The 57671-nt window shown below is 65.5% G+C and carries 49 protein-coding genes and 2 tRNA genes (1 of these 51 only partly in view); 32 read left to right on the top strand and 19 right to left on the bottom strand.

All coding sequences use genetic code 11. The features are described from left to right. Positions 1 to 48: 48 nt before the first annotated feature. The 3 genes from QFZ54_RS01145 to QFZ54_RS01135 all read right to left on the bottom strand — a co-directional run bounded on the left by QFZ54_RS01145 (position 49) and on the right by QFZ54_RS01135 (position 1767). The gene (locus QFZ54_RS01145) at positions 49 to 531 is read right to left on the bottom strand and encodes a GAF domain-containing protein (protein ID WP_307083632.1); all 483 of its coding nucleotides are present in this window, start codon (positions 529 to 531) and stop codon (positions 49 to 51) included. A 91-nt stretch (positions 532 to 622) separates the two neighbouring features. Then, positions 623 to 1048, bottom strand: a complete 426-nt coding sequence (gene arfB, locus QFZ54_RS01140) for an alternative ribosome rescue aminoacyl-tRNA hydrolase ArfB (RefSeq protein WP_093399511.1) — start codon at positions 1046 to 1048, stop codon at positions 623 to 625. 14 nt (positions 1049 to 1062) lie between these two features. Further along, positions 1063 to 1767: an RluA family pseudouridine synthase gene (locus QFZ54_RS01135; protein ID WP_307083623.1), complete on the bottom strand. Its 705-nt coding sequence runs from the start codon at positions 1765 to 1767 to the stop codon at positions 1063 to 1065. Positions 1768 to 1797: 30 nt separating this feature from the next. Here QFZ54_RS01135 and QFZ54_RS01130 point away from each other — a divergent pair, with 30 nt between their 5' ends. Then, on the top strand, positions 1798 to 2562 hold the full coding sequence (locus QFZ54_RS01130; protein WP_307083621.1) for a M15 family metallopeptidase: 765 nt from the start codon (positions 1798 to 1800) through the stop codon (positions 2560 to 2562). Positions 2563 to 2769: 207 nt separating this feature from the next. Here QFZ54_RS01130 and QFZ54_RS01125 read toward each other — a convergent pair whose 3' ends face one another. Continuing rightward, positions 2770 to 3252, bottom strand: coding sequence for a hemerythrin domain-containing protein (locus QFZ54_RS01125; protein ID WP_307083619.1), 483 nt, complete (start codon positions 3250 to 3252; stop codon positions 2770 to 2772). Positions 3253 to 3631: 379 nt separating this feature from the next. On the opposite strand from QFZ54_RS01125, the gene rpoB reads away from it, so the two are divergent. From rpoB to QFZ54_RS01105, 4 genes are all read left to right on the top strand, one after another. Further along, positions 3632 to 7786 (top strand): DNA-directed RNA polymerase subunit beta, encoded by a 4155-nt coding sequence (rpoB, locus tag QFZ54_RS01120; protein ID WP_307083617.1) that lies wholly within the window; start codon positions 3632 to 3634, stop codon positions 7784 to 7786. Between the two features lie 162 nt (positions 7787 to 7948). Further along, a complete protein-coding gene (rpoC, locus tag QFZ54_RS01115) occupies positions 7949 to 12235 on the top strand; it encodes a DNA-directed RNA polymerase subunit beta' (RefSeq protein WP_307083614.1) in 4287 nt (1428 codons plus the stop codon). Between the two features lie 554 nt (positions 12236 to 12789). Continuing rightward, positions 12790 to 14079, top strand: a complete 1290-nt coding sequence (locus QFZ54_RS01110) for a glycosyltransferase (RefSeq protein WP_307083612.1) — start codon at positions 12790 to 12792, stop codon at positions 14077 to 14079. Between the two features lie 89 nt (positions 14080 to 14168). Then, positions 14169 to 14960: a hypothetical protein gene (locus tag QFZ54_RS01105; protein WP_307083609.1), complete on the top strand. Its 792-nt coding sequence runs from the start codon at positions 14169 to 14171 to the stop codon at positions 14958 to 14960. A 15-nt stretch (positions 14961 to 14975) separates the two neighbouring features. Here QFZ54_RS01105 and QFZ54_RS01100 read toward each other — a convergent pair whose 3' ends face one another. Together QFZ54_RS01100 and QFZ54_RS01095 are read right to left on the bottom strand one after the other, a co-directional pair. Then, positions 14976 to 15755 (bottom strand): metallophosphoesterase family protein, encoded by a 780-nt coding sequence (locus QFZ54_RS01100; protein WP_307083606.1) that lies wholly within the window; start codon positions 15753 to 15755, stop codon positions 14976 to 14978. Beyond that, positions 15748 to 16842, bottom strand: a complete 1095-nt coding sequence (locus QFZ54_RS01095; protein ID WP_307083604.1) for a catalase family protein — start codon at positions 16840 to 16842, stop codon at positions 15748 to 15750. The genes QFZ54_RS01100 and QFZ54_RS01095 overlap by 8 nt, the downstream gene beginning before the upstream one ends. A 141-nt stretch (positions 16843 to 16983) precedes the next feature. Here QFZ54_RS01095 and QFZ54_RS01090 point away from each other — a divergent pair, with 141 nt between their 5' ends. From QFZ54_RS01090 to QFZ54_RS20595, 4 genes are all read left to right on the top strand, one after another. Further along, entirely contained in the window at positions 16984 to 17658 is a 675-nt protein-coding gene (locus QFZ54_RS01090) for a fumarylacetoacetate hydrolase family protein (protein WP_307083601.1), read from the top strand. Positions 17659 to 17702: 44 nt separating this feature from the next. After that, positions 17703 to 19334 carry an OFA family MFS transporter gene (locus QFZ54_RS01085; RefSeq protein WP_307083599.1) on the top strand — a complete coding sequence of 544 codons (1632 nt, stop codon included), beginning with the start codon at positions 17703 to 17705 and terminating at the stop codon, positions 19332 to 19334. Between the two features lie 59 nt (positions 19335 to 19393). After that, complete coding sequence (locus tag QFZ54_RS01080; protein WP_307083597.1) at positions 19394 to 20287, top strand: SDR family oxidoreductase; 894 nt, start codon at positions 19394 to 19396, stop codon at positions 20285 to 20287. Between the two features lie 243 nt (positions 20288 to 20530). Next, positions 20531 to 21883 (top strand): PepSY-associated TM helix domain-containing protein, encoded by a 1353-nt coding sequence (locus QFZ54_RS20595; RefSeq protein ID WP_444965511.1) that lies wholly within the window; start codon positions 20531 to 20533, stop codon positions 21881 to 21883. A 62-nt stretch (positions 21884 to 21945) separates the two neighbouring features. Here QFZ54_RS20595 and QFZ54_RS01065 read toward each other — a convergent pair whose 3' ends face one another. Next, positions 21946 to 22581, bottom strand: a complete 636-nt coding sequence (locus QFZ54_RS01065; RefSeq protein ID WP_307083595.1) for a hypothetical protein — start codon at positions 22579 to 22581, stop codon at positions 21946 to 21948. Between the two features lie 110 nt (positions 22582 to 22691). On the opposite strand from QFZ54_RS01065, the gene QFZ54_RS01060 reads away from it, so the two are divergent. Then, a complete protein-coding gene (locus QFZ54_RS01060) occupies positions 22692 to 23426 on the top strand; it encodes a response regulator (RefSeq protein ID WP_307083593.1) in 735 nt (244 codons plus the stop codon). A gap of 103 nt (positions 23427 to 23529) precedes the next feature. Continuing rightward, entirely contained in the window at positions 23530 to 24954 is a 1425-nt protein-coding gene (locus QFZ54_RS01055) for a sensor histidine kinase (protein WP_307083591.1), read from the top strand. On the opposite strand, the gene araD1 is transcribed toward QFZ54_RS01055, so the two are convergent. Further along, positions 24951 to 25946, bottom strand: a complete 996-nt coding sequence (gene araD1, locus QFZ54_RS01050) for an AraD1 family protein (protein ID WP_307083589.1) — start codon at positions 25944 to 25946, stop codon at positions 24951 to 24953. The two genes, QFZ54_RS01055 and araD1, sit on opposite strands and share 4 nt — an antisense overlap. A gap of 162 nt (positions 25947 to 26108) precedes the next feature. Beyond that, positions 26109 to 27431, bottom strand: coding sequence for a sugar MFS transporter (locus tag QFZ54_RS01045; RefSeq protein WP_307083587.1), 1323 nt, complete (start codon positions 27429 to 27431; stop codon positions 26109 to 26111). 136 nt (positions 27432 to 27567) lie between these two features. On the opposite strand from QFZ54_RS01045, the gene QFZ54_RS01040 reads away from it, so the two are divergent. Next, complete coding sequence (locus QFZ54_RS01040) at positions 27568 to 28713, top strand: aldose epimerase family protein (RefSeq protein WP_307083585.1); 1146 nt, start codon at positions 27568 to 27570, stop codon at positions 28711 to 28713. Positions 28714 to 28752: 39 nt separating this feature from the next. Continuing rightward, a complete protein-coding gene (locus QFZ54_RS01035) occupies positions 28753 to 30555 on the top strand; it encodes an IlvD/Edd family dehydratase (RefSeq protein WP_307083583.1) in 1803 nt (600 codons plus the stop codon). On the opposite strand, the gene QFZ54_RS01030 is transcribed toward QFZ54_RS01035, so the two are convergent. The 5 genes from QFZ54_RS01030 to QFZ54_RS01010 form a co-directional block, all read right to left on the bottom strand. Further along, the gene (locus QFZ54_RS01030) at positions 30549 to 31010 is read right to left on the bottom strand and encodes a MaoC family dehydratase (protein ID WP_307083581.1); all 462 of its coding nucleotides are present in this window, start codon (positions 31008 to 31010) and stop codon (positions 30549 to 30551) included. The two genes, QFZ54_RS01035 and QFZ54_RS01030, sit on opposite strands and share 7 nt — an antisense overlap. Further along, complete coding sequence (locus tag QFZ54_RS01025; RefSeq protein ID WP_307083579.1) at positions 31010 to 32848, bottom strand: acetyl/propionyl/methylcrotonyl-CoA carboxylase subunit alpha; 1839 nt, start codon at positions 32846 to 32848, stop codon at positions 31010 to 31012. Before QFZ54_RS01025 ends, QFZ54_RS01030 begins: the two co-directional genes overlap by 1 nt. 159 nt (positions 32849 to 33007) lie before the next feature. Beyond that, on the bottom strand, positions 33008 to 33490 hold the full coding sequence (locus tag QFZ54_RS01020; protein WP_307083577.1) for a nuclear transport factor 2 family protein: 483 nt from the start codon (positions 33488 to 33490) through the stop codon (positions 33008 to 33010). A gap of 4 nt (positions 33491 to 33494) precedes the next feature. After that, complete coding sequence (locus QFZ54_RS01015) at positions 33495 to 35096, bottom strand: carboxyl transferase domain-containing protein (RefSeq protein WP_307083575.1); 1602 nt, start codon at positions 35094 to 35096, stop codon at positions 33495 to 33497. A gap of 148 nt (positions 35097 to 35244) precedes the next feature. Then, on the bottom strand, positions 35245 to 36411 hold the full coding sequence (locus QFZ54_RS01010; RefSeq protein WP_307083573.1) for an isovaleryl-CoA dehydrogenase: 1167 nt from the start codon (positions 36409 to 36411) through the stop codon (positions 35245 to 35247). A gap of 108 nt (positions 36412 to 36519) precedes the next feature. On the opposite strand from QFZ54_RS01010, the gene QFZ54_RS01005 reads away from it, so the two are divergent. Both QFZ54_RS01005 and QFZ54_RS01000 read left to right on the top strand, forming a co-directional pair. Further along, positions 36520 to 36948, top strand: a complete 429-nt coding sequence (locus tag QFZ54_RS01005) for a LysR family transcriptional regulator (protein WP_307083572.1) — start codon at positions 36520 to 36522, stop codon at positions 36946 to 36948. Further along, positions 36948 to 37415: a LysR family transcriptional regulator substrate-binding protein gene (locus QFZ54_RS01000; protein WP_307083570.1), complete on the top strand. Its 468-nt coding sequence runs from the start codon at positions 36948 to 36950 to the stop codon at positions 37413 to 37415. Before QFZ54_RS01005 ends, QFZ54_RS01000 begins: the two co-directional genes overlap by 1 nt. Positions 37416 to 37459: 44 nt before the next feature. Here the strand turns inward: QFZ54_RS01000 and QFZ54_RS00995 are convergent. Together QFZ54_RS00995 and QFZ54_RS00990 are read right to left on the bottom strand one after the other, a co-directional pair. After that, positions 37460 to 37535 (bottom strand) — tRNA-Ala (locus QFZ54_RS00995). Between the two features lie 96 nt (positions 37536 to 37631). Continuing rightward, positions 37632 to 37958, bottom strand: a complete 327-nt coding sequence (locus QFZ54_RS00990; protein WP_031395784.1) for a TIGR02300 family protein — start codon at positions 37956 to 37958, stop codon at positions 37632 to 37634. A gap of 99 nt (positions 37959 to 38057) precedes the next feature. Between QFZ54_RS00990 and aroA the strand changes: the two genes are divergently transcribed. Both aroA and cmk read left to right on the top strand, forming a co-directional pair. After that, entirely contained in the window at positions 38058 to 39392 is a 1335-nt protein-coding gene (gene aroA, locus QFZ54_RS00985; protein WP_307083559.1) for a 3-phosphoshikimate 1-carboxyvinyltransferase, read from the top strand. Between the two features lies 1 nt (position 39393). Further along, positions 39394 to 40032 (top strand): (d)CMP kinase, encoded by a 639-nt coding sequence (gene cmk / locus QFZ54_RS00980; protein ID WP_307083557.1) that lies wholly within the window; start codon positions 39394 to 39396, stop codon positions 40030 to 40032. A 418-nt stretch (positions 40033 to 40450) separates the two neighbouring features. Here cmk and QFZ54_RS00975 read toward each other — a convergent pair whose 3' ends face one another. Beyond that, on the bottom strand, positions 40451 to 40708 hold the full coding sequence (locus QFZ54_RS00975) for a SemiSWEET family transporter (RefSeq protein ID WP_307083555.1): 258 nt from the start codon (positions 40706 to 40708) through the stop codon (positions 40451 to 40453). 275 nt (positions 40709 to 40983) lie between these two features. Here QFZ54_RS00975 and rpsA point away from each other — a divergent pair, with 275 nt between their 5' ends. The 5 genes from rpsA (at position 40984) to QFZ54_RS00950 (ending at position 45214) form a co-directional block, all read left to right on the top strand. Next, a complete protein-coding gene (gene rpsA, locus QFZ54_RS00970; protein WP_055879635.1) occupies positions 40984 to 42702 on the top strand; it encodes a 30S ribosomal protein S1 in 1719 nt (572 codons plus the stop codon). Between the two features lie 162 nt (positions 42703 to 42864). Beyond that, positions 42865 to 43143 (top strand): integration host factor subunit beta, encoded by a 279-nt coding sequence (locus QFZ54_RS00965; RefSeq protein WP_056060417.1) that lies wholly within the window; start codon positions 42865 to 42867, stop codon positions 43141 to 43143. A gap of 102 nt (positions 43144 to 43245) precedes the next feature. Continuing rightward, a tRNA-Leu gene (locus QFZ54_RS00960) sits at positions 43246 to 43329 on the top strand. 32 nt (positions 43330 to 43361) lie between these two features. Further along, positions 43362 to 44783: an ABC transporter substrate-binding protein gene (locus QFZ54_RS00955; RefSeq protein WP_307083547.1), complete on the top strand. Its 1422-nt coding sequence runs from the start codon at positions 43362 to 43364 to the stop codon at positions 44781 to 44783. A gap of 5 nt (positions 44784 to 44788) precedes the next feature. Next, positions 44789 to 45214 carry a DUF4112 domain-containing protein gene (locus tag QFZ54_RS00950; protein ID WP_307083545.1) on the top strand — a complete coding sequence of 142 codons (426 nt, stop codon included), beginning with the start codon at positions 44789 to 44791 and terminating at the stop codon, positions 45212 to 45214. 68 nt (positions 45215 to 45282) lie between these two features. Here the strand turns inward: QFZ54_RS00950 and QFZ54_RS00945 are convergent, their stop codons facing one another. After that, on the bottom strand, positions 45283 to 46737 hold the full coding sequence (locus tag QFZ54_RS00945; protein ID WP_373458407.1) for a L,D-transpeptidase family protein: 1455 nt from the start codon (positions 46735 to 46737) through the stop codon (positions 45283 to 45285). Between the two features lie 176 nt (positions 46738 to 46913). On the opposite strand from QFZ54_RS00945, the gene QFZ54_RS00940 reads away from it, so the two are divergent. From QFZ54_RS00940 to QFZ54_RS00895, 10 genes are all read left to right on the top strand, one after another. Next, positions 46914 to 47639: an endonuclease/exonuclease/phosphatase family protein gene (locus QFZ54_RS00940; RefSeq protein WP_307083541.1), complete on the top strand. Its 726-nt coding sequence runs from the start codon at positions 46914 to 46916 to the stop codon at positions 47637 to 47639. A 35-nt stretch (positions 47640 to 47674) separates the two neighbouring features. Further along, positions 47675 to 49963 (top strand): patatin-like protein, encoded by a 2289-nt coding sequence (locus tag QFZ54_RS00935; protein ID WP_307083539.1) that lies wholly within the window; start codon positions 47675 to 47677, stop codon positions 49961 to 49963. Between the two features lie 84 nt (positions 49964 to 50047). Next, a complete protein-coding gene (locus QFZ54_RS00930; protein ID WP_307083537.1) occupies positions 50048 to 50404 on the top strand; it encodes a LapA family protein in 357 nt (118 codons plus the stop codon). After that, positions 50401 to 51075 (top strand): orotidine-5'-phosphate decarboxylase, encoded by a 675-nt coding sequence (gene pyrF / locus QFZ54_RS00925; protein WP_307083535.1) that lies wholly within the window; start codon positions 50401 to 50403, stop codon positions 51073 to 51075. The genes QFZ54_RS00930 and pyrF overlap by 4 nt, the downstream gene beginning before the upstream one ends. A gap of 63 nt (positions 51076 to 51138) precedes the next feature. Beyond that, positions 51139 to 51771, top strand: coding sequence for a phosphoribosylanthranilate isomerase (locus QFZ54_RS00920; protein WP_307083533.1), 633 nt, complete (start codon positions 51139 to 51141; stop codon positions 51769 to 51771). Positions 51772 to 51868: 97 nt separating this feature from the next. Further along, the gene (trpB, locus tag QFZ54_RS00915; protein WP_307083531.1) at positions 51869 to 53110 is read left to right on the top strand and encodes a tryptophan synthase subunit beta; all 1242 of its coding nucleotides are present in this window, start codon (positions 51869 to 51871) and stop codon (positions 53108 to 53110) included. Positions 53111 to 53270: 160 nt separating this feature from the next. Then, positions 53271 to 54098 carry a tryptophan synthase subunit alpha gene (trpA, locus tag QFZ54_RS00910; RefSeq protein ID WP_307083529.1) on the top strand — a complete coding sequence of 276 codons (828 nt, stop codon included), beginning with the start codon at positions 53271 to 53273 and terminating at the stop codon, positions 54096 to 54098. Continuing rightward, positions 54095 to 54946, top strand: a complete 852-nt coding sequence (accD, locus tag QFZ54_RS00905) for an acetyl-CoA carboxylase, carboxyltransferase subunit beta (protein WP_307083527.1) — start codon at positions 54095 to 54097, stop codon at positions 54944 to 54946. Before trpA ends, accD begins: the two co-directional genes overlap by 4 nt. Before the next feature lie 117 nt (positions 54947 to 55063). Next, positions 55064 to 56383 carry a bifunctional folylpolyglutamate synthase/dihydrofolate synthase gene (locus tag QFZ54_RS00900; RefSeq protein ID WP_307083525.1) on the top strand — a complete coding sequence of 440 codons (1320 nt, stop codon included), beginning with the start codon at positions 55064 to 55066 and terminating at the stop codon, positions 56381 to 56383. A gap of 68 nt (positions 56384 to 56451) precedes the next feature. Beyond that, entirely contained in the window at positions 56452 to 56904 is a 453-nt protein-coding gene (locus QFZ54_RS00895; protein WP_307083524.1) for a DUF6628 family protein, read from the top strand. On the opposite strand, the gene QFZ54_RS00890 is transcribed toward QFZ54_RS00895, so the two are convergent. Then, positions 56901 to 57671, bottom strand: partial view of an AmpG family muropeptide MFS transporter gene (locus QFZ54_RS00890; protein WP_307083523.1) — the 3' portion only. Its footprint extends 561 nt past the window's final position; only the last 771 of its 1332 coding nucleotides appear in the window; its start codon lies off the right edge, out of view; it ends in the stop codon at positions 56901 to 56903. The two genes, QFZ54_RS00895 and QFZ54_RS00890, sit on opposite strands and share 4 nt — an antisense overlap.

Here is a 57671-nt window from a genome sequence, read left to right as displayed (position 1 = left end):
GCTTACCAAGTGGGCGGGGGAGTCGCCAGACGATGCGCCGACCTCGTATTAGGCCAGTCGCTGGCCCAGCATCGCCGCCAACGCCTCGCAGCCTGCCGCGTCCTCCGCATCGAACCGCGCGGGCTCCGGGCTGTCGAGATCGAGTACGGCGATCAGCGTTCCATCCTTGGTCACCGGCACCACGAGTTCGGAGCGACTCGCGGCATCGCAGGCGATATGGCCTGGGAACGCATGCACGTCCTCGACCAGTTGCGTGGTCAGCGTGGCGGCGGCGGCACCGCAGACGCCCTTGCCGACCGGGATGCGGATGCAGGCGACCTTGCCCTGGAATGGCCCGAGCACGAGTTCGCCTTCGACGAGACGGTAGAATCCCGCCCAGTTCAGGTCGGGGAGATATTCCCACACGAGAGCGGCGGCGTTCGCCATGTTGGCGATCGGATCGGTCTCGTCCGCCGTCAGCGCGTCGAGCGCGGCGAGCAGGTCGCGGTAGAGATCGGCCTTGGTGCCGGCGGAGATATCGAACTGGTACATGGTGTCTTCCTTGGTCGGCGGAGAAGGATTGCGAGGTCGTGCGCTAGGCTGGCCGACGGACGTTAACGACACGCCCATAGGCATGGCCCGCTCAATCGTCGCGCACCTTGCCGCGGCCCGCCTTCACCCCACTCCGCACCTTCTTCGTATCGACCCGCCTTGCCTTCGCGGCCTTGGACGGCTTGGTCGCGCGGCGCGCTTTCGGCACGATCGTCGCTTCCTTGATCAGCGCCACCAGCCGCTCGCGGACTTCCTGGCGGTTGAGCAGTTGCGAGCGGGAGCCCTCGCTGCGCAGCACCAGCACGCCGTCGCGCGTCAGACGCGATCCGGCCAGCACGGCGATGCGGTTTTTCACCGCCAGCGGCAGGCCGGGCGACAGGCCGACATCGAAGCGCAGGATCACCGCGCTGTCTGTGGTGTTGACGTGCTGGCCGCCGGGACCGCCCGAGCGGGTTGTGCTCTCGATCAGCTCGCTGTCGTCGATCGAGATCGATCGTGTGATCGGGATCGCGACCATCGGCCCCTGCCCGATCAGCCGTCGGTGGGATCGGGCGTCGTAACTTCGGCAACGGCAACCGCAGCAGCCTCATCCGCAAACCCGGCCTTGGCGAACCGCTCGGGCAACGGCGCTTCGGCGAGCACGTCGGCCTTGCCCGGACGCGGCACGATCAGCCGTTGCGCATGAAGCATCATGCCGAGCCCGTCCGCCTTACCGTACACGCCATCACCGACCACCGGCGCACCGAGGCCACTCGCCGCGTGGACGCGGATCTGGTGCGTGCGGCCGGTCTCGGGCAGGAACTCGACCAGCGAGCGGCCGTCCTTGATCTCGAGCACGCGCCAGTTGGTGCGCGACTTCTTGCCGTTCGGGTCCTCGACCATCCGCCAGCCGGTCTCGGCCGTGCTGACCTTGCCCAGCGCCATCTCGATCAGGCCGGACGTGCCTTCGACCACGCCGTCGAGCAGCGCGACGTAGCGCTTTGAAACGAGGCCCTGCTCGAACGCCTGCTGCAACCGGGCATGCGCCTTCGGGTTACGCGACAGGAGCAGGCAGCCGCTCGTGTCCCGGTCGAGCCGGTGCACGGCCTTGGGCCAGCGCTGGAAGCCGAACTTCAGGCTTTCGAGATGATTTTCGAGGCTCAGCGAGCCATCGCGAGGGGGATCGACCGGCAAACCCGCGGGTTTGTCGATCACCAGGGCCTCGCCGTCGAGGAAGAGTACGCGTTCACCATGCATGGCCCCGCCCTTGCCATCATTAGCGCCTGCGTGCCAGAGCCCGCGTCGATGTTGCACCGCACGCTGGCCCTCGCGCTTCTCTTCGCCCCGACCATAGCGGACGCGCAATTATGCGAAGGGCAGAGCGCGGCGATCGCACCCGATGGCCGCGCGTTTGGACATTTGCCCTACGGCGACGCGCCCGAGAGCGAGCTGGTGACGCTGCCGTCCTATTATTCGGTGGGCAATCCGTGTGTGGTACGCGCCGACATTCTGCCCGATCTGTTGCGGCTGTTCGCGGCCGCGCAGGGCGATCCTTCGGTGATGGGTCAATTGCGCGCCTTGTCGTGCCAGCGATCGATCGCGCGTCAGCGCGGCGTCTTCTGTCGCGGCGAGACGAGCAGCCCAGCCGATCGCGCGATCTCGGTCGCCCCGCCGGGCTATAGCGAGCATTCGACCGGCTATGCGCTGGATTTCGCGGTGCGTCCGGCGAACGGATGTCCCGATGCGGAGGCGTGCATGGCCGCTACACCCGCCGCGCGCTGGCTGCGGGCGAACGCACCGCGGTTCGGGTTCGAGCAGAGCTTTCCAGGCGGCAACAAGCAGCACGTGAAGTGGGAGCCCTGGCATTGGCGCTGGGTCGGGGCGAGCGGGAGTGCGCCTGGGGCGGCGAAGGCGCGGTTCGTTTTTGCGCGGGCGCGGCGGCTGTATCCGGCGGATCCGGGTGTGCTGCCGCTGGTGGTGAAGGTTACGGTGCAACCGCCGGTGCCGGTGGCTCCGGTGGTGGCGGTGCCGTCGAAGAAGAAGCGGCGGTAGAGGAAGGACTTGTTCGATCAGGGATACGTTTCCCAACGAGCAATACCACCCCAGCGGAGGCCGGGGCCCAGTTGGGGAACGTCGCTGACGACGGGCAGCGCTTCGTTACTGCCACCTTTCCAACTGGGCCCCGGCCTCCGCCGGGGTGATAGCTTTTTTGGCGAGGAGACTGGGAGCAACGTTCCGACTGGCTGCCCCGCCCCCCAATCAGTGCAGCACCAGCCCACCCGGACGCACGACGCCGTCACGCAGCGCGTGATCATACAGCAACTCCGTCTCCAGCTTCACCTGATGCGACAGTCGGTCGAGCATCGACTCCGCCTGTATCCCGAACGCCGCCCAATCCTTTGGCGAGATGGTGGGAAGCCAGCGGCCGATGAACGCCTTCCAGTCCGAACGAAGGATATCGAGGTCCTCTTCCATCATCGCGATCGTGTCGGCCGACCAATGCGCCTCCATCGCCACGACGGTGCGATCGATGACCTCGTCCTCGACGCCCAGATGATCGGCGACGGTGACCGCCAGTTCGATCAACCTGCGCGAGGCAAGCGCGCTCTGGGTGCTAGGCTGTCGGGAGAGCAGGACGAGGTCGGCGCATTGACCGGCGATCTTCTCGTGATCGTCGATCAGTCGAGCCCAGTTCGCACGATCCTGGTCGGATATTGTCCGCGCTGCGATCTTTTCGTTCATGACGCCGCCCTCTTCCCTAGGAATGTCATCCAACAACGCGCGAAATACGAAATATATCTCGTCGCGGATGCAGTAGCTTCGGCGCTCGTCGGGCCGATATAGTCTTTCGGGCAGCGTCTCCGTGTCGAAACGACCGTTTGCGACCCCGCCCTTTGACATGACGCCGCAGCGCGCCTATATCCGCTGCTCACCACAGCATCCGGGAAATGACATGCCGTCGCGCAGCGTGTCGATCGTATTGGATACCGAGGTTTCATACGCTGAGAGCCGCCGCACCTGATGCGCGCGGCCTTTTTGCGTGAACGTGCGTCCCGCTTGGGGGTTCCCAAGCACGAAATTACGACTGATCCGTCAGTTTTTATAGGGCGAAACAAAACCTATGGCATCCAAGGCGATCGAACACGGCACTGCAAAGCGCCGTATCCGCAAGGTTTTCGGCAACATCCACGAAGTCGTGCAGATGCCGAACCTGATCGAAGTCCAGCGCGAGAGCTACGAGCAGTTCCTCCGCTCCGACAAGTCGATCGGCCACGTCTCGGGTCTCGAGAAAACGCTGCGCAGCGTGTTCCCGATCCAGGATTTCGCCGGCACCGCCTATCTCGATTTCGACGACTACGTACTTGAGCCGCCGAAGTTCGACGTCGAGGAATGCCGTCAGCGCGGCATCACCTACGCCGCGCCGATGCGCGTCACGCTGCGCCTGACCGCGTTCGAGGTCGATCCCGATACCGAGGCCAAGTCGGTCATCGATATCAAGGAGCAGGACGTGTACATGGGCGACATGCCGCTCATGACCGAGAACGGCACGTTCTTCATCAACGGTACCGAGCGCGTCATCGTCAGCCAGATGCACCGTTCGCCGGGCGTGCTGTTCGATCACGATCGCGGCAAGACGCACGCATCGGGCAAGTACCTGTTCGCGGCGCGCGTGATCCCGTATCGCGGTTCGTGGCTCGATTTCGAGTTCGACGCGAAGGACATCGTCAACGTCCGCATCGATCGCAAGCGCAAGCTGCCGGTGACGGCGCTGCTCTACGCGCTCGGCATGACGTCGGAAGAGATCCTCAACTATTTCTACAACCGCGTGACGTTCGTCCGCGGCCAGGGTGGCTGGATCGTTCCGTTCCAGGTCGAGAACTGGCGTGGCCAGAAGCCGATGTTCGACATCGTCGATGCGAAGACCGGCGAAGTCGTGTTCCCGAACGGCCAGAAGATCAGCCCCCGCGCTGCGAACAAGGCGTTCAAGGACGGCCTCACCGACCTGCTGATCCCGACCGAGGAAATCTTCGGCCGCTATTCGGCATACGACCTGATCGACGAGTCGACCGGCCGTATCTACATCGAAGCCGGTGACGAAGTGACCGCCGAGAACCTCGAACTGCTCGACCAGGCAGGCATCGAGCGTCTCGACCTGCTCGACATCGATCACGTCGCGACGGGGCCATGGATCCGCAACACGCTCAAGGTCGACAAGGCCGAAGAGCGCGAGCAGGCGCTCAGCGACATCTACCGCGTGATGCGTCCCGGCGAGCCGCCGACGCTGGAGACGGCTGAGGCGCTGTTCTCGGGTCTGTTCTTCGATCCCGACCGCTACGACCTGTCGGCCGTTGGTCGCGTGAAGCTCAACATGCGCCTCGACCTCGACGTCGAGGACACCGTGACGACGCTGCGCACCGAGGACATTCTCGAGGTCATCAAGACGCTCGTGAACCTCAAGGACGGCAAGGGCGAAATCGACGATATCGACAACCTCGGTAACCGTCGTGTCCGTTCGGTCGGCGAGTTGCTCGAGAACCAGTACCGCGTCGGCCTGCTCCGCATGGAGCGCGCCGTGAAGGAGCGCATGTCGTCGGTCGACGTGTCGACGGTCATGCCGAACGACCTGATCAACGCGAAGCCTGCGGTTGCCGCGGTCCGCGAATTCTTCGGCTCGTCGCAGCTGTCGCAGTTCATGGATCAGACCAACCCGCTGTCGGAAGTCACCCACAAGCGTCGCGTGTCGGCACTTGGACCAGGTGGTCTGACTCGTGAGCGCGCCGGCTTCGAAGTCCGCGACGTTCATCCGACGCACTATGGCCGTATCTGCCCGATCGAGACGCCGGAAGGCCCGAACATCGGTCTGATCAACAGCCTCGCGTCGTTCTCGCGCGTCAATAAGTACGGCTTCATCGAGACTCCGTACCGCAAGGTCGTCGACCACAAGGTCACCGACGACGTCGTCTATCTGTCGGCGATGGAAGAGGCCAAGCACACGATCGCGCAGGCCAACGCCGAGCTCGATTCGTCGAACGGCTTCGTCGAGGAGCTGGTGTCGTCGCGTCAGGCTGGCGAATTCCTGATGGCGCTCCCCGACAACATCACGTTGATGGACGTTTCGCCAAAGCAGCTCGTCTCGGTCGCCGCATCGCTCATTCCGTTCCTGGAAAACGATGACGCCAACCGTGCACTGATGGGCTCGAACATGCAGCGTCAGGCCGTGCCGCTCGTCCAGGCCGAGGCGCCGTTCGTCGGCACCGGCATGGAAGAGACCGTGGCACGTGACTCGGGCGCAGCGATCTCGGCAAAGCGTGCGGGCATCGTCGACCAGGTCGACGCGGCGCGTATCGTGATCCGCGCAACCGGCGAGATCGATGCCGGCAAGTCGGGCGTCGACATCTACACGCTGATGAAGTTCCAGCGCTCGAACCAGTCGACCTGCATCAACCAGCGTCCGCTGGTGAAGGTGGGCGATGCGGTTCGTGCAGGCGACGTGCTCGCCGACGGACCGTCGACCGAGTTCGGCGAGCTGGCGCTGGGTCGCAACAGCCTCGTCGCGTTCATGCCGTGGAACGGCTACAACTACGAGGATTCGATCCTGATCTCCGAGCGGATCGTGAAGGACGATGTGTTCACGTCGATCCATATCGACGAGTTCGAGGTGATGGCTCGCGACACGAAGCTTGGGCCTGAGGACATCACGCGCGACATCCCGAACGTCGGCGAGGAAGCACTCCGCAACCTCGACGAAGCGGGCATCGTCTACATCGGTGCAGAGGTCGAGCCGGGCGATATTCTCGCCGGCAAGATCACGCCGAAGGGCGAATCGCCGATGACGCCGGAGGAGAAGCTTCTCCGCGCCATCTTCGGCGAGAAGGCCAGCGACGTGCGCGATACGTCTCTTCGCCTGCCGCCGGGCGTGTCGGGTACGGTCGTCGACGTTCGCGTCTTCAACCGTCACGGCATCGACAAGGACGAGCGCGCGATGGCGATCGAGCGCGAGGAGATCGAGCGCCTGAAGAAGGATTCGGACGATGAGCGTTCGATCCTGAACCGTGCGACCTGGTCGCGTCTCCGCGAGATGCTGCTCGATCAGACCGCCACCTCGGCGCCGAAGGGCGTCAAGAAGGGCGTCGTGATCGACATGGATCTGCTCGACAGCGTCGACCGCCACGAGTGGTGGAAGTTCGCGGTCGCCGACGACAAGATCCAGAGCGATCTGGAAGCGGTCAAGATCCAGTATGACGATGCAGCCAAGCTGATCACGGACAAGTTCCACGATCGTCGCGAGAAGCTGGAGCGTGGTGACGAGCTGTCGCCGGGCGTGCTGAAGATGGTCAAGGTGTTCGTCGCGGTGAAGCGCAAGCTGCAGCCGGGCGACAAGATGGCCGGCCGTCACGGCAACAAGGGCGTCATCAGCCGCATCCTGCCGGCGGAGGACATGCCGTTCCTCGCCGACGGTACGCCGGTCGATATCGTCCTCAACCCGCTGGGCGTGCCGTCGCGCATGAACGTCGGGCAGATCTTCGAGACGCATCTGGGCTGGGCCGCACGTGGCCTTGGTCAGCAGATCACCCAGGCGCTCGAAACCTGGCGCGAGGAGAACCCCGAGGCCAAGCCCGGCGCGATGCCGGAGGCGGTCCGCGATCGTCTCAAGACGGTGTACGGCGAGCAGTATCACGCCGAGATCGACGCCCGTTCGGGTGACGAGATCGTCGAGCTGGCCAAGAACCTGAAGGGCGGCGTGCCGATGGCGACGCCGGTGTTCGATGGTGCGCGGGAGGCGGACGTGTCGGCGATGCTGGAACTGGCGGGTCTCGATCCGTCGGGCCAGTCGGACCTGTTCGACGGACGTACCGGCGACAAGTTCGATCGCAAGGTCACGGTCGGCTACATCTACATGCTGAAGCTCCACCATCTGGTCGACGACAAGATCCACGCACGGTCGATCGGGCCGTACTCGCTGGTCACGCAGCAGCCGCTGGGTGGTAAGGCGCAGTTCGGTGGGCAGCGCTTCGGCGAGATGGAGGTCTGGGCACTCCAGGCTTACGGCGCGGCGTACACCTTGCAGGAAATGCTGACGGTGAAGTCGGACGACGTGGTCGGCCGCACCAAGGTCTACGAGGCGATCGTCAAGGGCGACGACACGTTCGAGGCCGGCATCCCGGAGAGCTTCAACGTTCTCGTCAAGGAAATGCGCTCGCTCGGCCTGAATGTGGATCTGAAGCAGTCGGAGCCCGGCTTCGACAGCGACGGCATCCAGATCGCGGCGGAGTAACGCGGTTAACTTAGCTCCCCTCCCGCTCGCGGGAGGGGTCGGGGGTGGGCTCCCGGCCGGTGATGGAGCGCCAAGATCGAACCGGGTGCCCACCCCTTCCCAAGCAAGAGCTTGGGCCCCTTCCCCTCCCGCTTGCGGGAGGGGAGTTGGAAGGATCAATATATGAACGAGATGACCCCCTTCGCCAATCCGGTCGCCAAGACCGAGACGTTCGACCAGATCCAGATCGGCATCGCGTCCCCGGACAAGATCCGTTCGTGGTCGTTCGGCGAGATCAAGAAGCCCGAGACCATCAACTACCGCACGTTCAAGCCCGAGCGTGACGGCCTGTTCTGCGCGCGCATCTTCGGTCCGATCAAGGACTACGAGTGCCTGTGCGGCAAGTACAAGCGCATGAAGTACAAGGGCATCGTCTGCGAGAAGTGCGGCGTCGAGGTTACCGTCTCGAAGGTCCGCCGCGAGCGGATGGGCCATATCGAGCTGGCCGCACCGGTCGCGCACATCTGGTTCCTGAAGTCGCTGCCGTCGCGCATCGGCCTGCTGCTCGACATGCAGCTGAAGCAGCTCGAGCGCGTGCTGTACTTCGAGGCGTACATCGTGATCGAGCCGGGCCTGACCCCGCTCGAGAAGTACCAGCTTATGACCGAGGACGAGCTCCTCGACGCACAGGACCAATATGGCGAGGACGCGTTCTCGGCCGGTATCGGTGCCGAAGCGGTCCGCATCATGCTCGAATCGCTCGACCTCGTCGGTGAGCGCACCGCGCTGCTCGAAGAGCTCGCGGTCACCAAGTCCGAGCTGAAGCCCAAGAAGATCATCAAGCGCCTGAAGGTCGTCGAGAGCTTCATCGATTCGGGCAACCGCCCCGAGTGGATGATCCTCGAGGTCGTTCCGGTCATCCCGCCCGAGCTGCGCCCGCTGGTGCCGCTGGACGGTGGTCGTTTCGCGACGTCGGATCTGAACGATCTGTATCGCCGCGTGATCAACCGCAACAATCGTCTGAAGCGCCTGATGGAGCTTCGTGCGCCGGACATCATCGTCCGCAACGAGAAGCGCATGCTCCAGGAGGCCGTCGACGCACTGTTCGATAACGGTCGCCGCGGTCGCACGATCACGGGCGCCAACAAGCGTCCGCTGAAGTCGCTGTCCGACATGCTCAAGGGCAAGCAGGGCCGCTTCCGCCAGAATCTGCTCGGCAAGCGCGTCGACTATTCCGGTCGTTCGGTCATCGTGACCGGGCCTGAGCTCAAGCTGCACCAGTGCGGCCTGCCGAAGAAGATGGCGCTCGAGCTGTTCAAGCCGTTCATCTATGCGCGTCTCGATGCGAAGGGTCTGTCGATGACCCTGAAGCAGGCGAAGAAGTGGGTCGAGAAGGAGCGCAAGGAAGTCTGGGATATCCTGGACGAGGTGATCCGCGAGCATCCGGTCATGCTGAACCGTGCGCCGACGCTTCACCGTCTCGGAATCCAGGCGTTCGAGCCGGTTCTGATCGAGGGCAAGGCGATCCAGCTTCACCCGCTGGTCTGCTCCGCGTTCAACGCCGATTTCGACGGCGATCAGATGGCCGTGCACGTCCCGCTGAGCCTTGAGGCCCAGCTCGAAGCACGCGTCCTGATGATGTCGACGAACAACATCCTGTCGCCTGCCAACGGCAAGCCGATCATCGTTCCGTCGCAGGACATGGTCCTCGGTCTGTATTATCTGTCGATGATGAAGGAGAACGAGCCGGGCCAGGGGATGCTGCTCGGTGACATGGCCGAAGTGCACCAGGCGCTGAACGCTCAGGCGGTCACGCTGCACACCAAGGTCATCAGCCGCGTTCCGCAGACCGACGAGAAGGGCAAGCAGTACCTCAAGCGGTACGAGACGACCCCGGGCCGCATGCTGCTGGGCGAATGCCTGCCGCATAGCCACAAGGTGCCGTTCGACACCGTCAACCGCCTCCTCACGAAGAAGGACGTGGGCGACGTGATCGACGAGGTCTATCGTCACACCGGCCAGAAGGAGACCGTGCTGTTCGCCGACGCGATCATGTCGCTCGGCTTCCGCCACGCCTTCCGCGCCGGCATCTCGTTCGGCAAGGACGACATGATCATTCCGGACGCCAAGGTCGGTCTGGTCGACGACACCAAGGCGCTCGTGAAGGACTTCGAGCAGCAGTATCAGGACGGTCTGATCACGCAGCAGGAGAAGTACAACAAGGTGATCGACGCCTGGAGCCGTTGCGGCGACCAGGTCGCGAACGCCATGATGGACGAGATCCGTGCGGTGAAGGTCGACGAGGAGACCGGCCGCGAAAAGCCGATCAACTCGATCTACATGATGGCCCATTCGGGTGCTCGTGGTTCGCAGGCACAGATCAAGCAGCTTGCCGGCATGCGTGGCCTGATGGCCAAGCCGTCGGGCGAGATCATCGAAACGCCGATCATCTCGAACTTCAAGGAAGGCCTGACCGTCCTTGAGTACTTCAACTCGACTCACGGCGCTCGCAAGGGCCTCGCGGATACGGCGTTGAAGACGGCGAACTCGGGTTACCTGACGCGTCGTCTGGTCGACGTGTCGCAGGATTGCGTCATCATCGAACCGGATTGCGGCACGACCCGCGCTCTGGAGATGAAGGCCATTCTCCAGGGTGGTTCGACCATCGCGTCGCTCGGCGAGCGCATCCTCGGTCGTACGACCGCGGAGGACATTGTCGATCCGAAGACCGGCAAGGTCATCATCCCGTCGGGCACGCTGCTCGACGAGCCGATGATCACGACGATCGAAGGCCTCGGCACACAGTCGTGCAAGATCCGCAGCCCGCTGGTCTGCGAGTCGAAGATCGGCGTTTGCGGCAAGTGCTACGGGCGCGATCTCGCCCGCGGTACACCGGTCAACATCGGTGAAGCTGTCGGCGTCATCGCCGCGCAGTCGATCGGTGAGCCGGGCACGCAGCTGACGATGCGTACGTTCCACATCGGTGGTGCGGCGCAGCTCAACGAAACGTCGAACCTCGAGGCTCACGCTGACGGTACGGTGCAGTTCCGCGATCTGCGTATCATCGTCGACCAGCGTGGCCGTCGCGTGGTGCTCAGCCGCTCGGGCGAAATCGCGATCGTCGACATGGACGGCCGCGAGCTCTCGGTCGATCGCATCCCTTACGGTGCGTACGTGCTGTTCGACGATGGTCACATCGTGTCGCGCGGCGACCGGATGGCCGAGTGGGATCCGTTCACCATGCCGGTGATCACGGAGAACCCGGGCACGATCAAGTATGTCGACCTGATCGAGGGCAAGACACTCACCGAGCAGACCGACGAAGCCACGGGCATCGCCCAGCGCGTCGTGATCGAATATCGTGCGGCGACCAAGTCGAAGGAGGATCTGCGTCCGCGCATGACCCTGCTCGACGAGACGTCGGGCGAGACCGGTCGTTACATGCTGGCGATCGGCGCTACGTTGTCGGTCGAAGACGGCGCACAGGTGTTCGGCGGCGACGTCGTGGCCCGCGTCAGCCGAGAGTCTGCCAAGACGCGCGACATCACCGGTGGTCTGCCGCGTGTTGCCGAGCTGTTCGAGGCACGTATCCCCAAGGACTCGGCGATCATCGCCAAGATCTCGGGCCGTGTCGTGTTCGGCAAGGACTATAAGGCGAAGCGCAAGATCGGCATCCAGCCTGAGGATGGCGGCGACGTCGTCGAGTATCTGGTGCCGAAGTCGAAGGTGATCGACGTCCAGGAAGGCGATTACGTCAAGCGCGGCGACAACCTGATCGGCGGTTCGCCCGATCCGCACGACATCCTCGAGACGATGGGCATCGAACCCCTCGCCGAGTATCTCGTGTCGGAAATCCAGGAGGTCTATCGTCTCCAGGGCGTGAAGATCAACGACAAGCACATCGAGACGATCGTTCGTCAGATGCTGCAGAAGGTCGAGATCACCGACGGCGGCGACACCACGTTGCTGAAGGGCGAGCAGGTCGATCGCGAGGAAATGGACGCGACCAACGAGAAGCTCGAGAAGAAGCAGACCCGCGCACAGGGCAAGCCCATCCTGCTCGGCATCACCAAGGCGTCGCTGCAGACCCGCAGCTTCATCTCGGCGGCATCGTTCCAGGAGACCACCCGCGTCCTCACCGAGGCAGCGGTTCAGGGTAAGCAGGACATGCTGATGGGCCTGAAGGAGAACGTGATCGTCGGCCGGCTCATCCCGGCAGGCACCGGTGCAGGCCTCAACCGCCTGCGGGTCGTGGCCAACAGCCGCGACGCCGCGATGCGCGTCCAGCAGCGCAAGATGGCGGAGGTGTCGATCGTGGCACCGATGTCGGCTGCCGATGAGCACGCCGCCGAACTCGCGCGCTCGCCGCGTGACGCTGGTGGTGTGGGTGAAGATCCGCTCGCAGCGGTCGTCACCTCCGGCACCGGCACCGACGCGGATGCCGGCGAGTATCTGAACGAAGCCGAGTAATCGGTTTCGTCAGACGCCTTCCGCGCTGACTAAGGAAAAGGCCGCCGTCCGGGACACCGGGCGGCGGCCTTTTTCGTTTTGGGGCGCAGATGCAGAGAAGGGCTGATCGACCTTCAAAGCTTGGAAGGGCTTCAATCCAAAATTCCCCGGTGGGTTCGATGGGTTTGGCGGGTACAGCCGTCAGGTAAGCTGTTTCCCCGCGAAGGCGGGGATCCAGACTGGGCTCCCGCCTTCGCGGGAGAACAAGGAGGTGCCGCCGTCGAATTGCAAGTCGACTCTTACTCAAGAGGGACACCGACACGGTCCGGCGTCCACCATTCCGCAAGACAATGGCTTTCGATTTTGCGCCACCGTAGATGCCGGAACTTGTCCGGCATCTACGGGGGAATTTTGATCTGGCGGTCCGAACAAACCGTAGATCGACCCTCGCCGCCAGCACATGTGGCTTCACGCGGTGCACCACGGCGTCGGCAATTTCTCCGCAATAAATGAGTCGCATTCCCGCTGTACGGCTGTGGCGGGTGCCGTCGAAACTCGCTGCTGGGAAGGACTACATGGAGCCGAAGCGAAAGATCGTCCTCGCCACGATCGGCTCGCTCGGCGACCTGCATCCCTTCATCGCCATCGGCCTCGCGTTAGAGGCGAGAGAGTTCGCGGTGGTGCTGGCAGTACCGGCCGATCACGTCGGCAAGGTCGAAACCGCGGGGCTGACCGGCGTGGCGATCGTCGGCGGGTTCGATGCCCTGACCGAGACGTTGGGCATGCCCCCCGACCAGGTGGCAAGGCGGATCATGGCCGATCAGACCTATCTGATGAACAGGATTCTGATGCCCTGGCTGGCCGACAGCACGACGGCGCTGGACGACGCGATGGAGGGCGCGGTCGCGCTGGTCGCCTCGCTGTTCGTGTTTGCCGCGCCGATCGTCGCCGAAATGCGCGGCGTCCCGCTGGTCAACGTCCTGCTTCAGCCCATGGCGACCTTTTCCGCCTATGCGCCCCCCAGCACGCCCGACTTCCGGATGATGGCCCACGCACCGACCGGGCCGATCGGCCGCGCCTGGAACCGGTCGGTGTACGGGGTCATGCGCGGTGTCCTACGGCATCGTCACGGCCGCCACGTCAACGCGGTTCGCGTGGCACGCGGTTTGCCCCGATCGCGCCAAGCATTGCTGCTCGATACGCCTTTGGGAACCGACCTGACGTTGTGCTGCTATTCGCCTACCATCGCGCCGCGCGAACCCGATCTGCCGAAGATCGCGCGCGTTACCGGCTTCGCGATATTCGACAGCGATACGGGCGCACCCGAAACGCTCGATCCCGCGCTGAAGGCCTTCTTGTCAGCCGGTCCGCCGCCGCTGGTCTTCACGCTGGGATCCTTTGCCACGTTTGCACCAGACGACTTCTACACCACCGCAGCGGCGACGGCGCGAACACTCGGCCTGCGCGCGGTACTGCTGACCGGCAGCGACGATGAATCAGCCGGCAAAGACATCCACGTCTGTCGGTATGCCCCACACTCGTTGCTGTTCCCGCGGGCCTGCGCGATTATCCACCACGGTGGCGCCGGGTCGACCGGCCAAGCGCTGCGGGCTGGCAAACCGCAACTCGTCGTTCCGCACATGGGCGATCAGTACGACAACGGCCACCGTATAGAACCGATCGGCGTTGGCCGGACGCTGTCGGCAAAACACTTTACGACCGCGCGTGCCGGCGCCGCGATCACCGCAATCCTGACCAAGCGCGTGGCGACCAAGGCTGCGCAGATCGGAGCACGGGTTTTGCAGGAAAACGGCGCAGACGCTGCGGCGAACGAGATCGCTGCGCTGGTGACGACACGCAGCTGATCCGATTGGCGCTTTGCCGTGAATACCCGAAAAAGATCGTCGATGCCGGACGTTGCCGTCGGGCGCTTGCCCGGCTAGGCGAACAGCCGATGCGGTCGGCGTACCATCCTTCGTCGGACGAGACGCGCGGTTCGGCGCGACGGCGCAGTGCCGCGTTCGTGCTGACCGTCATTGCGCATATCCTGATCATCCTGCTGCTGCTGCGACTCGCACCTCCGTCGGTGGTCGTGAAGCCCGAAGAGCGGCGCGATCCAGTGACGTTCCAGCTGGCGCCGGACCAGGCCACGCCGACGCCCGAAAAGCGCACGCCGTCGCCGACCCGGCAGAAGCGCGCGAGCGGTGGTTCGCCGCAGCGCGCCGCACCGCGCGCCGCCTCGGCACAGGCACCCCCTGCCCCGCCGAAATCGCCGCCACCACCGCCGATCCAGATGCTCGGCGGCATGGAGATGTTCGATGCGGCGGATATTTCGAAGATGCCCTCGCATCCCGACGACCAGCTTGCGGGCGGGGACGGCGGCAGCGGTTCGGGCAAAGGCAAGGACAGCGGTTCGGCCTATGGGCCCGGCGAGGGCCCGGGTGGCGAGCGGCTCTATAAGGTCGAATGGTATCGCCGTCCGACCGATGCCGAACTCAACGGCTATCTGAAGAGCGCGCCGCCACCGAACAGCTGGGCGAGGATCGCGTGCCGGATGATCGCGAATTATCAGGTCGAGAACTGCCGCGCGCTGAGCGAGTCGCCGGTCGGATCGGGGCTGGCGCGCGCAATGCGCCAGGCCGCGTGGCAGTTCCGCGTCCGCCCCCCGCGTGTCGGCGGGAAGCAGATCCTCGGCGGCTGGGTCGAGATCAATATCGAGTTCAATTCCGGGAAAGCGCCGGATTAAGAGCGACGCAGGGCATCAGACATCACTGGTAATCGAATGCTTCGGCTCCTGTGACAGCGTCCGCGACAAGGTTTCGAACGTCCCGCCGTCGACCCGAATTTCGTTGAACGCGGGCGGACTGCCTCGTGTCCGTTTCGACAACGTGCCCGCGCCGATCATCCGGATGATCCGGCCTTCGCGCTCGACCGGTACGTCGAACGGATCATGGACGTGGCCGGACAGCACCGCGTGCGCACCGGCCTCGGCAAGCGCCGTCAGTGCCTCGTCGCCGTGACGTGTCTTGGCGGTGCCGGTGGTGCCGCCCTCGATCAGCGGATGATGCGCGCCGATGAAGATCAGGTTCCCCTTCGGCACGTCCGCGATCATCGTCAGCGCTCGCTTCAGCGATCCCGCGCTTACGCGCCCCTTCGACCAGTTCCACCGCCACTGCGCCCGCGCGGTCGTCTTCAGCGGCACCACCGTGACGCCGGGAAGCTCCAGCGGCTTCTCGATCATCTGCTCGACCGCTGCGTAGCGCTGGTAGGGCGCGAGCAGCCGCCGGAACGGGTCCCAGTAATAAGGGATGTCGTGGTTGCCGACCTCCAGCGTCACCGGCACGCCGAGCGACCGCAGCCAGTCGCCACCACGCTGGAACTCGTCCTTGGTCGCGCGCATCGTCAGGTCCCCGGTCATGATGACCGCGTCGGGCTTTTCCTCCGCCACCAGCTCGGAGAACCAGGCGATCGCCGCCGGGTCCTCCGCACCGAAGTGCACGTCGCTGACGTGGAACAGCTTCAGCGTGCGGGCCTTAAGCAAGTTCGGACAGCTTCGTCGGTTCGTGCATCGGGCACCCGTTGAAATTGCCGCGGAAGTCCGCCGACTGCTTATACGTTTCGTTGCGCGCGCGATTGACGCCGCCGAGCGGCTGGTGGGCGGTGATGCCGTGCCAGATGCTGTAGGACAGCGCATCGTCGGTGCGATCCGTCACACCGTGCTCCCACGAAAGCTGCGGCGGGATTTCGAGCGTCGCGACGGTAACGAACGGGCTCTCCGCCTCGTCCCAGACGACCGAGGCGTCCTCGATCGGCATCGTTTCGAGATCGGTGTTGAGCTGCACGCGGAACTCCCACGTGCCGCCATGCTCGATCAGCTCGTCGCGCACGACCTCGCGCAGCGCGTCGGGCCGCGAGGTGATGTCGACGGTATCGCCGGTCAGGCGCGTGATACCGGGCGAAACGGGAAACAGCGCGACCTTTGCGATATAGTCGCCGTAACGAAACGGCGTCTGCGAATAATAGGTCTCGCCGAGAGGATGCACGGGCTTGGCACCGCCGAGCGTCTGCAGCGTCGCCGACTGTCCGCCGACCGCTTCCAGCGCGGATTCGACGACGCGGAACGTGGCCGACATCGCCTTCTTCACGCCCTCGAACCGGTCCGTCGTCTTGGCCAGCAGCTTGAGGTTCTTCGCGAACGCCTTGGCGTCGGGCGCGGAGAAGGCCGGGCCGTTGACCATGATGAAGTCCTGCGTCGTGTCGCCATCGGACCCCGGCAGGCGCGCGCCCTCGACGTCGAGCACCTTGAGCGCGAGGCCACGTGGCAGGCTGACGCTGTCGTCGAGTATGTCGCCGGCATTGGTCGAGATGCGGATCACCGCCTCATGCGTACCGGGCCGGGCAAAGATGCCCTGGGCGAGTTCGGCCGGCAGGTCGTCGGCCACGGTGAAGGTGCCGCGCGCAATGCCGTGAGCCTTTGCGTGGACCGAGCGCACCGCGTGACCATAGTCCTGCGACGTCGTCTCCAGTATCTCCTGGAAGGACCCCTCCAGCGTCTTCAGCGTCTCCTGCTCGTCGGGCGCGATCGTCTCTACCGACGGGTCGAACCGAACGGGTTGCTTGCTGGGCATCGGGGTATCTCCTCTGGGTACCTAGCCGTAACCGCCTGAGTCGAAAGACGTTCCGCTCCCGTTGAAAACCCGGTGCGTGGCGAACCCGGCACGTTGCAAACCGGGCGCTCGCAGCCGATGAAGGCCGCATAAGGAGCCATCATGCAGATACCCGAGATCACCGCGCCGACGATCGCGATCGCCGGCACGAACGACCGCTTCCCCGTCCGCCGCATCTTCTGCGTCGGCCAGAACTACGCCGATCACGCGCGCGAGATGGGATCCGACCCCGATCGCCAGGAGCCGTTCTTCTTCTCCAAGCCGGCGGACGCGGTCGTCGCCAACGGCACGACCCTGCCCTTCCCGCCACAGACCGAAGACCTGCATCACGAAGTCGAACTCGTGATCGCGCTTGGTGCCGGCGGCAAGAATATCAGCGTCGATGATGCCGCCGCGACGATCTTCGGTGCGGGCGTCGGCATCGACCTGACGCGGCGCGATCTCCAGGCGGTGGCCAAGAAAGCGGGTCGACCTTGGGACATGGCGAAGGGCTTCGATCGCTCAGCCCCCGTCGCCGCGCTCACGCCGGGCATTCCCGCGATCACGGGCAGCATCGCGCTGACCGTCGACGGCGAGACCCGCCAGTCGGGCGACCTGTCGATGATGATCTGGAGCGTGCCGGAGATCATCGCAACGCTGTCGACCTTCGTCGAACTGGCCCCGGGCGACTTGATCTTCACGGGCACCCCCGCCGGCGTCGGCGCGATCCAGCGCGGACAGACCGTGTGCGCGACGATCGCAGGATTCGAACCACTCGAGGTGACATTCGCCGCCTGATCGACCATCGTCCCGATTATAAGAGATAATAAACAGGGGATTGCATGCCGGACACGCATGAAACAGCCGCCGACGGCTTTCTGAGCAGGGCACGCACCGTAGCCGCGCCCGGCTTCAACCGCTGGCTCGTTCCGCCCTGCGCGCTCGCGATCCACCTGTGCATCGGCATGGCGTACGGGTTCAGCGTGTTCTGGTTGCCGCTGTCGCGCGCGATCGGGATTTCGGACCCGGTCGCCTGCCCCAACCTTTCGCTGGTCGGCGCGCTGACCACGACGACCTGCGACTGGCGCGTGAGCGATCTCGTCTGGACGTACACATTGTTCTTCGTCGTGCTCGGCGCCGCCGCCGCCATCTGGGGCGGTTGGCTCGAACGGGCCGGGCCGCGCAAGGCCGGCATCGTCGCGGCATTCTGCTGGTGCGGCGGCATGGGCATCGCCGCGATCGGCATCGCGATGCATCAGTTGTGGCTGATCTGGCTCGGGTCGGGCGTGATCGGCGGGATCGGGCTTGGGCTCGGGTATATCTCGCCGGTGTCGACGCTGATCAAGTGGTTTCCCGATCGGCGCGGGATGGCGACCGGCATGGCGATCATGGGCTTTGGCGGTGGTGCGATGATCGGCGGACCGCTCGCCGACCTGTTGATGAAGCATTTCGCCAGCCCCGCTGGTTCGGGGGCCGGGGTCGGCGTGTGGCAGACGTTCCTCGTGCTGGCCTGCGTCTATTTCGTGTTCATGATGGCCGGCGCGATCGGCTATCGCGTACCCGCCGAGGGCTGGGCGCCCGCGGGCTGGACCGCACCGACCAGCGCGAAAGCCTCGATCAGCCGCTTCAACGTCGCCTTGTCGAACGCGCACCGCACACCGCAATTCTGGCTGGTATGGCTGGTGCTGTTCTTCAACGTCTCCGCATCGATCGGGATCATCGGCATCGCCTCGCCGATGTTGCAGGAGCTGTTCGGCGGACGCCTGATCGACGCGCCGGGCGTGCTGTTCACCGCGTTCGACGACGATCAGAAAAAGGCGGCGGCGGCGGTCGGCGCAGGGTTCGTCGGTGCGATCAGCCTGTTCAACATCGGCGGACGGTTCTTCTGGGCATGGCTGTCCGATCGGATCGGGCGCAAGCCGTTGTTCGCGACCATCCTCGTCGCCGGCGCGCTGCTCTATGGCCTGGCTGCACCAGCACTCGCCGGCACGACGCTCGGCCTGTTCATCCTCGTCTTCTGTATCCTCGCGTCGATGTACGGCGGTGGTTTCGCGACCGCGCCTGCGTATCTCGCCGATCTGTTCGGGACGAAATATGTCGGGGCCATCCATGGCCGGTTGCTGACCGCCTGGTCGACCGCCGGCGTTGTCGGGCCGCTACTCGTCGCCAACATGCGGGACCGCGCGATCGCGGCGGGTGTGCCGCGTGGCGACATCTATCCGCCGATCTTCTGGGTGCTGGCGGCGATGCTGGTCGCGGGGTTCGTCGCGAACCTGTTCGTGCGGCCGGTCGCGGCCAAGTTCCACATGCCCGCGGACGACCGGCCGATCGCGGTCGAGACGGTGGCCGGTGGGACGGTCACGGCGGACGCCGGCACCTCGCCGGTTGTCGTCTTCGCGTGGCTGGCGGTCGGGCTGCCGATCCTCTGGGGGATCTACATGACGCTGTCGAAGGCGTTGATCCTGCTCAAATAGGGCGCAACCTATCCGCGCCGGCATGGGTTGCCCCTGTTCACTCTACACAGGAGCAACCCATGGCCGACCGGCTCACCATGCAGGATCCGCGCACGCAATATCCACAGCCCCCCTTCCCGCAACAGCCGCAGGAAGCGCCGGGAATCGCGTCGAAGATGGACCCGAAGCCCGATCACGGCGAAACGAGCTACAAGGGCTCGGGCAAGCTGGCGGGACGCAAGGCGCTGATCACCGGCGGCGACAGCGGCATCGGCCGTGCCGCGGCGATCGCGTATGCACGCGAAGGCGCCGATGTCGCGATCGTCTATCTCGCCGCCGAGGAGGCCGATGCGAAGGAAGTCATCGCGCTGATCGAGGCAGAGGGTCGCAAGGCGCTCGCACTGCCTGGCGACGTGAAGGACGAATCGTTCTGTCGTGCCGCGGTCCAGCAGACGGTCGATGCGTTCGGTGGTCTCGACGTGCTGGTGGTCAATGCCGGGCGCCAGCAGACGCGGCCGACCGTCGCCGATATCTCGACCGACGATTTCGACCAGACGATGAAGACGAACGTCTATGCGCTGCACTGGTTCGTCCAGGCAGCCGTCCCGCACCTGCCCGCTGGCGCGGCGGTCATCACGACCGCGTCGGTGCAGGGCTATGATCCGTCGGACAATCTGCTCGACTATGCGACCACCAAGGCGGCGATCGTCGCGTACACCAAGGGTCTCGCCAAGCAGCTGATCGAGAAGGGCATCCGCGCCAACGTCGTCGCGCCGGGACCGTTCTGGACGGTGTTGCAGCCGAGCGGCGGTCAGCCGCAGGAGATGGTTGAGACGTTCGGGTCGAAGAGCCACTTCGGGCGTCCGGGCCAGCCAGTGGAGATCGCCCCGGTATATGTCCTGCTCGCCTCGCAGGAGGGGAGTTACATCACGGGTGAAGTCTACGGCGTCACCGGCGGCGCAGGGGTAGCCTGATCCCAATCCTCCCCCGCAAGGGGGAGGTGGCTGACACTTGCCAGACGGAGGGGGAGGTAAGGGTCACCGCCGTTGCGTGCTCCCCCTCCTCCGTCACCTGCGGTGCCACCTTGCCCTAGCGGGGGAGGATCGGTTCAACAGCCCCCGCCTCCACATCGCTATTGCACATCGTTATCAAATCTGTACCTGTGTGCCGGTGATCGTCCGGCAGCACCTTTCCTCTGACATCCTTGTCCCCCGCGCATGACTCGCGGCACGATCAAGACCTGGTATCTGGTCCATAAATGGACGAGCCTGATCTGCACGGCGTTCCTGCTGATGCTCTGCGTGACCGGTCTTCCGCTGATTTTCGAAGAAGAGATCGACGGCTGGTTCAACCCGCCCGCGGCCATGGCAACACTACCGGCAGACACGCCGTCGCTGTCGCTCGACGCCATTCTCGACCGCGCGGCAAAGGCAGCGCCCGGCGAGGTTCCGCTCTATATCAGCTTCGACGAAGAGCAGCCGATCGTCTACGTCACCACCGGTCCAACGCCCGATGCGGTTCCTGCGGCGATGCATTTCCTCGCCTTCGACGCGCGTACGGGCGCGAAGATGCCACCCTATGTCCCGGGCGTGATGGCGTTCATCCTCGAACTGCACACCGACATGCTGCTCGGCTTCTGGGCGGAAATCTTCCTCGGCGTAATGGGCCTGTTGTTCTTCGCCGCGATCGTATCCGGCGTCGTGCTCTACGCACCGTTCATGGCGAAGCTCGACTTCGGCACGTTGCGGCGCGGCCGTAGCAAGCGTCTCGGCTGGCTCGACCGCCACAATTTGCTCGGCATCGTCACGCTCGTCTGGGCGAGCGTCGTCGGCGTGACGGGGACGATCAACACGTTCGTCGTACCGATCACCGCTATCTGGAAGGCGAACGGGCTCGCCAAGATCATCGCCAGCGAGACGCGGACGCCACTCGGGTCTCAGCGCGCATCGGTGCAATCCGCGCTCGACGCCGTTCAGCGCAAGGCACCCGACATGAAGCCGCAGTTCATCGCCTTCCCCGGCGTCGTCTTCAGCAGCCAGCACCATTACGCCGTGTTCCTGAAGGGCGCGACGCCGCTGACGTCGAAGCTGTTGCTGCCGGGCTTCGTCGATGCCGCGACCGCGACGGCTCGACGCGGTCGTGCCGATGCCCTGGTACATGCAGGCGATGCTGCTCGCACAGCCGCTGCATTTCGGAAATTACGGTGGCCTGGCGATGAAGATCATCTGGGCCATCTTCGACATATTGACGATCATCGTGCTCGGCAGCGGGCTGTATCTTTGGCTGCGTCGTCGCGGCGGTCCGAGCGACCAGCGCGTCCGCGAAGTCGTGATGGCGGGAGAAATCGCATGACTCACAAGACCAATAGCCAGATCTTCGCGCTGCCGATCCTGCTCGGCGTATCGACCGTCGCGGGGCTCGGCGCTGGACTGATCGGCGACGGCGTCTGGGACGTCGGTGCAGGCCTGCTGCTCGCGTTGCCGCTAATGGTGACCGGCCGCTACTGGGTGCGCACGCCCGGACCGGCGCAGCGCCGCCAACAATTGCAGACCGCACCGATACGGCGATGACGCGGAGCCGGCGTGATACCGGCTCCACGCTAGTTTCAATTGTCGCAGTCGGGCGAACGACGTCAGGTCGCGGGCGTAGCTTGCCGGGTTGGCGCGGTTGCCGGCGTGCCGATGGCAGGAGCAACCGGCGCCTGACTGATCGCACCGTTAGCCGTTGGCGGCGGAGGAGCCACGCCGGCAGGCGGCGGCGGCGGAGCACCCGGGCCGCTGGGACCATCAGGCCCATCACGGCCGGGGCCATTATGACCAGGTCCGCCAGGACCATGCGGGCCACGCGGCGGGCCACCAACCGGGCCGAGCGCGGTCACCTTGCCACCGGGTGCCACCAGGAACGAGGCGTGGACGAAACCATCCTCGAACCGGCCCTGGATCGTCACCGGCTGACCGACCGCGACCAGGTTGCTGCCTTCGCCCTCCCGACCGAGATCGACCAGTGCGCGACCGGTGCGATCGGCCATCACGAACTTGTTGCCGTAGGTCTCCGCGACCGTGCCACGGATCGTGACGATCCCGTCGGACTGGAGCGACCGGATCGCGACCGGGGTGGCGGGCGCCATCGTCACGCTCGGGCGCGTGGCGGCGACGGTGACGGCACCGGCTGCACCACCGACCACCAGCAGACCGGCCGCGGCGAGTGCCAGGCGGTTGCGGCGGAGATTCAAGCGCGGGTTCGGCGCGGTGTGGGAATGTTCGGTCATTCGTCGTTCCTCTCATTGGTTGACGAATCACCGTCTAGGCGATTGCTCCCGACGCCCGCTGAACCAAGCCGTTCAGATTCCGTTGGGGTCTGAGGCATAGGGACAGGCGCATGAGGGTTTTATTGGTCGAGGACGACGCGGCGATCGCCGACGGGCTGGCGCGAGCGTTGCGCGCGGAGCATTTCGCGGTCGACGTCGCGAACAATGGCGAGGATGGCGGCCATCTGGGCGCAACCGAACTGTACGACGCGGCGGTGCTCGATCTCGGCCTACCCAAGCGCGACGGGCTGTCGGTCTTGCGCGAATGGCGTGCGGCGGGGCGCGACCTGCCCGTCCTGATCCTCACCGCGCGCGACGGCTGGTCCGAGAAGGTCGAGGGCTTCAAGGCGGGCGCCGACGACTACGTCGTGAAGCCGTTCCGCGTCGAAGAGGTCGTCATGCGCCTGCGTGCGCTGGTCCGTCGCGCAGCCGGTCATGCCGCATCGCGCGTCACCTGCGGGCCGCTGACCTTCGACGCACAACTCGGCACGTTCGAGTTGAACGGCCTGCCGCTGAAACTCACCGCCTTCGAATGGCGCGTCCTCTCCGCCCTGATGCTCCGCCGCGAAGTTGTCATTGAACGCGCCGACCTGATCGAGCGGGTGTACGAGGCCGACGCAGACGTGGATTCGAACTCGATCGAAGTGATCATCGGCCGGCTGCGGCGGAAGATCGGCGCGCAGATGATCGAGACGGTGCGCGGCCGCGGGTACCGGCTGACGGCGGACGGCGGACGGCGGACGGGGCGTGATGAGCATGTCCACCACACCGGCGAAGGCCGTGGCCCAATTGGGGGAGGTCGCTGATGGAGCGCAGTCCGCCATTACAAAAAACCATTCCAATTGAGCCCCGGCCTTTGCCGGGGTGGGATCTGGTTGTCGGATCGCTATACCTAGAAGGGCGCCCGTGATGAACCGCTTCCGCCTCATTCCCCGATCGCTCTTTGGCCGAATGCTCGTGATCGCAGGGCTGTCGACCGGGCTCGCGCTGCTGTTCGCGGGAGTGACGATCGGTCATGTCCTCGAACGCTTCGTCACGCGCGGGCTGGACGAGCGGCTCGACGCGCAGGTCGCGGTGCTCGCGCGCGCGGTGCGTCCCGATGCTACGCTCGACCGGACCCGTGCGGTCGACCTGCCCGAATTCGGCGTCCCCGGCTCCGACTTGTCATGGCAGGTCGAAGGCCCCGCCGGTCGCTTCGACAGCGGCACGACCCGCCCCCTGCCCCCCATCACAGCCCCGGCCCCCAAGCCGGCGCCACTGATCGAGGCAATACTTTCAGCCACGCAACCCGATCCCGGGCGGCCTCATCCTCCCGGCCCCGGCGGCCCCGAAGGTCACGCGCTCCACGCCGGTGACACGCGCGATCGCAGCGGCACTCGCCTCCACTCCCGCACGATGGACGTCGCCACGCCGCGCGGCACCGTGACGATCACCGCCGTCGGGCCCCGCCGGATCGTCGAGGAACCGCTGCGCGAGGCGATGATCCCGCTGCTCGGATCGCTGGCACTTCTCGGCGTCGGGCTCGCGCTTGCGACGCTCGTGCAACTCCGTTTCGGCCTACGTCCCTTGCGCGATCTCCGCACGTCGCTCGCCGCCGTTCACGCCGGTACCGAGCGCCATGTCCCCACCGACCAACCCGGCGAACTGCAACCGCTCGTCACCGAACTGAATGCGCTGATCGACCAGAACGCCGCGGGTCTCGCCCACGCGCGCCAACACGTCGCCAATTTGGCGCACGGCCTGAAAACGCCCCTCGCCGCCCTCTCGCTGAAGCTCACCGAGGCAGACGCCGACGACGATGTCCGCGACATGGTCGACCAGATCGACCGCCGTGTCCGCCATCACCTCGGCCGGGCGCGCGCCGATGCCGCCGGTACGGGCGCGAGGACGCAGACCGCGGTCGCGCCAGCGGTGGACGATCTCGTCGCAGTGATACGCCGCATCCATGCCGAACGGCCATTGGCCATCGAAATGCGCGTGCCCGACGACCTGAGGGTAGCGGTTGATCCGCAAGACCTTGACGAGATGATGGGCAATCTTCTCGACAATGCTTGGCGGCACGCGAGATCCGCAATTTCGGTAACGGCGGCGGCAGACGGGAGGCTGGCATCGATCGTCATTGCCGATGATGGCTCCGGACTGACCGAGGCAGCGGTGGCGCAGGCAATGCTACCGGGCCGCCGCCTCGACGAAGGCGATGTGGGCTATGGCTTCGGCCTGTCGATCACTCGGGAACTCGCCGAACTGAACGGCGGCACCTTGTCGCTAGTCCGGTCGCCAGCGCTGGGCGGACTGCTCGCCTGCCTCACGCTGCCTATCCGCGGCGCAGCCTAAAGCGGCCGAACGGTCACCGGCGCCGCCGCTGCGTTAGCCAATGTGTTGCGCAGCGGCAGCGTGAACGGTGCGGCTTCGATCTCGAACACATCGCCTTCCTGCGTCGTTACGCCTTCGCTGAACGACAAGGTTGCGGTGCCGAAGAAGTGGATGTGGATGTCGCCCGGCCGGCGAAACAGGTCGTACTTGAAATGATGCGCCTCGAGATTGGCGATCGTATGCGACATGTTCGCCTCGCCCGACAGGAACGGCTTTTCCCAGAGAAGTGCGCCGCCGCGGTGAATGCGGCTCATGCCCTCGATATGGTCGGGGATCGCGCCCGTCAGCAGTTCGGGACCCAGCGCTGCCTGACGCAGCTTAGAATGCGCGAGCCAGAGGTAATTGTGCCGCTCGGTAACGTGATCGCTGAACTCGTTGGCGAGGCACAGGCCGAGGCGGAACGGCGTGGCGTCGGGCCCTATCAGGTAGATCCCGGCAAGCTCTGGTTCCTCTCCGCCATCCTGCGCGAAGGCCGGACTGATCAAAGCGCCGCCGGGGCCAACCAGACCCGAACCGTCACCCTTGTAGAACCATTCGGGCTGCTGCCCGGTCTCGCCGGCTTCGGGCTTGCCGCCTGCGACGCCGTCGAGAAACATCCGCATCGAATCGGTGAGCGTATCGGCGGCTTGCGCGGCCCGGTGCATCTTGTCGCGGCCTTCCGCGGAGCCGAGGTGGGTCAGCCCCGTGCCGGTCATGATCAGATGGGCGGGATCGTCATGATCGATCGGCGAGATCAGGCGGCCGGCGGCAAGCTCGGCGGCGATGTCAACCGCCGCACCGGTACCGCATGCTTGGACTGCCGCCGCGAGATCGGTGCCATCGGCGATCGCGCGAGCCGCGAGATCCCGAACGCTGTCCACGCCCACGACCATGTTCGCGCCCGCATCGGTCGCGGCGATTACCGACCGCTTTCCGTCCGCCGCACGATGCTGCAATAGGCGCAATCTGGTCATTTTTACTTCTCCTGCTGACGAACGACAGCCATACCCTATTACTCTGACTTAATACAGCCGAACTAGCCGGCAAACTAGCTGGTGGTCAGGCTGACTATGCATTCTAAAAGACTTCACATCGTCGTTAATTGTCAGACCACGATTAGGGCGTCATTTTGGCGCTCAGTGCGTCGCCTGCTCCGGCAGCGCATTGGTAGTCCGCGAGCCCCAAACCGCGTAGAACAACACGTAGAGTTCACACGCCGCGGTCAGCAGGAACGAATTCTGCAAGCCGTAGGTATCGGCGAGCCAGCCTTGCACGATAACCAACGCGCCTCCGGCAATTGCCATGATCAGCAGGCCGGAGCCCTCCTCGGTCAATGGCCCCAACCCTTTAATACCGAGCGTAAAGATCGTCGGGAACATGATGGAGTGGAACAACCCGACCGAGATCAGCGCCCACATCGCGACATGGCCAGTGGTGAAGGTGGCGACGAGCATGACTACGCAGGCACCGATGCTTGCAAACGCAAGCACGCGTTCGGCGGGAATCGTGCGCATCACGACGCTGCCGATCAGGCGCCCAATCATCATCCCGCCCCACAGGACGAACAGGTAATGCGATGCCTGCTCATGCGTTAGGTTACCGATATTCGGCTGACTGACGAAGTTGATGAACAGGTTGGCGACGCCAATCTCGGCTATCAGATAAATGAAGATCGCCGGGATGCCGAACACAAGATTGCGATGCGACCAGAGCGACTGCCCCTTGCGATCCGCCTTGGCCGAACGCTGCGTCGCCGAACCCATTGCCGGCAGCGGGAAGCGCGCGATCACGATCGCGAGCACGACCAGCACGGCAGCGACGATCAGATAGGGTAACACCACCGACTGCGCGTCGGCTACCCGCTCGGCCTGCGTCAGCACCGCGGTCGAACCGGCGGCAGCAGTGCCAGAGGTCGAACGCCCCAGGATCAGATAGCCGCCGAACAACGGCGCTAGCGTCGCGCCGGCCGAGTTGAACGCTTGCACCAGGTTCAGCCGCGACGACGCGGTTTCCGGCGGACCAACGACGGCCACGTAGGGGTTCGCCGCGACCTGAAGCAGGGTGATGCCGCTTGCGATCACGAACAATGCTATCAGCGTGACGCCGTAGGAAGGTAACCGCGCGGCGGGCACCATCATCAGTGCACCTACCGCCATCAGTCCTAACCCGAACACCATCGCGCGCTGATACCCGACCCGCTCGATCAGCTTGGCGGACGGAATGGAGGCGAAGAAATAGGCGATGAACCAGACGCTTTCGATCAGCGTGGTCTGCGTGTAGCTAAGGTCGAACACGCTGCGCAGGTGCGGCAACAGCGTATTGTTGATGACCGTGATGAAGCCCCACATGAAGAATAGGCTGGCTAGCAGGGTAAGCGCGGAGCGGTAGCCCGAGGCACCTCCCGCGGCATGCACCGCTCCGGCGTCGACGGGTTTTTGCGTCTGTATCGGCATCGCCATAGTCGTTCCATCCTCCGTGCCATGTCGGCGACTGCAACAGTCTTTTCCCGCAAGGCTTGCCCATAAATATATTGTCCGACTATATAGCCGCACAAGGCGCGTCAACGGCGCCGAGCGATCAGGGACGGGAACCGGAATGCGCGCAATCGGAAAAACGGGGATCATCGTGGCAACCTTGCTGGCAGCGCTTTCGGCGCACACAGCCGACGCGGCCGAGGCGAAGCGCTCGCCCGCCGGCACGCTCAAGGACGGCACCGCGATCGAGACGGTGACGCTGAGCAACGCGCACGGCGTCTCCGCGCGGATCCTGTCTTATGGCGCGACGCTGCAGTCGTTGATGGGGCCCGACCGCGGCGGTAAGATCGCCGACGTCGTGCTGGGCTATGACGACCTCGCCTCCTATGTCGATCATCCTAATTTCTTCGGCGTGACGGTTGGTCGTTTCGCCAACCGCATCGCCGGTGGCCGCTTCACGCTCGACGGCAAGTCGTACCAGCTGCCGCTCAACGACAAGGTCAATTCCCTCCACGGCGGCGGCCAGGGCTTCGACAAGGCTGCCTGGAAGGTCGTGTCTATAAAGAGCGGTCCGACCGCGACGCTTGTGCTCGGCCACAGCAGCCCCGACGGCGAATCGGGGTATCCCGGCAACCTCGACGTCACGGTCACCTACACGCTCGACGAAGCCGGCAACCTTGGCATCGCTTATGATGCGAAGACCGACAAGCCGACGGTCGTCAACATGACCAACCATGCGATCTTCGATCTCGGCGGCGAAGGTTCGGCGATGGGCGCGAACGGCCACCGGCTGACGATCCCCGCAAAGGCGATCACGCCGGTCGACGACAAGCTGATCCCGACCGGCGCGCTGCAACCGGTTCAGGGTACCGTGTTCGATTTCCGTAACGGCCGGATTGTCGGCGAAGGCATTCGCGACGGCCGCGACCAGCAGATCCGCTACGGCCATGGCTACGACCATAATTTCGCGCTCGACAAAGGGCTGACCGCCAAGCCCGAACTCGCGGCCCGCCTCGAAGACCCCGTCTCGGGCCGCGTGCTCGACGTACTTTCGACTGAGCCGGGCGTGCAATTCTATACCGGCAACTTCCTCGACGGCACGTTTATCGGCAAGCAGGGTCATCTGTACCGGATGGGTGACGGCATCGCACTCGAACCGCAGAAATTCCCGGATGCGCCGAACAAACCGAACTTCGTCTCCGCGCGCGTCGATCCGGGCAAGCCGTATCATCACGCGATGATCTACCGCCTTTCCGTCGCCCGCTGACCGTAGCGCCCCGACATCCGATCTCCAGAAAGCATCCCGATGATCGACTTGCCCCCCCTTCCCCAAAAGCTTCGCTCGCGCGCGTGGTTCGACAACCCCGAGAATATCGACATGACCGCGCTCTATCTGGAGCGCTATCTGAACTTCGGGCTGTCCCTGGAGGAACTGCGATCGGGCAAGCCGATCATCGGCATCGCGCAGACCGGCAGCGACCTGTCGCCGTGCAACCGCCACCATCTCGTGCTCGCCGAACGCCTGCGCGAAGGCATCCGTGAAGCCGGCGGCATCGCGCTCGAATTTCCGGTCCACCCGATCCAGGAAACCGGCAAGCGCCCGACCGCAGGGCTCGACCGCAACCTCGCCTATCTGGCGCTGGTCGAGGTGCTGTACGGCTATCCGCTCGACGGCGTCGTGCTGACGATCGGCTGCGACAAGACCACGCCCGCCTGCCTGATGGCGGCCGCGACCGTCAACATCCCGGCGATCGCGCTGTCGGTGGGGCCGATGCTCAACGGCTGGCACAAGGGCGAGCGGACCGGTTCGGGGACGATCGTGTGGAAGGCGCGCGAGCTGCTCGCGACTGGCGCGATCGACGACGAGGGCTTCATCAAGCTCGTCGCGTCGTCTGCGCCGTCGACCGGCTATTGCAACACGATGGGCACCGCGACGACGATGAACAGCCTCGCCGAGGCGCTCGGCATGCAGTTGCCCGGCTCGGCCGCAATCCCCGCGCCGTACCGTGATCGCCAGGAAGTCGCGTACAAGACCGGCAAGCGGATCGTCGACATGGTTTCGGAAGATCTGAAGCCGTCGGACATCCTGACCAAGGAGGCGTTCCACAACGCGATCGTCGTCAATTCGGCGATCGGCGGCTCGACCAACGCGCCGATCCACTTGGCCGCGATTGCGCGCCACATCGGCGTCGACCTGCCTATCGACGACTGGCAGACGCACGGTCACAAGGTGCCGCTGATGGTGAACCTCCAGCCCGCCGGCGAGTATCTGGGCGAGGATTATTACCATGCGGGCGGCGTGCCGGCGGTGGTCGCCGAGCTGATGAAGCAGGGCCTGATCCACGAGGACGCGATGACCGCGAACGGCAAGTCGATCGGCGACAATTGCCGGACCGCGACGATCGAGGACGAGCGCGTCATCCGCCCGTTCGCGACGCCGCTGCTCGAGGATGCCGGCTTCATCGTGTTGCGCGGCAATCTGTTCGACTCGGCGATCATGAAGACCAGCGTGATCTCGCCGGAATTCCGCGAGCGCTATCTGTCGAACCCGGACGATCCAGAGGCGTTCGAGGGCCCCGCGGTCGTGTTCGACGGGCCGGAGGATTATCACCACCGGATCGACGATCCGTCGCTCGGGATCACGACCGACACGTTGTTGTTCATGCGTGGCGCGGGCCCGATCGGCTATCCGGGTGCCGCCGAGGTCGTCAACATGCGGCCGCCGGCGTATCTGATCCGCGAGGGCGTGCACGCCCTCCCCTGCATCGGCGATGGGCGGCAGTCGGGGACGTCGGGCTCGCCTTCGATCCTCAATGCCTCGCCCGAGGCGGCGGCGATGGGTGGGCTTGCGCTGATCCGTACCGGCGACCGGGTTCGCATCGACCTTGCCAAGGGATCGGCCAACGTGCTGATTTCCGACGAGGAACTCGCTGAGCGCCGCCGCGCCCTCACCGCAGACGGCGGCTATGCCTTCCCGCGCTCGCAGACGCCCTGGCAGGAAATTCAGCGCGCGACCGTTGGCCAGATGGAGACCGGTGCGATCCTGGAGGGCGCCGAGAAGTATCAGCGCATCGCGCAGACGATGGGCCTACCGCGCGACAATCACTGAGGAACGCCAGCGCGCCGCTCGATCAGGGCGGTGCGCAGGCATTGGCAAACGATCTCGTCGCGCTGGTTGATCAGCCGGTGCGTGAAGGTGACGATGCCTGCGTTCGGGCGCGACTTGCTGGGCTTGAGGTCGGTCACCTCGGTCTGGCAGCGCATCGTGTCGCCGATGAACACGGGTTTCGGATGCACCAGCTTGTCGTAGCCGAGATTGGCGACGAGCGTGCCGAGCGTCGTCTCGCCCACCGACAGCCCGACCATCAGCGCGAAGGTGAAGGTACCGTTGACGAGGATCCGGCCGAACTCGCTCGCCTTGGCCGCCTCGATATCGAGGTGGAGCGGCTGCGGGTTGTGCGTCATCGTCGAGAACAGGAGATTGTCCGTCTCGGTCACAGTGCGGCGGATCTCGTGCTCGATCCGGTCGCCGATGCTCCAGTCGTCGTAATAGCGGCCTGCCATCAGGAGTCCTTCTCGATGCGGACGAGCATCGTGCCCTCGGTCACCTGCCCGCCCTCGATTGCGTTGAGGTCCGCAACAATGCCGTCGAACGGTGCGGTCAGGGAGTGTTCCATCTTCATTGCTTCGAGCGTGACGAGTTTCTGGCCTTTGGTGACTGCATCGCCCGCCGCGACGTCGACCGCGATGATGCGGCCGGGCATGGGGGAGAGGATCGCTCCGTCCGCAGCAGCGCCAGCCGCCACGCCCGATGCACGCCAGGGCTTCAGCTGCCAGGTCTGGCCAGCTTCGGAGATCAGTACGTCTTCGAACGGCGGCATCGTCCCGGCCTGTCCGTCGAGTTCGACCTCGACCGGTTCGCCGTCGAGCAGGAACGTCGCGCTGCGGCGGGGGGCTGCGTTGAGGCGGAAGCCCGCAATCGGATCGGCGCATACGAGCGCCCCGGCAGCTTCGGCCAAAGCCTCTTCGGTGGGATGCGTCGGCGGCATGAGCGCGTCGCCTTCGCGGGCGATCAATCCGGTGTCGAGCGTGCCGGCAACGAAGTCGGGGTGGTCGAGCGCCTCGACCAGGAACCCCGCATTGGATCGCACCGGCCAGACGACTGCGCCGTCGAGCGCGTCCGCCAAGGCTTCGCGTGCGGTCTCGCGGTCTTCGCCCCAGGCGATCACCTTGGCGATCATCGGGTCGTAGAAGGGCGAGATTTCCGCGTCCTGCTCTACCCCGGTATCGACGCGGGCGGTGGCGCCGAGATCGAAGCGTTCGAGCGTGCCGATGGAGGGCAGGAACCCCTTGGCGGGATCCTCGGCATAGAGCCGTGCTTCCATCGCCCAGCCGTCGATCGCCAGCTCATCCTGACGTTTCGGCAAAGGCTCGCTGCTCGCAACGCGGAGCTGCCATTCGACGAGGTCCTGGCCGGTAATCTCTTCGGTGACCGGGTGCTCGACCTGCAACCGCGTGTTCATTTCCATGAACCAGATACGGTCGGCGCGGAGGCCTTCGCTGGCGTCGGCGATGAACTCGATCGTGCCGGCGCCGATGTAATCGACCGCCTTGGCCGCCTTTACAGCGGCAGCGCAGATCGCTTCGCGGGTCGCTTCGTCCATGCCGGGTGCGGGGGCTTCCTCGATCACCTTCTGGTGGCGGCGCTGGAGCGAGCAGTCGCGTTCGAACAGGTGGACGACGTTGCCGTGGCTGTCGCCGAAAACCTGCACCTCGATGTGGCGCGGCGAGAGGATGTATTTCTCGATCAGGACGTCGGTGTTGCCGAACGAGGATGCCGCCTCGCGCTGGCACGATACGAGCGCGTCGGCGAACTCGGCGGCGGTGTCGACGCGACGCATGCCCTTGCCGCCGCCGCCGGCGACCGCCTTGATGAGGACGGGGTAGCCGATCGAATCCGCCTCGTCCTTGAGGCGTTCGGGGGATTGATCCTCGCCTAGATAGCCGGGGGTGACGGGGACGCCGGCGGCGATCATGCGCTGTTTGGCGGCGTCCTTGAGGCCCATCGCGCGGATGCTGTCGGGGTTGGGACCGACCCAGATCAGGCCGGCGTCGAGTACGGCTTGGGCGAAGTCGGCGTTCTCCGAGAGGAAACCGTAGCCGGGGTGGATAGCCTCGGCGCCGGTCTGCTTCGCGGCTGCGATGATACGGTCGCCGACGAGGTAGCTTTCGCGCGCCGGGGATGCACCGATGTGCACGGCTTCATCGGCCTGGCGGACGTGAAGCGCGTTCGCGTCGGCGTCCGAATAGACCGCGACGGTGCGGATGCCGAGCGCCCGCGCGGTGCGGATTATGCGGCAGGCGATCTCGCCGCGGTTGGCAATCAGGAGCGATTCGATCATCGGTTCAGCCGAGTGAAGTATAGAAAGTATAGACGCCCACGCGATGTATACTTCGTGTTGGAAATGGCGTCGCGGGGTCGGGTTTCGGCGGACGGGATCGGCTGTTTCAGCATGGCGATCCCAGCATAGGCCAGTGCGGGCGGTGTAGGACAGAGCATCTCAGTTCGCGCATCCGGTGGTCCGCTTCGACCAGGTGATGTTGGCGATCTTCCAGCGGCCAGCTTCGCGAACCATGTCGAAATGGTCGGTGCCGCAGTGCGCGACCTTGCCGTCGATCGTGAAGACGTAGGGCGACCAGACCATCGCAATGTCGCCGTCGACGTCGATTGCGGGATCGGTGAGGCGTTCGGCGTAGCGCTCGGGGCCGGGTTTCAGGCTGGCGGCGAACTCGGTCCAGCTCGTACGGCGGACCGAGCGCGTGCCGTCGGGCTTTTCCTCGGCGACGGTTGCGCCGCCGTCGGGGCGGACCTGCGCGAGGATCGCCTGGCCGTCGCGGGCGGCGAGCGCGGCGAAGAGCGCGTCGATCGGGACCATGACGCCGGCCTCTTCGGTCATTACCGCGGGCGGCAGGCCGGTGCCTTTGACGATCGGCTGGACCGGGGTGATCTGGCCGGCGGCGAGCAAAAATGACAACAGGACCATCGGGTTACATCCTGAACACGCCGAACGCGGGGCGTTCGGGGATGGGAGCGTTGAGCGTCGCGGCAAAGGCCAACCCGAGCACGTCTCGCGTCTGGGCGGGATCGATAATGCCATCGTCCCACAGCTGCGCGGTGGCGTACCAGGGGTTGCCCTCGTCCTCGTATTTCTGGCGGACGGGCGCCTTGAAGGCTTCGGCCTGTTCGGGCGTCCAGCTTTCGGCGTCACGGTGAACGGTGGCGAGGACCGAGGCCGCCTGCTCGCCGCCCATCACGCTGATCCGGCTGTTGGGCCAGGTGAACAGGAAGCGGGGGGAATAGGCGCGGCCGCACATGCCGTAATTACCTGCGCCGAAGCTGCCGCCTATGAGGACGGTGATCTTCGGGACGGTCGCAGTGGCCACCGCGGTGACGAGCTTGGCACCGTGTTTGGCGATGCCCTCCGCCTCGTACTTGCCGCCGACCATGAAGCCCGAGATGTTCTGGAGGAACAGCAGCGGGATCTTTCGCTGGCAGGCGAGCTCGATGAAGTGCGCGCCTTTTTGCGCGCTCTCGCTGAACAGCACGCCGTTGTTGACGAGGATCGCGACGGGGATGCCCCAGATATGCGCGAAGCCGCAGACGAGGCTGGTGCCGTAGAGTGCCTTGAACTCGTGAAACTCGCTGCCGTCGACGAGGCGCGCGATGACTTCGTGGACGTCGTAGGGCGCGCGGACGTCGCTCGGGACGATGCCGTACAGCTCTTCGGGGGCGAATTTCGGCGGGCGGGGCTGCTGGAGATTCACCGCGGTCTGCGCCTGCGGTTGCAGCGTCGAGACGATGTCGCGGACGATCGTCAGCGCGTGCTCGTCGTTCTCGGCGACATGATCCACGACGCCCGAGCGGCGGCCGTGCGTGTCGGCGCCGCCGAGTTCTTCCGCGGAGATGACTTCGCCGGTCGCGGCCTTCACGAGCGGGGGGCCGGCGAGGAAGATCGTCCCCTGCCCGCGGACGATGATCGTCTCGTCGGACATCGCGGGGACATACGCGCCGCCGGCGGTGCAGCTGCCCATGACGCAGGCGATCTGCGGGATGCCGAGCGCGGACATCTGCGCCTGGTTGAAGAAGATGCGGCCGAAGTGATCGCGGTCGGGGAAGACCTCCGCCTGGTGCGGCAGGTTCGCGCCGCCGCTGTCGACGAGGTAGATGCAGGGGAGCCGGTTCTCCTGCGCGATTTCCTGCGCGCGGAGGTGTTTCTTGACGGTCAGCGGGAAGTAGGTGCCGCCCTTCACCGTCGCGTCGTTGCACAGGATCATGCACTGGCGGCCGGAGACGCGGCCGATCCCGGCGATCACGCCGGCGCCGGGGACTTCGTCGTCGTAGAGGCCGTTGGCGACGAGCTGGCCGATCTCGAGGAACGGCGAGCCGGGGTCGAGGAGGCGTTCTACGCGGTCTCGGGGGAGGAGCTTGCCGCGGGCGGTGTGGCGGTCGCGGGACTTGGCGTTGCCGCCTAGGGCTGTGCGGGCGACGTCTTCGCGGAGGGTTTCGGCGAGGGCGCGATTGTGGGTTGCGTTTGCGCGGAAGGTTTCGCTGTCGGGGGATAGTGCGGAGGTGAGGACGGGGGCGGTCACGCAAATCCTCCCCGGCACGGGGAGGGGGACCGTTCGTCCGCTTGGGCGAAGGGTGGAGGGGGGCTTCCGCCGGCGTTACGTGCGGGGTGATCCCCCTCCACCGCTACGCGGTCCCCCTCCCCGTTCCGGGGAGGATTTGCGGTCATGTTCACTGCGCCACCTTGGGGGCGGCGCCGATGAGTTCGCGGCCGATCAGCATGCGGCGGATCTCGTTGGTGCCAGCACCAATGTCGAGCAGCTTGGCGTCGCGCATGAAGCGTTCGACCGGCCAGTCCTTGGTGTACCCTGCCCCGCCTAGTGCCTGGATCGATTCGAGCGACACCTTCACCGCGCTCTCGCTTGCGAGCAGGATCGCGCCGGCCGCATCGAACCGCGTGGTCTTGCCCGCGTCGCACGACTTGGCGACCGCATAGACGTATGCGCGCGCCGAACTCAGCGCGACGTACATGTCGGCGACCTTCGCCTGGATCAGCTGGAACTGGCCGATCGCCGTCCCGAACTGCTTCCGCTCACGCACATAGGGAATCACGACGTCGAGGCACGCCTGCATGATGCCGAGCTGGATGCCAGCCAGCACCGCGCGCTCGTAGTCGAGGCCCGACATCAGCACGCCGACGCCGCCATTCTCGGGGCCCATCACGTTCTCGAACGGGACTTCGCAATCGGTGAAGACGAGTTCCGCGGTGGGCGACCCACGCATACCCATCTTGTCGATCTTCTGGCCGATCGCGAAGCCGGACATGTCCTTCTCGATCAGGAACGCGGTAATCCCGCGCGAGCCTTCGCCGGTTTTCGCGTAGACGACCAAAGTGTCGGCATAGGCCGCATTGGTGATCCAGAATTTCGTGCCGTTGAGGACGTAGCCGGTGTCGGTCTTTACCGCCTTGAGCTTCATCGAGACGACGTCGGAGCCGGCGCCCGCCTCGGACATGGCGAGGCTGCCGACATGCTCGCCCGAGACGAGCTTGGGGAGGTATTTCGCCTTCTGCTCGGGATTGCCCCAGCGGCGGATCTGGTTGACGCAGAGGTTCGAATGCGCGCCGTAGCTGAGGCCGATCGAGGCGGAGGCGCGGCTGACTTCCTCGACCGCGACGACGTGTTCGAGATAGCCGAGGCCGAGGCCGCCAAACTCTTCCTCGACGGTGATGCCGTGCAGCCCGAGTTCGCCCATCGCCGGCCACAGCTCGCGCGGGAACCAGTCGTCGGCGTCGATCTTCGCGGCCAAGGGCGCGATCTTGTCGGTGGCGAAGCGGTGCGTGCTCTCGCGGATCATGTCCGCGGATTCGCCGAGCGCGAAATCGAAATCGGGTATCATGCAGCCTCTCCAGACCTTGTGTTGCGCCCCTGATACCCGGTCGCGGCCCCCAAGAGAAATTGATACGACCGAACACATGCGATAGATCACGTCTATGGTCGCCCCGCTATGATCGAACGGTATGTTTTGCGCTATTTCCTGGCGGTCGTCGACCAGGGCAATTTCACGCGTGCCGCCGCGCAGTGCCGGATCTCGCAGCCGACGCTGTCGGTCGGAATCGCCAAGCTGGAGGCATCGCTCGGCCAGACGCTGTTCCTGCGTAACAATCGGCGGATCGAACTTACCCCCTCGGGTACGCGGTTCGCGGTGCATGCGCGGCGAATTGAAGCCGAATTCGCCGCAGCCGAACGGGATTTGCAAGACACGGCTCCGACCAAGCTCGTCCGCATCGGAGTCGCGACGACGCTGCCGCCGTCCTGGATCGCCGCCGCATTGGGCCGGGCGCGGCGAGCCTCCACCATCGAACGCCTCGAAGTGGTCGAAGGACGCAGCAGCGAACTCGTCGCGTTGCTCGACCGCGGGCGCGGATCGACGTGATGCTCGGCGCGATCGGCGACGATGCGCGGGGACGCGTGCTGTTCGAGGAGGGTTTCGCGGTCGCGGTGGCGAAAGATCATCGCCTCGTAGGTCGCGCCACGCTCGCGGTCGCCGACGTCGCGGAGGAGACGATGATCGTCCGCCGCCACTGCGAAGCGCTGGCCGAAACGAGCCGCTTCTTCACCGCGCGCGGCGTCCGCCCGTTCATGGCCGCCCGCACGGTAAGCGACGACCGCGCGCTGACCTATGTCCGTGCCGGGTTGGGGATGACGGTCATGCCACTGAGCTTTGCGAGCGAGGGCATCGCGATGATCCCGCTGACCGGCTTCGACCCGACGCGCCGCGTCGGCCTGCTGGTGGCGAACGATTCCGCCTCGCGCATCGAGGGAAGCGTCATGGTCGCGGCGATCGAGGAGACGTTCAGCGAACTGCGCGCGGCGCATATCGGCACCGACGGTATCATCTGAAACTATCTGAAAAGCTGTCCCGGCGGACCGGTCATCAACGGAAATGGTGGAGCCGAGGGGGATCGAACCCCTGACCTTTCGCATGCCATGCGAACGCTCTCCCAGCTGAGCTACGGCCCCATTCCCGTTGGGAGGCGGGTCACTAACCGGACCCGCCCGGGTTGGCAAGCGGCGTAAATGCCGCCTGCCAAATTTATTCCGACACGTCGCTGTGGATCAGCGCTCGTGCTCGTCCTGCGGCGTCTCGACGCCGAGGTCGTCGTCGCCGCCGAGATCGACTTCGTCGTCCGCCGAGGGCTCTTCGTCCTCGCCGGTGATCGAGGCGATGTCCTCTTCCTCGTCACCCTCGAGGTCCGCGTCGGGCTTCTTGGTGTCGGGCTTGGCGACCTCGAACGGCAGCGGCTGCTTCGACTTCAGGATGGGCTCGGGCTCCCACGCATACCCGCATTCGATGCAGGTCACGGGGTCGGCTTTTTCGAGGTCGTAGAAACGCGTCGCGCATTTCGGGCACGAACGCTTCGTGCCCCATTCCGGCTTGATCATGCCGATAGAACCTTTCGGATGAATGGATTGCGGGGGGATACCCTCGCAAAGTGGGCGCGCCTTGCCATAGCGCAAGGCCACTGTCAAAAGCCCGGCCCCATGGCACACCCCCTCCCCCAGCCGCTCGACGTCGTCGCGCGCGGTCCATTGACCGGTTCGATCGCGGTCCCCGGCGACAAGTCGATCAGCCACCGCGCCTTGATGTTCGCGAGCCTCGCGGTCGGCACCAGCCGGATCGAAGGTCTGCTGGAGGGCGAGGACGTGCTTGCCACCGCGGCGGCGATGCGCGCGATGGGTGCGACGATCGAGCGTGGCGAGGACGGCATCTGGGTCGTCGACGGTGTGGGTGTGGGCGGGTTGCTCCAGCCCGAGACGGCGCTGGAGATGGGCAATTCGGGGACGTCGACGCGGTTGCTGATGGGCCTCGTGTCGAGCCATCCGATCACCTGCACGTTCACTGGCGACGCCTCGCTGTCGGGGCGGCCGATGGGGCGCGTGATCGAACCGTTGTCGCAGATGGGAGCGGACATCACGTCGTCGCCGGGCGGGCGGCTGCCGTTAATGGTGCGCGGGATGTGCCCGGCAGTACCGATCGAATACACGCTGCCGGTCGCGTCGGCGCAGGTGAAGTCGGCGATTTTGCTGGCGGGGCTCAACACGCCGGGGATTACGAGGGTGATCGAGCCGGTAGCGACGCGCGATCATAGCGAGCGGATGCTGACCGGGTTCGGCGCGAAGCTGACGGTCGAGGAGACGGACGCCGGGCGGATCATCTCGATCACGGGCGAAGCGGACCTGAAGCCGCAGGATATCGTCGTGCCGGGCGATCCTTCTTCGTCGGCCTTCTGGCTGGTGGCGGCTTCGATCGTGCCGGGCTCGGATATCGTGGTGCGCAACGTCGGGCTCAATCCGACGCGGATCGGGATCGTTACGGCTTTGCGGATGATGGGTGCGGATATTACCGAGCTCGACCCGCGGATCGTTGGCGGCGAGCCGGTCGCGGATTTGCGCGTCCGGCATGCAGCCCTGACTGCGATCGAGGTGCCGGCCGATCTCGCGCCGAGCATGATCGACGAATATCCCGTGCTGTTCGTTGCCGCAGCCTTCGCAAGTGGGACGACGATCGCGCGCGGCGCGCATGAGTTGCGGGTGAAGGAATCGGACCGGATCACGACGATGCGGATCGCGCTCGAAGCTTGCGGTGTCACTTGTGAAGAGTTCGAGGACGGCATGGCGATTACCGGTTCGGGTGGCGCGGCGATTCGCGGGGGCGCTCGGGTGGCCTCGAAACTCGACCACCGCATCGCAATGAGCATGGTCGTGGCTGGACTTGGCGCCCGAGAGCCCGTCACGATCGATGATGTATCGCCGGTGGCGACGAGCTATCCCGTATTCTTCCGGTCGCTCGATGCGCTTACCGGCCGGGGGGAATAAGATGATCATCGCAGTCGACGGTCCGGCGGCATCGGGCAAGGGCACGATCGCGCGCGCCTTGGCCAAGCATTACAAGCTGCCGTATCTCGATACCGGGCTGCTGTACCGCGCGGTCGCGTTGAGCGTGGCGCGGATGGGGCTCGATCCGGAGACCGAGGCCGACGCGGTCGCGGCGTGCGATTTCAGCGATGCGCTGTTGAGCGATCCGGCGTTGCGTGATGACGATATCGGTGCGCTGGCGTCCGTGGTGTCGGCGCATCCGCTGGTGCGCGCCGCGTTGCTGCAGCGGCAGAAGCGGTTTGCGGCGCAGGATGGGGGCGCGATTCTAGACGGGCGCGACATCGGCACGGTGATTGCGCCTGATGCGGATGCTAAGCTGTTCGTGAAGGCTACGCCGAATATTCGGGCTCAGCGGCGGCATGCTGAGTTGCAGGCTCGGGGTGGGACTGCGAGCAAGGACCGGGTGCTGGCGGATATTCGCGCTCGGGATGCTCGGGATAGCGGGCGGTCTACGGCGCCGCTGGTGATGGCGGCGGATGCTGCTTTGCTGGATACTAGTTTTTTGTCGATTGAGGCTTCGGTGCAGAGGGCGGTTGCTTTGGTTGAGGCTCAGCGGGCTAAGAAGGCCGCTTCGGTTTAAGCCTTCCGCCAACCCCGGCGAGCGCACCACCCCGGCGAAGGCCAGGGCCCAATTGGAACGTCCGCGGTAACGGAGCACCGTCCTCAGTTAGTACCGTCCCCCAATTGGGCCCCGGCCTTCGCCGGGGTGGTTGCTCTACTGAGTTGGTTGCTCTGTTGGGGCAAGCTGCCGCGACCCAACCCTGTTTCCCCGCGAAGTCGGGGAAACAGACTGGGCTCCCGCATTCGCGGGAGAACAAGGAAGTTGGGGCGAGCACACCTTCTTCTTGCTCCCCTCCCTGAAAGGGAGGGGTTGGGGGTGGGTCGGCCAGTTTTTGCCACCCCCGTCGCTTATGCGGAAGCCGACCCACCCCCTGCCCCTCCCTTCCAGGGAGGGGGGATCAGCGCGTTCTCTTCCAGGGGAGAGGATCGCCGCGCCCCTAAAGCGCCGTCACCAGCGCCACCGCTCCGAACACCACCCCCGGAAAATTCGCCACGACGATCGGCCAATCCCGCTTGTCCTTCAAAAACCCATATCCCACCCACAGCGCGCAATTCACCATCGTCGCGAACGGCTGGAGCACAGATCCCTTCTGACCCGCGAGGTTCAGCATGATCTGGTCGATGTACGACAGGTACATCACGATCGCCGTCACGGTGGCGACCCAGCCCAGCACGAGAATGCCGCGTTCGTTCAAATCTTCGCTCCTGTTGTGAAGCGGCCCTAACGAAGCCCAGGCGATCTTGCTCCGAGACCCGGTTTCGTCTATACGGAACCGTCCGGCGAGCGATGCTCGTGGAGGAAGGCGCGGAGACCCTCGAGTCTCACGCGCCGTTTTCGCATTCAGCGTCTACGTCCTCTGCGCCTCGTGCCGTCCGGATGCTGCGCCGGCGTTCGGTCGTCGCGGCAACGAAGGCCAAGACCAGCGGACCCAACCGCTTGGCCGGAAACAGACTAGGATTACTGAATTCTATGGCAACCCAGGTAATGCCGACCCGCGACGATTTCGCGGCGATGCTGAACGAAACGCTCGGCGACGCCGACAGCTTCGAGGGCCGCGTGGTGCATGGCACCGTGACCGGCATCGAGAACGACATGGCCGTCATCGACGTCGGTCTGAAGTCGGAAGGCCGCGTGCCGCTTCGCGAATTCGCAGCGCCGGGCCAGAAGGCTGACCTCAAGGTCGGCGACGAAGTCGAAGTCTATGTCGACCGCGTCGAGAACGTCCACGGCGAAGCGATGCTCAGCCGCGATCGCGCCCGTCGCGAAGCCGCATGGGACAAGCTGGAAACCGAATTCTCCAAGACGACCCGCGTCGAAGGCGTGATCTTCGGCCGCGTGAAGGGTGGCTTCACCGTCGACCTGAACGGCGCCGTCGCATTCCTGCCCGGTTCGCAGGTCGATATCCGCCCCGTGCGCGATGTCACCCCGCTGATGGATATCCCGCAGCCGTTCCAGATTCTGAAGATGGACCGCAAGCGCGGCAACATCGTCGTGTCGCGTCGCGCCGTTCTCGAAGAGACGCGCGCAGAGCAGCGTTCGGGCCTGATCCTCAGCCTGGCCGAGGGCCAGATCATCGACGGCGTCGTCAAGAACATCACCGATTACGGTGCGTTCGTTGATCTCGGCGGCATCGATGGCCTGCTGCACGTCACCGATCTCAGCTACAAGCGCGTCGGTCATCCGAGCGAAGTCCTGAACATCGGCGACACCGTCAAGGTGCAGATCATCCGCATCAACAAGGACACCCAGCGCATCAGCCTCGGCATGAAGCAGCTGGAGAGCGATCCCTGGGATGGCGCGATGGTCAAGTACCCGGTCGGCGCGAAGCTCACCGGCCGCGTCACGAACATCACCGAATATGGTGCGTTCGTCGAGCTGGAAGCGGGCATCGAAGGCCTCGTCCACGTGTCGGAAATGTCCTGGACCAAGAAGAACGTCCATCCCGGCAAGATCGTGTCGACCTCGCAGGAAGTCGACGTCATGGTCCTCGAAGTCGATTCCGAGAAGCGTCGCATCTCGCTCGGCCTCAAGCAGGCTCAGGCCAATCCTTGGGAGGCATTCGCTGCCGCTCATCCGATCGGCTCGACCGTCGAAGGCGAAGTCAAGAACGCGACCGAATTCGGTCTGTTCATCGGCCTCGACAACGACGTCGACGGCATGGTCCACATGTCCGACATCGCATGGGGTGTTTCGGGCGAGGACGCGCTCAACCTGCATCGCAAGGGTGAGACCGTCGAGGCCGTCGTTCTCGACATCGACGCCGAGAAGGAGCGTATCTCGCTCGGCATGAAGCAGCTCGAACGTGGCGGGCCATCGGCCGGCGGCATCGCAGCAGCAGGCGACAAGCTGAACAAGAACGCGATCGTCACGGTCACCGTTCTCGAAGTCCGCGACGCGGGTCTCGAAGTTCAGCAGGGCGACGATGGCGCGACCGGCTTCATCAAGCGCACGGATCTGGGTCGCGATCGCGACGAGCAGCGTCCGGAGCGTTTCCAGGTCGGCCAGAAGTTCGACGCAATGGTCACCGGCTTCGATCGTTCGAAGAAGCCGACTTTCTCGATCAAGGCCATGCAGATTTCGGAAGAGAAGCAGGCTGTTGCACAGTATGGTTCGTCGGATTCCGGCGCGACCCTTGGCAACATCTTGGGCGAGGCTCTCAAGGCCCGCACGGAAGCTGAGAAGAAGTAAGGTTAACCTACTGTGAAGGGAAAAGCCCGGCATGTATCGAACATGTCGGGCTTTTTCTTGTCATATCCACTTTGGTTTTTGACTGTTCGGTAATAAGTGCTAATGCCTCGCAGGTTGACCTGTATCAATCTGTAAGCGTTTTTTAGATGGGCGGGGGCTCGAATGATCCGATCTGAACTGGTCCTTAAGATCGCTGAGGCGCATCCGGACCTACAACCTAACGAAGTGGAGCTGATCGTCAGCACCTTCTTCGACGAGATATCCAAGCGACTTGCCGCAGATGGTCGAGTCGAACTGCGCGGTTTCGGTGCATTCTCCACGCGCGCACGCGATGCGCGCACCGGGCGCAATCCTCGGACCGGCGAAGTCGTCGAGGTCGAGGCCAAGCGCGTGCCGTATTTCAAGCCGGGCAAGGAAATGCGCTCGCGCCTGAACGTGTGAACGATACCACCTGCACCCGGGCATGCCTGGGTGCAGGAATATGGTGCCGACCGAGCAAGATGGGTTGACCCTGCGCGCGACCTCGTCTTGTTGGGAGCGTGTGCGGACGTGGCGAAACCGGTAGACGCAGGAGACTTAAAATCTCCCTCCCTAGGAGTGCGGGTTCGAGTCCCGCCGTCCGCACCATTCGAGCTGCCCTGCTGGCTGGCGGCTGGACGATGTCAGTCGCCGCGCTGAGCGGGTGTGATCGCCGGCCCGATACCGGCGTGGTCGTCGCAAGTGCGATCGGCGCGCCGCCGCGCGTTGCCGATGCGAGCCGCGTCCTGCTCGACACTCCCTCCCGACTGATGATGGATTCCACCGCGCAAGGGCTGGTGCGGTTCGATGCCGCCGGGCAGATCGAACCTGGCCTTGCAGAGCGCTGGATCGTGATCGATGGCGGGATGAGCTACATATTCCGCCTGCGCGAGGGCGACTGGGGCGACGGGACACCGGTGACCGCGGAGCAGGTGGTGACGATGCTGGAGCGCCAGATCGGGCCGAACTCGCGTAATCCGCTCGCGCCGTTCCTGACGGCGATCGACGAGATCGTCGTGATGACGCCGCAGGTGATCGAGGTTCGACTGTCGCGGCCGCGCCCCGATTTGCTGAAGCTGTTCGCACAACCCGAACTCGCACTGCTGCGGTTGCGCCCGTCGGGCGGGAGCGGTCCGTTCCGCGTGCTGCGCCGTGGCCGTGCGCCGCTGTTACGTCCTGCCTTCGATCCGAACCAGGCGGACCCCGACGATCAACGCGAAGCCAAGCCCGAGGAGGACGTGCGTCTGATCGGCGAACGCGCGGCGCGGGCGATCGCACGGTTCGCCAATCGCGACTCGGATCTCGTCAGCGGCGGCAGTTTCGTCGACTGGCCGCTGCTCGCGACGACCGACATCGCCGCGGGCAACGTCCGCGTGGATCCCGCGGTCGGGCTGTTCGGTCTCGCGATCGTCCGCCGCGATGGGTTCCTGGCGGACCCGATCAACCGCGCGGCGGTGGCGGAATCGATCGATCGGACGGCGCTGACCGCGGCGATCGCGCCAGCCTGGGATCCCGCCGACCGCATCCTGCCCGACATCCTCGACTCCGCCGCATTGCCGCAGGTTCCGGCCTGGACGCTACTCACGCAGGACGAACGCCGCACCTCTGCCCGGCAAAGGGTCGCGGCCTGGACCGGTGGACCGGTCGCGCTGCGGATCGCGATGCCGGCCGGTCCCGGCGCCACGCTTCTGTACGCGCAGGTCGCCGCGTCGCTGATCGCTGTCGGGATCACGCCGACGCGCGTCGGCATGAGCGAGGCCGCGGATCTGAAGCTGATCGATGCGGTGGCGCCCTATGACAGTGCGCGCTGGTATCTGGCGACTGCGTGCGTGGTCTGCGGCGAGGCGGCGCAGGCCGCGCTGGAGGCTGCACGCGAAGCGCCGTCGCTGGCGGAGCGCGGGGCGCGGATCGCGGCGGCGGATGCGGCGCTGAACGAGGACGTCGCGTTCATCCCGCTGGCTCGCCCGCTGCGCTGGTCGCTAGTGTCGCCCCGGCTCCGCCAATGGCAGGCGAACGTGCGGGCGTGGCACCCGTTGAACCGGTTGCGCGCCGATACCAACTAGGGTCGATGAACCCGCGCACCACCCGCATCGCCCCCGGCGAGATCTTCCAGACGCTACCGCTCGGCAAGGACGCGTTGTCGGTGCGCCGCCGCGTCGAGGCGATGGAGCGCGTGATGGAGGGGTTGTTCGTGATCCCCGGTACAGATCGCAAGATCGGCATGGACGTCGCTCTCAACCTCATTCCGTTCGCGGGCAGCACGATCGCGGCAGCGGTCGGCGCGTGGATGGCGTGGGAAGCGCGCAACATCGGCATGTCGAAGATCCAGATGGCGCGGATGTTCGGCAACGTTGGGCTCGACTGGGCGTTCGGGATGATCCCGTTCGTCGGCGCGATCCCCGACTTCTTCTTCCGGTCGAACACGCGCAACCTGCGGATTATCAAGCGGCATCTGGACAAGCACTACCCGTCGACCACGACGTTAGACGGGTAGTTGTTCTTGCGTCGGTCATCCCTGCGGCGGAGGGGATGACCGACGAAGTGTGAGTTAGATAAGAGCCGTTAGGGCCCGACGTCGGCGTCGCGTGCCGCCGGCTTGTAGCTCGCGCTCGTTCCAAGTCCCAGTGCGACGGCAACGCGGTCGTTCCAGCCGTAAGGGTCGGCGCGGATGACGGGTTCGCCGGCGTCATCGAACAGCACGGTCTGGTACAACAACCGCACCGGGATCTCCCTGGGCAGCTTGACGAACGTCTCCTTGCCGGTCGCGCGGGCGGCGTGCCACTGGTCGGTCACGCCCCCGTCCTTCGCCAGCATCTCGGCGAACCCGAGCGCATCCTCTACGCGGACGCAGCCATGGCTGCGCTGGCGCTGGATTTCGGCGAACAACTGCTTGGCGGGGGTGTCGTGCAGGTAGATCGCATGGTCGTTGGACATGTCGAACTTGACGAGGCCGAGCGAATTCTTCGGCCCCGACTGCTGGACCAGCCAGCCGTTCTTCCATGCCAGGTTGTTGGCGCGCAGGTATCCGGCGCCCTTGCCCGCCATCTCCTTCTTCTCGACCGAGCGCGGTACCGTCCAGGTAGGGTTGGCGACGAGACGGAAGATCGGCGACCCGAGCTGCGGGGTTTCCTTGTCGGGTTCGCCGACCACGACCTTGCGGCTGTCTACCAGCTTGCCGTCGCGCCAATAGCTAAGCCGTGCCGCCGCGAGGTTGACGTCGATCCGCGTGGTCGGCGCATTGCGATCGAGCCAGCGGAGCCGCTCCATGTTGACCGCGATCGCGCGTGCCCGGTCCGCATCGGACAAATTCAGGATGCCGAGCGCCGCGCTGCCGATCATGCCGTCGGGCTTGATGCCGTAATCCGCCTGCATCTTCTTGATCGCGAGAATCATCGCCGGGGTCAGGCGATCGCCCTGCGCCGCCGCCTTGTCGAGATAATCGAACGCGACGAGCTGGTGCGCGATCGCAGCCACGCGGGGATCGGATTCGCCGGGATTGATCGGCTTGCCGGTGTCGGGGATCGCAGATGCCGGGGTTTGCTCCCACTTCGGCGTCGCGAGATAGGCCTTGGACAAGCGTGCGTAATTTTCGTCCTGCGGCGCGAGCCCGGCGAGCCATTTGCCGACATCGCCGGCCTGAAGCGCCGCAGCGAGACCACGGCCAAGATCGACCTGCGGGCGCGGCACCGTATAGACGTCGAACAACTTGGTCGGATCGGTCGCGCCCTGCGACAATGCCTTGGCGTACGTCAGCGCAGCCTTGGTCAAGGCATCGTCGCCGGCACCGGGTTGCGCGCTCGCATCGAAGCTCATCCGGTCGAGGCCGTGGGCGCCGCGCGCCGCGATCGCCTTGCGCAACTGCCCGGCGGTGGTGGCTGTCCATCCCGTCGGCGTACCCGCCGGGGCCGCGGCCTGTTGCTGGTTCGTCCCCGCCGTGGTGGTGTTAATCTCGCAAGCCGAAAGTGCACACGTCATCGCCAGCAGCGATGCACCGATCAAACCAAGACGCACCAGCATTCCCCCATCATACGTGCACACAACGCCCGGGTGCGCGTCTCCGCTCCACGACTGCGCCCTGGCGACGCAATTCTTCCGGTCCATGGACCGCCCGTGCCTTTTGCCCGGGCCTTTTACATCTCGCGCGCCGTCATTCTGCAACCCGGATCGCGCCGGTCGCGTTATAGGGCCAACGCATGATCAAGGTCGCCAGCTACAATATCCACAAGGGCATCGGGCTCGACCGTCGGCGCAACCCCGAACGCGTGGTCGAGGTCCTGCGCGAGATCGATGCCGACGTTATTGCGTTGCAGGAGGCGGATCGGCGATTCGGGGCCAAGGCGTGCGTGCTGCCGCATCATCTACTGGAAGAGCATAGCGACTGGAAGCCGGTCGATTTCGGTCTGCGCGCGCTCAGCATGGGATGGCATGGCAACGTCATCCTCGTCCGCAAGTCCGCGCGGGTGGTCGATAGCGCGCCGCTCCACCTCCCCTCGCTCGAACCGCGTGGCGCGGTAATGGCGGACGTCCAGTTCGAGAGTGGCACGTTGCGCGTGCTCGGCATGCATCTCGATCTATCGGGGCTATGGCGGCGCAAGCAGGCTGCCGCGATCATGAACCACGTCGATAACTGCTCCCACACGCATCCGACGGTGATGATGGGGGATCTGAACGAATGGAGCGCGGGTGCCGGGTGCCTGCGCGATTTCGGTCGCGACTATGCATTCGCGGAAACGGGAGCCAGTTTCCATTCGCGGCGCGCGGTGGCTCGACTCGACCGGATCATGGTGTCGTCGGACTTGAACGTGGTCGAGTGCGGCGTACACGCGAGCCCGGCGGCGCGGAAAGCCTCGGATCACCTGCCGATCTGGGCTATTCTCGAAACGAAGAAACCGACGAACCGAACCGGGGCCACCGAATAGGCCCCGAGCGATCCCGTCGGCATTGAGGATGTAGAATGCGCGAGAAGGAACTGCGACTGGCGCTCGTCTGCTATGGCGGGATCAGCCTTGCGGTCTACATGCACGGGATTACCAAGGAGATATGGCGGCTCGTCTGCGCCAGCCGCGCCTTCCACGACGGCGATACCGCGAAGGGCGGCAGCGAAGGCGTGTATCACGCGCTGCTCCAGGAGATCGAGGATCACGGCGCGATCCGCGTCCGCGTCCTCGCCGACATCATCGCAGGCGCGAGCGCGGGCGGAATCAACGGCATCTTCCTCGCACAGGCAATCGCGACCGGGCAGAGCCTCGACCCGCTCACAGACCTCTGGATGACGTCGGCGGACGTCGAGGCGCTGATCGATACCGAGGCGGCACCGAAATCGCGGTTCTCCAAGGCCTGGGCGATGCCGCTCGCGTGGATGGCGGCGGGACGCAGCACCGACAAGGTCGATGCGCTCGATGAACCCACGCGGGAGGAGGTGCGGACCAAGCTGTCGCATTTCATCCGCTCGCGCTGGTTCGAGCCGCCGTTTGGGGGGAAGACGTTCACCAACCTGCTGCTCGATGCGTTCGATGCGATGGCGGCGAGTCAGCGCGGCCCTCGCCTGTTGCCGCCGGGGCAGCCGCTCGACCTGTTCGTGACGGTTACCGACTTTTCCGGGCACCCCGAGCGGTTGCAGCTCAATTCGCCGGCGGAAGTGGTCGAGACCGAACATCGTCTGGTGGTCGACTTCACCGACAATGGCGGTGCGTGCGCTACGCTCGCGCCGCCCGCGGAACTGGCGTTCGCGGCGCGCGCGACGTCGAGCTTTCCGGGTGCGTTCCCGCCGTTCACGGTCGCCGAACTGGACGGCGTGCTGAAGGATCGCGCGATCGACTGGCCGGAGCGTCCCGCGTTCCTGGCGCGCGTGCTGCCGCGGCATACGGCGGCCAACGCAGCGGAAAGCGCGGTGCTGATCGACGGATCGGTGCTGGCCAACGCGCCGTTCCGGCCCGCGCTCGATGCGCTCAAGGAGCGGCCTGCGCGGCGCCAGATCGACCGGCGGTTCATCTACATAGACCCCTCGCCCGACATCAAGCTGCGGCTCAATCGCGGTGGCGGGACGCCCGGATTCTTCCAAACGATCATCGGTGCGATCAGTGACATTCCGCGCCAGCAACCGATCCGCGACAATCTGGAGGCGATCGCCGAGCGTTCGGCGCGGATCGACCGGATGCGCGGCATCCTCACTGCGATCCGTCCCGAGGTCGAGGCCGACGTCGAGTCGTTGTTCGGCCATACTCTGTTTCTCGACCGGCCGACCGCACCGCGGCTGATTGCGTGGCGGCGGCGTGCGCAGAAGGCGGCGGCGGCGAGCTCGGGCTATGGCTTCGTCGCGTACGGCCATCTGAAGCGCAGCGCGGTGATCGAGACGCTGGCATTGCTGTTGTTCGATGCGGGGGAGCATCACCGGCCCCGGCGGCTGGCGCAGATCCGTGCGGCGATCGTTGCGCATGTCGCCGCGTCGGGCGCGGACCAGCTTGGGTCGGGGCACGCGGGCGGGGCCAGTGCCGCGTCGATCGCGTTCCTGCGGACCTTCGACATCGGCTTTCGCATTCGCAGATTGCGACTGATGGCGCGGCGATTGTCCGAAGTGGAGACCGCCGCGGACGAGCCAGAGCTGGGGCCGATGCGCGACGCGATCTACGAGTCGCTGTCGCCGTATCTGGATCGACTGCGCGCCGAGATGCATGCGGGGCTGCACGACGCGGTGCGGACGATGCGTGGCGACGCAAGCGCGGTGCTGGAGACGCTCGGGCGCACGTTCGACCTCGAACGCCTCGATGCGGAGACCGACCAGCGGCTGGCGGAGGCGTTCGCCGCGCTCGCCAAGCCGACCCGGCGCACGCTGTTGCTGGCGTATCTCGGCTTTCCGTATTTCGACACGGCTACCTTGCCGCTGTTGCAGGGTGAAGGGCTCGACGAGTTCGATCCGATCAAGGTCGACCGGATCGCGCCCGACGATGCGACCTCGATCCGCTCCGGGGGTGCGGAGGCGACATTGAAGGGGATTCAGTTCGGGACGTTCGGCGCGTTCTTCAGTCGTGCCTACCGCGAGAACGACTATCTCTGGGGGCGGCTGCACGGATCGGAGCGGATGATCGACATCACCGTCTCGACGCTCCCCCAGACGGTGCGAATGAAACCCGGGCGGGTCGCGGCGATCAAGCGTGCGGCGTTTCTCGCGATCCTCGACGAGGAGGAGCCTAGGCTCACCGCCATCCTGCCGCTGATCGCGCAGCTGCGGACGGAAATCGGCTAAAGCTGGCCAAACGCCGGATGTGGCGGTAGCTCTGCGTTGCCAACGGCGTTTCGGCGCGATTGGGGAATGATAAAGGGTCGCCGCATGCAGTTCCTGAAAATCCTGTTCTGGTGCCTGCTGGCGTTCATCGCCGCGGTGTTCACCATCAGCAACTGGAACGCCGTCCAGATTCAGCTCTGGGGCGGGCTGATCGCGGACGTGAACCTGCCGCTGTTGCTGTTCGTGACGTTCCTGATCGGGTTCGTGCCGACGATGCTGTACAATCATGCGATCCGGTGGCGACTGCGTCAGCGGCTTTCGACTTGCGAGCGCGAGTTGACGGAACTGCGGACGCCGCGGCCCGAGCCAGTGGTGGCGACGCCGGTCGATTTGTCGGTGTCTCCGTCCACGACAACGCCGCCGATCGTGCAGCCTTCCGTCACGCCGGGGATCGGGCAATGAGCAATCGGATCTACGTCGCGCTCGACACGGCCGATCTGGCCCGCGCCAAGGCGATGGCGACGCGCGTCCGCCATCATGTCGGCGGGATCAAGCTGGGGCTCGAATTCTTCTCGGCGCACGGCCAGTCCGGCGTGCATGCGATGGCGGAACTCGGTTTGCCGATCTTCCTCGACCTGAAGCTGCATGACATTCCGAACACGGTCGCCAAGGCGGTGCAGGCGCTGGGCGCGCTGAAACCGGCGATCCTGACGGTGCATGCGAGCGGCGGCCGGGCGATGCTCGAGGACGCTAAGGCTGCTGCCCCGCTCGGTACCAAGGTGATCGCGGTGACGATGCTCACCAGCCTCGATGCGGCGGATCTCGCGGCGACCGGCGTCGTCGGCAGCGCGCACGATCAGGTTTCGCGACTGACCGAGCTGGCGCGCGAGGCGGGAGTCGATGGTATCGTCTGCTCGGGCGCCGAGGTCGCGGCAGCGAAGGCGATCTGGCCGAAGGGGTTCTTCGTCGTTCCCGGCGTGCGCCTTCCCGACGGCCAGATCGGCGACCAGAAGCGCGTCGTCACGCCGCGCCAAGCGATGGACGCCGGCGCCTCGATTTTAGTGGTCGGTCGCCCGATCACGCAAGCCGAAGACCCCGACACGGCCGCCCGCGCGATCGGCGCCACGCTGTAGGATCGCTCCGTCACCCTGACGAAAGTCAGGATGACGGGACGTGTTGCTGCCGAAGGAACCCGCATGACTACCGCCAAGATCTGTGGGCTCTCCACCCCCGTCACGCTCGATCCCGCGATCCGGCATGGGGCGAGCCATGTCGGGTTCGTGTTCTTTCCGGCATCGCCTCGCCATGTGACGTTCGCGAAGGCCGCGGAGCTTGCGGCGCGGGTGCCTGGGCACGTCGCGAAGGTCGGCGTGTTCGTCGATCCCGAGGACGACATGCTCGAACAGGCGGTCGGGTCGGCCGCGCTCGACGTGCTGCAACTTCACAAGGTGACACCGCCACGCGCTGCCGCGATCCGCGCGAAGTTCGGGATCGAGACCTGGGTCGCGGTGGCGGTTCGCACGCGTGACGATCTGGAGGCGGCACACGGGTTTGTCGGGGTGGCCGACCGGATACTCTATGACGCGAAGACGCCGGACTCGGCCGCGTTGCCCGGTGGGATGGGACTGCGGTTCGACTGGGATTTGCTCGAAGGATTCAGACATCCGCTGCCCTGGGCGCTATCGGGCGGCCTCGATCCTGCGAACGTTGCTGAGGCGATCCGGCGGACTGGGGCGGAGTTGGTCGACGTATCCTCGGGCGTGGAAAGCGAGCCCGGCAAGAAGGACGAAACGAAGATCGCGGCGTTCCTCAGGGCGGTCACCGCCTGAGTTGTTCACCCGCGAAGGCGGGTGCCCAGACTGGATCCCCGTCTTCACGGGGATACAAGGGCTTGGCGCACCGTACCGAGGTGCTAAAGCGCTCCGCATGAACGCTCCCACTCTCGCACCCAACTCCTACCGCGCGCAGCCCGATGAGCGCGGCCATTTCGGCGACTTCGGCGGCCGCTATGTCGCCGAGACGCTGATGCCGCTCGTCCTCGAACTCGACGAGGCGTATCGCGCCGCCAAGGCCGACCCTGCGTTCAAGGCGCAGTTCGACGATTTGCTCGAACATTATGTCGGCCGCCCGAGCCCGCTCTACTACGCCGAACGGCTGACCGAGGCTTTGCGCGAGTCCGCCCCCGAAGGCATGGGCGCGCAGGTCTGGTTCAAGCGCGACGAGCTGAACCATACCGGCGCGCACAAGATCAACAACTGCATCGGCCAGATCCTGCTCGCGATGCGGATGGGCAAGACGCGGATCATCGCCGAGACCGGCGCGGGCCAGCACGGCGTGGCCACCGCCACCGTCTGCGCGCGCTTCGGCCTGCCGTGCGTGATCTACATGGGCGCGAAGGACGTCGAGCGTCAGGCGCCCAACGTGTTCCGTATGAAGCTGCTCGGCGCCGAAGTCCGCCCGGTGACCAGCGGTGCGCACACGCTGAAGGACGCGATGAACGAGGGGATGCGCGACTGGGTCGCGAACGTCCACGACACCTTCTACATCATCGGTACCGCCGCCGGCCCGCACCCGTATCCGGAAATGGTGCGCGATTTCCAGAGCGTGATCGGCACCGAGGCACGCGCGCAGATGCTGGAGCGCGTCGGTCGCCTGCCGGATATGCTGGTTGCGGCGATCGGCGGCGGGTCTAACGCGATCGGGCTGTTCCATCCGTTCCTCGACGATGCCGACGTGCAGATGCTCGGCGTCGAGGCGGCAGGCCATGGGCTCGACAAGCAGCACGCGGCGAGCCTCGCGGGCGGTTTCCCCGGCGTGCTCCACGGCAACAAGACGTATCTGTTGCAGGACGAGGACGGCCAGATCACCGAGGCGCATTCGATCTCGGCCGGGCTCGATTATCCCGGCATCGGGCCCGAGCATGCCTGGCTGCGCGATATCGGCCGGGTGGAGTATGACAGCGCGACCGACCAGGAGGCGCTTAATGCGTTCCAGTTGCTGTGCCGGACCGAGGGGATCATCCCTGCACTGGAGCCGAGCCACGCGATCGCGACCGTGACGAAGAGGGCGCGCGAGATGCGGCAGGACCAGATCATCCTGGCGAACCTGTGTGGGCGTGGTGACAAGGATATCTTCACCGTGGCGGAAGCGCTTGGGGTGGCGATATGATTGCCGCACCCTTCTCCCCTCCCGCAGGCGGGAGGGGCCGGGGGTGGGCTCGCGCTCACGCCGTTCGCAACGCAGGTTTGAGTCTTGCTATCGCCAGCCGCAGCGTTTGCGGAGGCCGGGTGCCCACCCCCAGCCCCTCCCGCTTGCGGGAGGGGGGCAAGTGAGCCGCCTTGCCGCTACCTTTGCGCGCACTGCGGCCGCGGGGCGCGCTGCGCTCGTGGCGTTCGTTACTGCCGGTGATCCTACTACCGAGGCTACCGGGCCGATCCTCGACGCTCTTGTCGCCGGGGGCGCGGATGCGATCGAGTTGGGCATGCCTTTCACCGATCCGATGGCGGATGGCCCTGCGATCCAGGCGGCCAATATCCGCAGCCTTGCGCAGGGTACGCGCACCGCGGACATCCTGGCCGCCGCCACTGCGTTCCGGACGCGCCATCCGGACGTGCCGCTGGTCCTGATGGGCTACGGCAACCCGATGCTTCGGCGCGGTGCGGACTGGTTCGCGCAAGCCGCCGCCGCCGCCGGCGTCGATGGCGTGATCTGCGTCGACGTGCCGCCCGAGGAAGACGACGCGCTCGGGCCGCAGCTGCGCGCCGCCGGGATCGACCTGATCCGCCTCGCCACCCCCACGACCGACGCCGCGCGGTTGCCGACCGTCCTCGATGGGGCGAGCGGGTTCCTGTACTACGTGTCCGTTGCGGGCATCACCGGGCTCCAGCAGGCGCAGCAATCGTCGATCGAGGAGGCCGTCGCACGCCTCAAGGCACAGACCGACATCCCGATCGCGGTCGGCTTCGGCATCCGCACGCCCGAACAGGCGGCCAACGTCGCGCGCGTCGCCGATGGCGTCGTGGTCGGCTCGGCGATCGTCGAACTGGTCGCGCAACACGGCGCCGCTGCGGCCGAGCCGGTCCGCGCCTATATCAAGTCTCTCGCCGACGCCGTCGCGTCCGCACGGAAGGTCGCCCCCATGGAGATTGGCGCATGAGCTGGCTCAACAGCGTCCGCAACGTCCTGCCCTTCGTCGCGAAGCGCGAGACGCCCGAAAATCTCTGGCACAAGTGCAAGGGCTGCGGGCAGATGGTCTTCACCAAGGAACTCGAGGACAATCTGTACGTCTGCCCGAAATGCGATCACCACGACCGCATCGGGCCGAAGATCCGTTTTTCGCAGCTGTTCGACGAGGGTAGCTGCAGCGAGTTGCCGGCGCCCAAGGTGCCTGAGGATCCGCTGAAGTTTCGCGACCAGAAGCGGTACACCGATCGCCTTAAGGCGGCGAGGACCGACAATAGCGAGCAGGACGCGCTGATCAACGCGCGCGGCGCGATTGCCGGCCACCGCGTCGTCGTCGGCGTGCAGGACTTCGGTTTCATGGGCGGATCGATGGGCCTCGCGGTCGGCGAAGCTTTCGTTCGCGGCGTAGAGGCGGCGATCGAGGACCGCGTGCCGTACGTGATCTTCACCGCGAGCGGCGGCGCGCGCATGCAGGAGGGCATTCTGAGCCTGATGCAGATGCCGCGCAGCACGGTGGCGATCCAGATGCTGCACGATGCCGGGCTGCCATATATTGTCGTGCTGACCGATCCGACGTCGGGTGGCGTGATGGCGGCCTATGCGATGCTCGGCGACGTGCAGATCGCCGAGCCGAAGGCGACGCTGGCGTTCACCGGCCGCCGCGTGATCGAGAGCACGATCCGCGAGAAGCTGCCCGAAGATTTCCAGACGAGCGAATATTATCTGGAGCACGGGCTGATAGACATGGTCGTGCACCGGAAGGATTTGCGCGAGCAGCTTGGTACGGTGATCGGGTATCTCAGCGCGCGCGAAGCGGCGTAATCTCTACTTCCTCTCCCCTCCGGGGAGAGGGTCGGGGTGAGGGGCTGCCAAGCAGGACGCCGCCTGGAACTGCCCCTCACCCCAGCCCTCTCCCCCGGAGGGGAGAGGGAGCCTAGAATGCCCGACCATGCCGTTTCTTCGTCCCCAGCGGTACAAGCCCAGCTCGACCGCCTGACTGCGCTGTCGCCCGGCGCCGATATCCTTGGCCTCGAGCGTATCACTGCACTGTTGCGCCGCCTTGGCGATCCTCACCTGAACCTTCCCCCGGTGTTCCACGTTGCCGGCACCAACGGCAAGGGCTCGACCTGCGCGTTCCTGCGCGCCGCGATCGAGGCCGCGGGGCACAGCGTCCACGTCTATTCCTCCCCGCACCTCGTCCGCTTCAACGAACGCATCCGCCTCGCCGGATCGCTGATCGAGGACGACCTGCTCGCAGCCTTGCTTAAGGAAGTCCTCGACCAGGCTGCCGACCTGCAGGCGAGCTTCTTCGAGGTTACCACCGCCGTCGCGTTCCTGGCCTTCGCGCGCACGCCGGCGGCAGCGACGATCGTCGAAGTGGGTCTCGGCGGCAGGCTCGACGCGACCAACGTCATTCCCAATCCGATCGTCACCGGCATCGCCGCGCTCGGTATCGACCACCAGTCTTTCCTTGGCGAGACGCTGCTGGAGATCGCCGGCGAGAAGGCGGGCATCGCAAAGTCCGGCGTGCCGCTCGTCACGATGGACTATCCCAAGGCCCTCCGCGCGAAGATCGCAGCCGTCGCCGATGCAGCAGGCGCCCCCGTTTTCGCCCGCGGCGTCGCTTGGACCAGCGAGACCGCGCGCTCGACCGTTCGGTACGAAGATCAAGGCTTTTCGGTCGTCACCAACCGCCCCCGCCTCGTCGGCGCACACCAGTCGCGCAACCTCGCGCTCGCGATCGCCATGCTGCGACACCAAGGCGTGTTGCATATCTCCGAGGCCGCGATGCGCGCCGCGGCCGACTGGGCGCACTGGCCTGCGCGTATGCAGCGATTGTCGGATGGACCGTTGCTCGTGACATTGCCCGGCGGCAGCGAGTTGTGGCTTGATGGCGCGCACAATCCAAACGCCGCGCAACCGGTCGCGCGGGCGCTCAGGACGCTTGCAAAGGGCCGCCCGGTGACGCTGGTCTTGGGCATGCTCGCGAACAAGGATGCCGAGGCGGTAGTCCGCATCCTGTCACCGTCGGTCGGACATGTCGTCGCCATCCCGGTCCCAGGCCACGCACATCACGCGCCCGAAGCGCTCGCGACGCTCGCGCGATCGTTCGGAAAGGCCGCAGGGGTCGCGGCTACGCCAGGCGAGGCGCTGGCGTCGATCGCGGCTCATACCGATCAGCCGCAACTCGTGCTGATAGCCGGTTCGCTCTACCTTGCCGGTGAAGTGCTCGCGGCGAACGGCCAGCCGCCGGAGTGAGTTCTTATTGCTATTGACTATCAATAACCAACACGCGACGTTGTGGGCACCACTACGGAGTCGCGTGAATGACCGATACCCGCCCCAATTCGACGCAGACGAGCGCCAGTGCGACGTCGTTGCTGCCGCATGCCCTACCGCATTGTGAAAATGCGCGAATCGCCTTGTTCGCGATGCGGCGGATGGGCGCCCACGGCCTCGCCGACGCCCGCGCCTCGCACACGATGTTCACCGCGTTCGGGCAGGGCTTCCGCCGTCCGCTCGTTCTAATTAGGGCGCTGATGGCGGACCTTGCCGGCACCTCGGCCGCCACGATCGCGATCGCGCCCTGCTGCTGTGCGAGGATGACGCCGGCGGAGTCAGCGATGCTGTCGGTGCTCGCGCGCGTCGAGACCGCCCCCGAAACCGCGCGCTACCTGATGGCCGACCTGCTCGGTGTTCGCCGCATCGACGGCGTCCTCGCCAGCGCCGCGGCGGTCGCCGCCGCCTTTGCCGACGAGGGGCGCCCGATCACGCTTTAGACCGGATCACCAGCGCGGGCGTCACCTTCACCCTCCACGCCCGCGCTGCCGATCGAACGATCGATCATCCCCGACCGGCTCATCCACCAGAACAGGACGACGCCCGGCAGCGCCAGGACGGTGGTCAGCAGGTAGAAGTCGACATAGCCGATCGCCTCGATCAACGCGCCTGCGGTCGTGCCCGTGACGATCCGCCCCAGGATGCTCGCCGCGGCCGAGATCAGCGCGAACTGAGCGGCGGTGAAGCGAAGGTCGCACAAGGCGGAAAAATACGCGATCACGACCACGCCGCCAAAGCCACTGGCGGCATTCTCGAAGCCGATTGCAGCGGCCATGCCGAGGTTCGAGTGCCCAACGGCCGCAAGTGCCGCGAATGACAGGTTCGATACGCCCATGAGGACGAGCGACAGCAAGACGGATCGCTTCATTCCCATGCGCGCATACAGGATGCCGCCGATGAAGATGCCGACCAGATACGCGATGAAGCCGATCCCGACGTCGTAGAACGCGATCTCGTCGCCGGTGAAGCCGAGGTCGTCGAACAGCAACCGCAGCGTCAGATTGGCGAGCGTGTCACCGACCTTGAAGATAAGAATGAATGCCAGGACGACGAACGCCCCTTCGCGTGAAAAGAACTGGACGAACGGGCCCGAGATTGCACGGAAGCCTTCGGCAAGACCGCGGCGCTCGATCGGCGGACGGCGGCGTTCGGGTTCACCGAGCGCGAGGCCCGCCAGGACCGCAGGCAATGCGAAGACCGCGCACGC

The organism is Sphingomonas faeni, assembly GCF_030817315.1.
GTDB classification, from domain to species: domain Bacteria; phylum Pseudomonadota; class Alphaproteobacteria; order Sphingomonadales; family Sphingomonadaceae; genus Sphingomonas; species Sphingomonas faeni_C.
Note: the sequence above shows the minus strand (reverse complement) of the source record. Positions and strands in the feature narration are given on the sequence as shown.

Excerpts from the sequence above, each read along its gene's own strand:
- accD (WP_307083527.1), top strand. The coding sequence starts at position 54,095 with ATGAGCTGGCTCAACAGCGTCCGCAACGTCCTGCCCTTCGTCGCGAAG.
- QFZ54_RS01125 (WP_307083619.1), bottom strand. The coding sequence starts at position 3,252 with ATGAACGAAAAGATCGCAGCGCGGACAATATCCGACCAGGATCGTGCG.
- QFZ54_RS20595 (WP_444965511.1), top strand. The coding sequence starts at position 20,531 with ATGACTCGCGGCACGATCAAGACCTGGTATCTGGTCCATAAATGGACG.
- QFZ54_RS01045 (WP_307083587.1), bottom strand. The coding sequence starts at position 27,431 with ATGGCGATGCCGATACAGACGCAAAAACCCGTCGACGCCGGAGCGGTG.
- QFZ54_RS01080 (WP_307083597.1), top strand. The coding sequence starts at position 19,394 with ATGGCCGACCGGCTCACCATGCAGGATCCGCGCACGCAATATCCACAG.
- QFZ54_RS01035 (WP_307083583.1), top strand. The coding sequence starts at position 28,753 with ATGATCGACTTGCCCCCCCTTCCCCAAAAGCTTCGCTCGCGCGCGTGG.
- QFZ54_RS00955 (WP_307083547.1), top strand. The coding sequence starts at position 43,362 with ATGTCAGTCGCCGCGCTGAGCGGGTGTGATCGCCGGCCCGATACCGGC.
- QFZ54_RS01105 (WP_307083609.1), top strand. The coding sequence starts at position 14,169 with ATGCGGTCGGCGTACCATCCTTCGTCGGACGAGACGCGCGGTTCGGCG.
- QFZ54_RS00965 (WP_056060417.1), top strand. The coding sequence starts at position 42,865 with ATGATCCGATCTGAACTGGTCCTTAAGATCGCTGAGGCGCATCCGGAC.
- cmk (WP_307083557.1), top strand. The coding sequence starts at position 39,394 with ATGATCATCGCAGTCGACGGTCCGGCGGCATCGGGCAAGGGCACGATC.
- QFZ54_RS00940 (WP_307083541.1), top strand. The coding sequence starts at position 46,914 with ATGATCAAGGTCGCCAGCTACAATATCCACAAGGGCATCGGGCTCGAC.
- QFZ54_RS00945 (WP_373458407.1), bottom strand. The coding sequence starts at position 46,737 with ATGCTGGTGCGTCTTGGTTTGATCGGTGCATCGCTGCTGGCGATGACG.
- QFZ54_RS01005 (WP_307083572.1), top strand. The coding sequence starts at position 36,520 with ATGATCGAACGGTATGTTTTGCGCTATTTCCTGGCGGTCGTCGACCAG.
- QFZ54_RS00895 (WP_307083524.1), top strand. The coding sequence starts at position 56,452 with ATGACCGATACCCGCCCCAATTCGACGCAGACGAGCGCCAGTGCGACG.
- QFZ54_RS00930 (WP_307083537.1), top strand. The coding sequence starts at position 50,048 with ATGCAGTTCCTGAAAATCCTGTTCTGGTGCCTGCTGGCGTTCATCGCC.
- trpB (WP_307083531.1), top strand. The coding sequence starts at position 51,869 with ATGAACGCTCCCACTCTCGCACCCAACTCCTACCGCGCGCAGCCCGAT.
- arfB (WP_093399511.1), bottom strand. The coding sequence starts at position 1,048 with ATGGTCGCGATCCCGATCACACGATCGATCTCGATCGACGACAGCGAG.
- QFZ54_RS01000 (WP_307083570.1), top strand. The coding sequence starts at position 36,948 with ATGCTCGGCGCGATCGGCGACGATGCGCGGGGACGCGTGCTGTTCGAG.
- QFZ54_RS01110 (WP_307083612.1), top strand. The coding sequence starts at position 12,790 with ATGGAGCCGAAGCGAAAGATCGTCCTCGCCACGATCGGCTCGCTCGGC.
- aroA (WP_307083559.1), top strand. The coding sequence starts at position 38,058 with ATGGCACACCCCCTCCCCCAGCCGCTCGACGTCGTCGCGCGCGGTCCA.
- rpoC (WP_307083614.1), top strand. The coding sequence starts at position 7,949 with ATGAACGAGATGACCCCCTTCGCCAATCCGGTCGCCAAGACCGAGACG.
- araD1 (WP_307083589.1), bottom strand. The coding sequence starts at position 25,946 with ATGACCAGATTGCGCCTATTGCAGCATCGTGCGGCGGACGGAAAGCGG.
- QFZ54_RS01055 (WP_307083591.1), top strand. The coding sequence starts at position 23,530 with ATGAACCGCTTCCGCCTCATTCCCCGATCGCTCTTTGGCCGAATGCTC.
- pyrF (WP_307083535.1), top strand. The coding sequence starts at position 50,401 with ATGAGCAATCGGATCTACGTCGCGCTCGACACGGCCGATCTGGCCCGC.
- QFZ54_RS00935 (WP_307083539.1), top strand. The coding sequence starts at position 47,675 with ATGCGCGAGAAGGAACTGCGACTGGCGCTCGTCTGCTATGGCGGGATC.
- QFZ54_RS01020 (WP_307083577.1), bottom strand. The coding sequence starts at position 33,490 with ATGGTCCTGTTGTCATTTTTGCTCGCCGCCGGCCAGATCACCCCGGTC.
- rpoB (WP_307083617.1), top strand. The coding sequence starts at position 3,632 with ATGGCATCCAAGGCGATCGAACACGGCACTGCAAAGCGCCGTATCCGC.
- QFZ54_RS00950 (WP_307083545.1), top strand. The coding sequence starts at position 44,789 with ATGAACCCGCGCACCACCCGCATCGCCCCCGGCGAGATCTTCCAGACG.
- QFZ54_RS01085 (WP_307083599.1), top strand. The coding sequence starts at position 17,703 with ATGCCGGACACGCATGAAACAGCCGCCGACGGCTTTCTGAGCAGGGCA.
- QFZ54_RS01090 (WP_307083601.1), top strand. The coding sequence starts at position 16,984 with ATGCAGATACCCGAGATCACCGCGCCGACGATCGCGATCGCCGGCACG.
- rpsA (WP_055879635.1), top strand. The coding sequence starts at position 40,984 with ATGGCAACCCAGGTAATGCCGACCCGCGACGATTTCGCGGCGATGCTG.
- QFZ54_RS01135 (WP_307083623.1), bottom strand. The coding sequence starts at position 1,767 with ATGCATGGTGAACGCGTACTCTTCCTCGACGGCGAGGCCCTGGTGATC.
- QFZ54_RS01145 (WP_307083632.1), bottom strand. The coding sequence starts at position 531 with ATGTACCAGTTCGATATCTCCGCCGGCACCAAGGCCGATCTCTACCGC.
- QFZ54_RS01065 (WP_307083595.1), bottom strand. The coding sequence starts at position 22,581 with ATGACCGAACATTCCCACACCGCGCCGAACCCGCGCTTGAATCTCCGC.
- QFZ54_RS01025 (WP_307083579.1), bottom strand. The coding sequence starts at position 32,848 with ATGATCGAATCGCTCCTGATTGCCAACCGCGGCGAGATCGCCTGCCGC.
- QFZ54_RS01095 (WP_307083604.1), bottom strand. The coding sequence starts at position 16,842 with ATGCCCAGCAAGCAACCCGTTCGGTTCGACCCGTCGGTAGAGACGATC.
- QFZ54_RS01040 (WP_307083585.1), top strand. The coding sequence starts at position 27,568 with ATGCGCGCAATCGGAAAAACGGGGATCATCGTGGCAACCTTGCTGGCA.
- QFZ54_RS01030 (WP_307083581.1), bottom strand. The coding sequence starts at position 31,010 with ATGGCAGGCCGCTATTACGACGACTGGAGCATCGGCGACCGGATCGAG.
- QFZ54_RS00920 (WP_307083533.1), top strand. The coding sequence starts at position 51,139 with ATGACTACCGCCAAGATCTGTGGGCTCTCCACCCCCGTCACGCTCGAT.
- QFZ54_RS01060 (WP_307083593.1), top strand. The coding sequence starts at position 22,692 with ATGAGGGTTTTATTGGTCGAGGACGACGCGGCGATCGCCGACGGGCTG.
- QFZ54_RS00900 (WP_307083525.1), top strand. The coding sequence starts at position 55,064 with ATGCCCGACCATGCCGTTTCTTCGTCCCCAGCGGTACAAGCCCAGCTC.
- QFZ54_RS01010 (WP_307083573.1), bottom strand. The coding sequence starts at position 36,411 with ATGATACCCGATTTCGATTTCGCGCTCGGCGAATCCGCGGACATGATC.
- QFZ54_RS00990 (WP_031395784.1), bottom strand. The coding sequence starts at position 37,958 with ATGATCAAGCCGGAATGGGGCACGAAGCGTTCGTGCCCGAAATGCGCG.